Annotated in this window: 38 protein-coding genes and 3 tRNA genes (1 of these 41 running past the window's edge); 7 read left to right on the top strand and 34 right to left on the bottom strand. The window is 73.7% G+C overall.

What is annotated here, in order from left to right; all coding sequences use genetic code 11:
* Window positions 1-279, top strand: partial view of a HelD family protein gene (locus ACFWDO_RS09775; RefSeq protein WP_380325825.1) — the 3' end only. It extends 1,800 nt beyond the left edge of the window; the window shows 279 of its 2,079 coding nt (coding positions 1,801-2,079); the start codon falls outside the window, past its left edge; the stop codon is at window positions 277-279.
* Window positions 280-445: 166 nt separating this feature from the next.
* On the top strand, window positions 446-1,765 hold the full coding sequence (locus tag ACFWDO_RS09770; RefSeq protein ID WP_380325822.1) for a C39 family peptidase: 1,320 nt from the start codon (window positions 446-448) through the stop codon (window positions 1,763-1,765).
* 78 nt (window positions 1,766-1,843) lie between these two features.
* On the opposite strand, the gene ACFWDO_RS09765 is transcribed toward ACFWDO_RS09770, so the two are convergent.
* From ACFWDO_RS09765 to ACFWDO_RS09735, 7 genes are all read right to left on the bottom strand, one after another.
* Window positions 1,844-4,054 (bottom strand): N-acetylmuramoyl-L-alanine amidase, encoded by a 2,211-nt coding sequence (locus ACFWDO_RS09765; RefSeq protein ID WP_380326835.1) that lies wholly within the window; start codon window positions 4,052-4,054, stop codon window positions 1,844-1,846.
* Between the two features lie 163 nt (window positions 4,055-4,217).
* Window positions 4,218-4,643, bottom strand: coding sequence for a MaoC family dehydratase (locus ACFWDO_RS09760; RefSeq protein WP_380326838.1), 426 nt, complete (start codon window positions 4,641-4,643; stop codon window positions 4,218-4,220).
* On the bottom strand, window positions 4,643-5,107 hold the full coding sequence (locus ACFWDO_RS09755; protein ID WP_380326841.1) for a MaoC family dehydratase N-terminal domain-containing protein: 465 nt from the start codon (window positions 5,105-5,107) through the stop codon (window positions 4,643-4,645). Before ACFWDO_RS09755 ends, ACFWDO_RS09760 begins: the two co-directional genes overlap by 1 nt.
* A 29-nt stretch (window positions 5,108-5,136) precedes the next feature.
* The gene (gene rpmG / locus ACFWDO_RS09750; RefSeq protein ID WP_079572326.1) at window positions 5,137-5,307 is read right to left on the bottom strand and encodes a 50S ribosomal protein L33; all 171 of its coding nucleotides are present in this window, start codon (window positions 5,305-5,307) and stop codon (window positions 5,137-5,139) included.
* 90 nt (window positions 5,308-5,397) lie between these two features.
* Window positions 5,398-5,471: transfer RNA gene (locus ACFWDO_RS09745), tRNA-Met, on the bottom strand.
* A gap of 62 nt (window positions 5,472-5,533) precedes the next feature.
* Window positions 5,534-5,606: transfer RNA gene (locus ACFWDO_RS09740), tRNA-Thr, on the bottom strand.
* A 143-nt stretch (window positions 5,607-5,749) separates the two neighbouring features.
* Window positions 5,750-5,831 (bottom strand) — tRNA-Tyr (locus tag ACFWDO_RS09735).
* Window positions 5,832-5,945: 114 nt separating this feature from the next.
* Between ACFWDO_RS09735 and rarD the strand changes: the two genes are divergently transcribed.
* Entirely contained in the window at window positions 5,946-6,875 is a 930-nt protein-coding gene (rarD, locus tag ACFWDO_RS09730; RefSeq protein WP_380326490.1) for an EamA family transporter RarD, read from the top strand.
* Window positions 6,876-6,882: 7 nt separating this feature from the next.
* On the opposite strand, the gene ACFWDO_RS09725 is transcribed toward rarD, so the two are convergent.
* Window positions 6,883-7,704: a hypothetical protein gene (locus ACFWDO_RS09725; protein ID WP_380326487.1), complete on the bottom strand. Its 822-nt coding sequence runs from the start codon at window positions 7,702-7,704 to the stop codon at window positions 6,883-6,885.
* A 105-nt stretch (window positions 7,705-7,809) separates the two neighbouring features.
* Between ACFWDO_RS09725 and ACFWDO_RS09720 the strand changes: the two genes are divergently transcribed.
* Entirely contained in the window at window positions 7,810-8,307 is a 498-nt protein-coding gene (locus tag ACFWDO_RS09720; RefSeq protein WP_380326484.1) for a YajQ family cyclic di-GMP-binding protein, read from the top strand.
* Window positions 8,304-9,254, top strand: coding sequence for an HAD family hydrolase (locus ACFWDO_RS09715; protein ID WP_380326481.1), 951 nt, complete (start codon window positions 8,304-8,306; stop codon window positions 9,252-9,254). The genes ACFWDO_RS09720 and ACFWDO_RS09715 overlap by 4 nt, the downstream gene beginning before the upstream one ends.
* Here ACFWDO_RS09715 and ACFWDO_RS09710 read toward each other — a convergent pair.
* The 7 genes from ACFWDO_RS09710 to ACFWDO_RS09680 all read right to left on the bottom strand — a co-directional run bounded on the left by ACFWDO_RS09710 (window position 9,188) and on the right by ACFWDO_RS09680 (window position 15,377).
* Window positions 9,188-10,066 (bottom strand): potassium channel family protein, encoded by an 879-nt coding sequence (locus ACFWDO_RS09710; protein WP_380326478.1) that lies wholly within the window; start codon window positions 10,064-10,066, stop codon window positions 9,188-9,190. The genes ACFWDO_RS09715 and ACFWDO_RS09710 overlap by 67 nt on opposite strands.
* Window positions 10,067-10,115: 49 nt before the next feature.
* Entirely contained in the window at window positions 10,116-11,009 is an 894-nt protein-coding gene (htpX, locus tag ACFWDO_RS09705) for a zinc metalloprotease HtpX (protein ID WP_380326475.1), read from the bottom strand.
* A gap of 144 nt (window positions 11,010-11,153) precedes the next feature.
* Window positions 11,154-12,566 carry an FAD-dependent oxidoreductase gene (locus ACFWDO_RS09700; RefSeq protein WP_380315432.1) on the bottom strand — a complete coding sequence of 471 codons (1,413 nt, stop codon included), beginning with the start codon at window positions 12,564-12,566 and terminating at the stop codon, window positions 11,154-11,156.
* Between the two features lie 195 nt (window positions 12,567-12,761).
* Window positions 12,762-13,343, bottom strand: coding sequence for a hypothetical protein (locus tag ACFWDO_RS09695; protein WP_380315429.1), 582 nt, complete (start codon window positions 13,341-13,343; stop codon window positions 12,762-12,764).
* Window positions 13,344-13,461: 118 nt separating this feature from the next.
* Window positions 13,462-13,758: a WXG100 family type VII secretion target gene (locus ACFWDO_RS09690; protein WP_344246257.1), complete on the bottom strand. Its 297-nt coding sequence runs from the start codon at window positions 13,756-13,758 to the stop codon at window positions 13,462-13,464.
* 283 nt (window positions 13,759-14,041) lie between these two features.
* Entirely contained in the window at window positions 14,042-14,338 is a 297-nt protein-coding gene (locus ACFWDO_RS09685) for a WXG100 family type VII secretion target (protein WP_344246257.1), read from the bottom strand.
* Window positions 14,339-14,612: 274 nt separating this feature from the next.
* Window positions 14,613-15,377: a hypothetical protein gene (locus ACFWDO_RS09680; RefSeq protein ID WP_380315426.1), complete on the bottom strand. Its 765-nt coding sequence runs from the start codon at window positions 15,375-15,377 to the stop codon at window positions 14,613-14,615.
* 113 nt (window positions 15,378-15,490) lie between these two features.
* On the opposite strand from ACFWDO_RS09680, the gene ACFWDO_RS09675 reads away from it, so the two are divergent.
* Complete coding sequence (locus tag ACFWDO_RS09675; RefSeq protein WP_380315423.1) at window positions 15,491-16,108, top strand: hypothetical protein; 618 nt, start codon at window positions 15,491-15,493, stop codon at window positions 16,106-16,108.
* Here the strand turns inward: ACFWDO_RS09675 and ACFWDO_RS09670 are convergent.
* From ACFWDO_RS09670 to ACFWDO_RS09580, 19 genes are all read right to left on the bottom strand, one after another.
* Window positions 16,105-16,761 carry a hypothetical protein gene (locus tag ACFWDO_RS09670; protein ID WP_380315420.1) on the bottom strand — a complete coding sequence of 219 codons (657 nt, stop codon included), beginning with the start codon at window positions 16,759-16,761 and terminating at the stop codon, window positions 16,105-16,107. The genes ACFWDO_RS09675 and ACFWDO_RS09670 overlap by 4 nt on opposite strands.
* Complete coding sequence (locus ACFWDO_RS09665; RefSeq protein ID WP_380315417.1) at window positions 16,758-17,369, bottom strand: hypothetical protein; 612 nt, start codon at window positions 17,367-17,369, stop codon at window positions 16,758-16,760. The genes ACFWDO_RS09670 and ACFWDO_RS09665 overlap by 4 nt, the downstream gene beginning before the upstream one ends.
* Window positions 17,370-17,383: 14 nt before the next feature.
* The gene (locus ACFWDO_RS09660) at window positions 17,384-18,811 is read right to left on the bottom strand and encodes a hypothetical protein (RefSeq protein ID WP_380315414.1); all 1,428 of its coding nucleotides are present in this window, start codon (window positions 18,809-18,811) and stop codon (window positions 17,384-17,386) included.
* Entirely contained in the window at window positions 18,804-19,133 is a 330-nt protein-coding gene (locus ACFWDO_RS09655; RefSeq protein WP_380315411.1) for a hypothetical protein, read from the bottom strand. The genes ACFWDO_RS09660 and ACFWDO_RS09655 overlap by 8 nt, the downstream gene beginning before the upstream one ends.
* 112 nt (window positions 19,134-19,245) lie before the next feature.
* Window positions 19,246-23,718, bottom strand: coding sequence for an FtsK/SpoIIIE domain-containing protein (locus ACFWDO_RS09650; protein ID WP_380315408.1), 4,473 nt, complete (start codon window positions 23,716-23,718; stop codon window positions 19,246-19,248).
* Window positions 23,719-23,777: 59 nt separating this feature from the next.
* Window positions 23,778-24,041: a hypothetical protein gene (locus ACFWDO_RS09645; protein WP_380315405.1), complete on the bottom strand. Its 264-nt coding sequence runs from the start codon at window positions 24,039-24,041 to the stop codon at window positions 23,778-23,780.
* Window positions 24,038-24,811 carry a hypothetical protein gene (locus ACFWDO_RS09640; RefSeq protein WP_380315402.1) on the bottom strand — a complete coding sequence of 258 codons (774 nt, stop codon included), beginning with the start codon at window positions 24,809-24,811 and terminating at the stop codon, window positions 24,038-24,040. Before ACFWDO_RS09640 ends, ACFWDO_RS09645 begins: the two co-directional genes overlap by 4 nt.
* The gene (locus ACFWDO_RS09635) at window positions 24,808-26,430 is read right to left on the bottom strand and encodes a serine/threonine-protein kinase (RefSeq protein WP_380315399.1); all 1,623 of its coding nucleotides are present in this window, start codon (window positions 26,428-26,430) and stop codon (window positions 24,808-24,810) included. The genes ACFWDO_RS09640 and ACFWDO_RS09635 overlap by 4 nt, the downstream gene beginning before the upstream one ends.
* Complete coding sequence (locus ACFWDO_RS09630) at window positions 26,431-28,272, bottom strand: hypothetical protein (protein ID WP_380315396.1); 1,842 nt, start codon at window positions 28,270-28,272, stop codon at window positions 26,431-26,433.
* Complete coding sequence (locus tag ACFWDO_RS09625) at window positions 28,269-29,105, bottom strand: PP2C family protein-serine/threonine phosphatase (protein WP_380315393.1); 837 nt, start codon at window positions 29,103-29,105, stop codon at window positions 28,269-28,271. The genes ACFWDO_RS09630 and ACFWDO_RS09625 overlap by 4 nt, the downstream gene beginning before the upstream one ends.
* A complete protein-coding gene (locus ACFWDO_RS09620; RefSeq protein WP_380315390.1) occupies window positions 29,102-30,646 on the bottom strand; it encodes an RDD family protein in 1,545 nt (514 codons plus the stop codon). The genes ACFWDO_RS09625 and ACFWDO_RS09620 overlap by 4 nt, the downstream gene beginning before the upstream one ends.
* The gene (locus ACFWDO_RS09615; protein ID WP_380315387.1) at window positions 30,643-33,216 is read right to left on the bottom strand and encodes a transglutaminase family protein; all 2,574 of its coding nucleotides are present in this window, start codon (window positions 33,214-33,216) and stop codon (window positions 30,643-30,645) included. The genes ACFWDO_RS09620 and ACFWDO_RS09615 overlap by 4 nt, the downstream gene beginning before the upstream one ends.
* Window positions 33,209-34,558, bottom strand: coding sequence for a DUF58 domain-containing protein (locus ACFWDO_RS09610; RefSeq protein ID WP_380315384.1), 1,350 nt, complete (start codon window positions 34,556-34,558; stop codon window positions 33,209-33,211). The genes ACFWDO_RS09615 and ACFWDO_RS09610 overlap by 8 nt, the downstream gene beginning before the upstream one ends.
* 60 nt (window positions 34,559-34,618) lie before the next feature.
* The gene (locus ACFWDO_RS09605; RefSeq protein WP_380315380.1) at window positions 34,619-35,593 is read right to left on the bottom strand and encodes an AAA family ATPase; all 975 of its coding nucleotides are present in this window, start codon (window positions 35,591-35,593) and stop codon (window positions 34,619-34,621) included.
* Between the two features lie 72 nt (window positions 35,594-35,665).
* A complete protein-coding gene (locus ACFWDO_RS09600) occupies window positions 35,666-41,746 on the bottom strand; it encodes an Ig-like domain-containing protein (RefSeq protein WP_380315377.1) in 6,081 nt (2,026 codons plus the stop codon).
* 182 nt (window positions 41,747-41,928) lie between these two features.
* Window positions 41,929-47,964: an Ig-like domain-containing protein gene (locus ACFWDO_RS09595; RefSeq protein WP_380315374.1), complete on the bottom strand. Its 6,036-nt coding sequence runs from the start codon at window positions 47,962-47,964 to the stop codon at window positions 41,929-41,931.
* A gap of 179 nt (window positions 47,965-48,143) precedes the next feature.
* A complete protein-coding gene (locus ACFWDO_RS09590) occupies window positions 48,144-54,134 on the bottom strand; it encodes an Ig-like domain-containing protein (RefSeq protein WP_380315371.1) in 5,991 nt (1,996 codons plus the stop codon).
* A gap of 166 nt (window positions 54,135-54,300) precedes the next feature.
* Window positions 54,301-55,530 carry a hypothetical protein gene (locus tag ACFWDO_RS09585; protein WP_380315368.1) on the bottom strand — a complete coding sequence of 410 codons (1,230 nt, stop codon included), beginning with the start codon at window positions 55,528-55,530 and terminating at the stop codon, window positions 54,301-54,303.
* 197 nt (window positions 55,531-55,727) lie between these two features.
* On the bottom strand, window positions 55,728-56,147 hold the full coding sequence (locus tag ACFWDO_RS09580) for an HAD-IA family hydrolase (RefSeq protein WP_380315365.1): 420 nt from the start codon (window positions 56,145-56,147) through the stop codon (window positions 55,728-55,730).
* Between the two features lie 368 nt (window positions 56,148-56,515).
* Here ACFWDO_RS09580 and ACFWDO_RS09575 point away from each other — a divergent pair.
* The coding region (locus ACFWDO_RS09575) for a serine/threonine-protein kinase (protein WP_380346916.1) at window positions 56,516-57,671 on the top strand (1,156 nt) is incomplete at its 3' end.

Raw genomic sequence — 57,671 nt, 5'->3', positions numbered from 1 at the left:
ACCGCGCGCGCCCCTGCCGGCGACCCCGACGCGCCGAACGCCGCGGACGCCGTCGACGACCAGGCCACCGAGTTCGACGCGCGCCTCGACCTCGTCCCGGCCTCCCTGGCCAAGGGGCTGGAGTTCGACCACGTCGTGCTCGACGACCCGGCGGGGATCGTCGCCGGGGAGGCCGACCGCGAGTCGGGGCTGCGCCGCCTGTACGTGTGCCTCACCCGGGCCGTCACGTCGCTCGCGGTGCGGCACGACGACGACCTGCCGGCCGAGCTCTCCGCCTGAACCCTCCTCCCCCCGGCCTCGGGCGACGACGCCCGCCCCTCCCGCTCGCAAGGTCGTGACACACGCCACACTTTCTGGGAAAGTCTTTGCCAACGGGCGGTGGGGACCGTTCCACGCCCCCGTCCCTGGGGAGGGACCCGTGACAGGCATGGTGCGGAGGAGCTGGATGAGAGCGACCACGGCGGCACTGGCAGCGGGGGCGGTGATCGCGCCGGCGGCGGGGGCCGCCGGCGCCGCGCCGCCCGACGACCCCGCGACGGCGGGGCACAAGATCACCACCACCCACTGGCAGGGCGTCGCCGACCTGCGGCAGGGCGAGTGGGAGAACCTGCGCCCCGGGGCGCACGGCACGCTCGGCGTGCGGGACGCCGGCGGCCCGACCACGGCGTACACCGACCCGTTCGGCGACGGCAGCGCGGTCGACTACGAGTCGGGGACGTGGACGTCGCCGGTCGTGGAGACGGGGTACGCCGTCGACGAGTCCCTGACCTCGTGGAACGCCACGACCCCGACGGGCACGTGGGTGGAGATCGAGTTCCGGGGCCGCAAGGCCGACGGCGCGTGGACCAAGTGGTTCGTCATGGGGCGCTGGACGTCGGGCGCCGACTTCGCCCCGGCGGACGGCTCGGTGGGCGACATCCACCGCACGTCGCTCGACGGGCAGAACGACGCCGACGCCGCCCTGTACACCGACACGTTCGTCGCGCGCACGGGCCACGAGCCCGAGGCCTTCCAGACCCGCGTCACGCTCTACCGGCCGGCCGGGTCGACGGCGACCCCCCGGCTGTCGGGCGTGACGACGATGACCAACGAGTACCTGCCCGACTCCGCGTACACCGGCACCAGCGACTTCACGCTCGGCCGGGCGGTCGAGCTCGACGTGCCCGGCTACTCGCAGCTGATCCACATCGGCGAGTACCCCGAGTTCGGGGGCGGCGGCCAGGTGTGGTGCTCGCCCACGTCGACCACGATGATCCAGTACTCCTACGGCACGAAGTACCAGGTGCCGGCCGACCGGCTCGAGGGCATCGTCGCCCCGAACGGCGACCCGCAGGTGGCCCACGCCGCCATCAACGCGTGGGACTACACGTACGAGGGCGCCGGCAACTGGCCGTTCAACACCGCGTACGCGCACGAGTACGGCCTGGAGACGTTCGTGACGCGGCTGCGCTCCCTCGCCGAGGCGGAGCGGTTCATCGACGCGGGTATCCCGCTGGTCGTGTCGATCAACTTCGCCAAGGAGGAGATGCCCGAGGCCGGCTACGGCACCGACGGCCACCTGGTGACGATCGTCGGCTTCACCGCCGACGGCGACCCGGTCATCAACGACCCCAACAAGGCGACCGACGCCGACGTGCGGAACGTCTACACCCGCGAGAACTTCGAGCGCGTGTGGCAGACCTCCACCGACGGCATCGCGTACGTCATCCACCCGCACGACGTGAAGCTGCCCGCGAACGTCCCGGGCGCCACCGCCAACTGGTGAGGTAGTCCCGATCCCGCCGAGGTAGTCCGAAAGCTGCCGAGGTAGTCCCGATCGGGACTACCTCGGCAGCTTCGTTCGTCAGTGCGGGCGCACCGGGCCGACGGCGTCGGAGGTGAACGTCGCCGCCGTGTACCCCGGCGCGGAGACGGTCACCCGGACCGCCACGTCCGCGCCCCGGTCGCTGCCGGTGAGGTGGTAGCGCGCACCGGTCGCGCCGGGCACCGCGACGCCGTCGCGCAGCCACTGCACGGCGACCTCGGTGTCCGACCCGGGCAGGTACTCGCCCGCGTCGACGGTGAGCACCTTCCCGATCTCCGGCCTGCCGGAGATCGCCGGGCCCTCGACATCGGTCACCACGGGGTCGTGGAGGACGACGTCGGCGGCGCGGGTGAACACCTGCCGATGGGCGTACCAGAGCTGGTAGTACGCGTCCGCGCCGCGCACGTCGGTGCGGTCGTCGGGCACGGAGCCGTCGAACGACGTGGCGTAGTAGTAGTCCGTCGACACGGAGTCGTCGGACACCACGTAGCTCTGGTCGGTCCCGATCGTGTACTCGATCGGCGTGACGGACTGCAGCCCGATGCCCGGGTAGGGCGCGTACGCGGCCTCCTCGGGGTACGCGCGGCCGTAGATCGCGGCCGCGGTGTCCCCGCTCACCGTCACCGTCTTGCCCGTGCTCGGCACGACGACCGGCCGGTCGGCCGGGTTGTGGAGCCACACCAGCGAGCCGGCCCACCACACGCCGAGCCACTCGCCCTGCACCTGCGCGACGACGAGCTTGTGGCCCGAGGTCACGCGCGCGCTGACGTCGCTGGCGTACGTGGTGCCGGCCGCGCCGTTCGGCTTCCAGCCCGGGTCCTTGGCGTACGCGGCGTCGAGCGAGGGCTGCTGGTACGCGACGGCGAAGTTGGTGCCCGCGCCGGCGACGCAGTCGCCCGAGCCCGGCGACGCCTGCTGGCAGCCGGTGATCGGGTTGGCGTTGTCGTCGTACCCGGCGACCACCTCGACGACGTCGCCGGGCGCGACGTCCGTCGTCGGCGTCAGGCCGCCGCCGATCGGCGCGCCCAGGAGCTCGAAGTAGTGCTCCCAGTCCCAGTAGGGGCCCGGGTCCCAGTGCACGCTCTTGGTGTACCCGGGCAGGATGCCGGGGATCTGGTCGTGCCCGATGACGTGAGCCCGGTCCAGTGGCACGTCGTACCTCTCGCCGAGGTAGCGCACGAGCTCCGCGGACGACTGGTACATCGCCTCGGTGAACCAGCCCGACGTCCCGGCCCAGCCCTCGTGCTCGATGCCGATCGAGTGCATGTTCATGTACCAGTTGCCCGCGTGCCAGCCGACGTCGTCGGGCTGGAGGTGGTTGGCGGTGTGCCCGTCGGACGAACGCACCGTGTAGTTCCACGCGAGGTAGTTGGGGTCCTGGACCATGTTCAGCGTCCCGGCGTACCCGCCCTCGGTGTCGTGGATGACGATGTAGTCGATCGACGGCCCGCCCTCTCCCGTGCGGTCGGCCTGGTCGTGGTTGCCGTAGTTCCCCGTGTCGTCGGGAAGGTCGGCGCTGCCCTTCTCGTACGGCGCGGGGACCCAGTCGCACCCCAGGTCGGCGGGGCAGTCGGCGGCGGGGTCGCCCGCCGCGGCCGTCGTCGCCTCGGGCAGGACGGCGGCCGGCTGGGCCGCGAGGACGACGCGCCCGCCGTCGTCGGTGGTGCGGGCCTCGCCCTGGCGGAGCGTGGCGTACACCCGGTCGGCGAACGTCGCCGCGTCGCCCATCCGCGCGACCGCGGTCTCCCAGGTGGCGAGGGAGCCGCCGGTGCCCTGGCCGGCCGCCGCCTGGTAGGAGGCGAGGAGGGCCGCGGCGCCGCAGGTGTTGGCTCCGGCGTCGGACTTCAGCTCCGCGACCGACAGCCCGGTCAGGGCGGCGGCGCGGTCGAGCTCGCTGACGGCGGTGCGGGGGGTGGCGTCCTTGCCGGCCCCGTCGGGCGCCTCGGCGGCGTGGTCGAGCAGGTTGAACAGGCCGTAGCCGCCGTCCGCGCTGGGCGCGCCGGCGTGCTGGTCCCAGCGGGACTCCATGTAGGAGACGGCCTTGAGCAGGTCGGCAGGGACCCCGGTGGCGTCGCTCGCGGCCGCGAACGCCGACTCCCGGTCCGGCGCCGCGACGACCGCGTCGCAGCTCACGTCGGAGGTCGGGGCGGTGGAGGGTCCGGCCCCCGCGGCGAGCGCGGGGGCGGTGATCAGGGGAACGAGCAGGCCGACGGCGGCCAGCCCGGTGGTGCGTCGTCGTACGGATCTCACGGGGAGTGCTCCTCTCGAGGACGGAGTGCGCTCAGGGCGCACCACGTCATCGAACCGTGAAATCACGTTTCATGAGAAGTGATAGGCGTAAAAAATCTCGTCCTGCGGACGCGCGACGTGCCACGACGCCCGCGACGAACGGTGCGGAGGGAGAGAGTTCCGGTCAGGAGAGGCGGACGGTCGCCTGCGACCGGCCCAGCACCTTGGCGCCCTCGTGGGTCACCGTGAGGTCGACGCGGACCGTGCCGGCCTCGGCGTCGATCGCGCCGACGGTGGCGGAGACCTCGACGACGGCGACGCCGCTCGCGGGTACCGGGACCGGCTTGGTGAAGCGCGTCTGGTAGGCGACGACGGCGCCCGGGTCCCCCGCCCACGCGGTGACGACGCCGACGACGGATCCCATGGTGAGCATCCCGTGGGCGATGACGCCCGGGAGACCGACGCGGGTCGCGAAGGACTCGTCCCAGTGGATGGGGTTGAAGTCGCCGCTGGCGCCGGCGTACCGGACCAGGCGGGCGCGGTCCAGCTCGATCGCGGCGGTGGCGACGACGTCGCCGACAGACAGCTCGGCGAGGGCGGGGCGGGCCATCAGGAGTCCTCCCCGCGGATCACGAGGCTGGAGGTGACCGTGGCGACGTGCTCGCGCGCGGCGGCGTCGGCCCCGGACGTCGCGAAGATCTCGCAGCGGGTGGTGACCATCGCGATGCCGGCCCGCTCCGTCACGGAGTCCACGTGCAGCACGGTGACCAGCTCGTCGCCGGCGACGATCGGCCGGCGGTGCACGAACTTCTCGTCGGCGTGCACCACGCGCGAGAAGTCGATGTCGGCGTCCGGGTCCTGCACGTACTGCGACTCCGCCCGCTGGGCGACGACGACCGCGAACGTAGGAGGCGCGACGAGGTCCGGATAGCCGAGACCCCGCGCCGCCACGATGTCGTGGTGCGCGGGGTCCAGGGCACCGACGGCGGACGCGAACTCACGGAGCTTCTCGCGCCCCACGCTGTAGGGGGCGGTGGCCGGGTACTCGCGGCCAGCGAAGTCGGGGTTCGCCACGTCGGTGCGGGGTCGTGTCGACCGAGGCGTCAGCGGGTCTCGCGGTGCGAGGTGTGCTTGCCGCAGCGCGGGCAGAACTTCGCCAGCTCGAGACGGTCGGGGTCGTTGCGGCGGTTCTTCTTCGTGATGTAGTTCCGCTCCTTGCAGTCCACGCAGGCCAGCGTGATCTTCGGGCGGACGTCCGCGCTCTTAGCAGCCATGGTGTGTCACCTCTCGCGCCCCCGGAAGGCGCAACGTGCGTCAAGGAACAGGCCGGTCCGACGCCGGCCGTCGAACCGTAGGAGTGGCGGTAGCGAGGGCGGGGCTCGAACCCGCGACCTCACGATTATGAGTCGTGCGCTCTGACCAGCTGAGCTACCCCGCCGCACGTGACTGAACGCGAGACCGCCGCCCGTTTCCAGGGGCGGCCCCGCGCCTTTGTCACAGAGCCCCGAAAGGGAATCGAACCCTTGACCTTCTCCTTACCATGGAGACGCTCTGCCGACTGAGCTATCGGGGCAGCGGAGAAGACTCTACACGGCTCGCGGCACCTGGCGAAATCCGCGGGATGCCCGCTCGATCACACCGTGCACCGGGGTCGCGAGGACCTTCTCCGGACGTCGGACGGGGCACCACCCAGGGGTGATGCCCCGTCCGTCGAGGTGGCAGGTGAGGGATTCGAACCCCCGAAGGCTGAGCCGTCTGATTTACAGTCAGATCCCTTTGGCCGCTCGGGCAACCTGCCGTGCGGGCTCGCGGACGAGCTCGCGGGTAGAACCATAACGCCCCGGAGCGCCTGGGCGGAAATCGTCCACCGGTGGCCCGCGTCACCCGGTCGCCGCCCGGCTACGGTGAGCCGGTGACGACCCCCTCCTCCCCCGACCGGTGGGGACTGCCCCTCGGGCTCTCGGCCTTCGTGCTGTGGGGCGCCATGCCCCTCTTCTTCCCGCTCCTGGAGCCGGCCGGCCCGGTGGAGATCATCGCGCACCGTGTGGTGTGGAGCCTCGTGTTCTGCGTCGTGCTGCTGCTGGTGACGCGGACGTTCGGGTCGTTCGTCGCCGTCCTGCGCAGCGGGCGCACCATGGGCGCGCTCGCCGTCGCGTCCCTGCTCATCGTCGTCAACTGGACCACCTACGTGTACGCGGTGCTCACCGACCACGTGCTCGACGCCGCCCTCGGGTACTTCATCAACCCCCTGCTCACCGTGCTGCTCGGCGTCCTCGTGCTGCGCGAGCGGCTGCGCGTCGCGCAGTGGGTGGCCCTGGGGTTCGGCCTGGCGGCCGTGGTCGTGATCTCCACCGGGGTGGGCGGACTGCCCTGGATCGCCCTGGTGCTCGCGGGCGCTTTCGGGCTCTATTCGCTCGTGAAGAACCGGGTGGGTCGCGGCGTCGGGGCCCTGCCCGGCCTCGCCGCCGAGACCGCGGTCGCGACGCCGTTCGCGCTCGCTTACCTCGGCTGGCTGGGCGCCACCGGGGCCGGCACCTTCACCACCGAGGGCGCCGGGCACGCGCTGCTGCTCGCGGCCTGCGGCGTCGTCACCGGCCTGCCGCTGCTGCTCTTCTCGGCCGCCGCGCGCCGGCTGCCGCTGTCGGTGGTGGGGATGCTGCAGTACCTCACGCCCGTGCTGCAGTTCCTGCTCGGCCTGCTCGTCTTCGGCGAGCACATGCCGCCTACCCGCTGGGCCGGGTTCGCGCTCGTGTGGGTGGCGCTGGTGATCCTCACCGTCGACGGCAGCCGGCAGGCCCGGGTCTCCCGCCTCGCGGCGGCGCGCCCCGGGCCGCGCGCCTAGCCTGCGCCTAGCTCTCGAAGGCGCGGGCGCCGAACCAGTCGTGCCGCGGCCGCCAGCCGTGCTGGCGCAGCACGGCGAAGACCGGCCGCTTCGCGTCCCCGGGCGCGATCTGCGTCGAGCCCTCCCACGAGGACCGGGAGCCGCCGCTGCCCGAGACGACCACCGCGCCGTCCGGGCCCTCCACGTACGTCGCCCTCCGCTGCATCGCCGTCTTGCCCCGCCGCCACGTCCAGTCCGCGCGCGCGAACACCCCGGTGGGGCCCACGGCCGCGCGGGTCGACGACGACCCGGAGTACTCGACGAACCGGTAGTGCGAGGTCGCCGGGTCGAGCGTCAGCTCCATGCGCCACGCGTACGCGACCTTCCCGCGCACGAAGAGCGCCGCCCAGCGCAGCTCCTCGGACTTCCAGCGGACCTCGACCTGCACGCCCTCGGGCGACGGCGTCGCCGCGATGAGGTACGGCAGCGCCTCGTCGTTCATCCCGACGAGGTCGGCGACCACCCGGTCGACCGGGGACGCCGTCCCGGGCGCGAGGACGGGCGCATCGGGCACCGCCGCCGGCGCCTGCGCCGCCCGGGCGGCCCTGGCCCCGCGCACGACCGTCCACGCGCCGCGCGCGAGGACGAGCAGCGCCGCGACGACGATCAGCGCGACGCCGACGGGCGCCGCGTCGCCCACGATGAAGAGCACCCCCAGCCCCACCAGGACCCAGCACGCCACCAGGACCACCCACCGGGACACCACGGCGAACCGCCGGGTCCGTGCCTCCGGGTCGACCCCACCCGCCGCCGCGGGCGTCCCGCCGTCGGGCCCCTGCCGTGCATTCATCTCTCTCCCCCTGACGTCGAACCGACCGTGCCGCCGCACTACGGTAGTGGGCAGACCCCGCCCGCCCGATGCGCCGGGCACCCGACCAGCACAGAAGGAGCCGTCGTGGCCGACTCGTCGTTCGACATCGTGAGCAAGGTTGACCGCCAGGAGGTGGACAACGCGCTCCACCAGGCCGTCAAGGAGATCTCGCAGCGGTACGACTTCAAGGGCGTGGGCGCGTCCATCGAGTGGAGCGGCCAGGACACCATCGTCATCGAGGCGAACTCGAGCGAGCGCGTGCTCGCCGCCCTCGACGTCTTCCAGACCAAGCTGATCAAGCGGAACGTCTCGCTCAAGGCCTTCGACACCGGCGACAAGGAGCCGCAGTCGTCCGGCAAGGTGTACCGCCTCGCGGGGTCGCTCAAGGAGGGCCTCGCCGGCGAGAGCGCCAAGAAGATCACCAAGATCATCCGCGACGAGGGCCCGAAGGCCGTCAAGACGCAGGTGACCGGCGACGAGGTGCGCGTGACCAGCAAGTCCCGCGACGACCTGCAGGCCGTCATCGCCCTCCTCAAGGGCGCCGACCTCGACGTCGCGCTCCAGTTCGTCAACTACCGGTGACCAGCGGGGCGGCGGCGGGCGCGCGGGAGGTGCCGCGGGTCGTCGCGACCGACCTCGACGGCACGCTGCTGCGCTCGGACGGCACGGTCTCCGAGCGCACCCGGCGCGCGCTGCTCGCCGCCGAGGCCGCCGGGGCGGAGGTCGTCTTCGTCACGGCGCGGCCGCCGCGCTGGCTGCACGCCCTGGGCGACCTCGTGGGCGGGCACGGGCGCGTGATCTGCCTCGGCGGCGCCGCCGTGTGGGACCTGGCCGGCCGCCGCGCCGTCGACTCGTGCGGGTTCGACGACGGCGTGCTCCTCGACCTCGTCGCCGAGCTGCGCGACGCCGTCCCCGGCGTCGGGCTGGCCGTGGAGACCGTCCGCGGCCCGGCGTTCGACCCGTGGTTCCCCGACGGCGAGCCCGGCCTCGACCGCAGTCTGCGCGCCGCCCCCGTGGAGGAGTCCCTCGGCGCGACCGGCGACCCCGTCGCGAAGCTGCTCGCCGTCCGCCCCGGGACCGCGGCGCAGGGATTCGGCGTCGTCCAGCGCGGCGGCGTCCACGACGCCGCGCAGGAGGCCTTCTTCGAGCGCGTGCGGGGCGTGGTGGGCGACCGGGCCGAGCTGCACTACTCGGGCGCGGCGGGCCTCGCCGAGCTCCTGCCGCCCGGGGTGACCAAGGACGTCGCGCTCGCCCGCTGGTGCGCGCGCCTGGGGGTGGACGCCCGCGACGTGTGGGCCTTCGGCGACATGCCCAACGACCTGCCGATGCTGCGGTGGGCGGGGCGCGGGCACGCCGTCGCCAACGCCCACCCGGACGTGCTCGCGTGCGCGGACGCCGTCGTGCCCGGCAACGACGACGACGGCGTGGCCGCCGCGCTGGAGGCGGTGCTCCCGGGCGCGGCTCAGTCGCCGTCGCCGTCGGCGTCGGCGTCGGCGTCGGCGCGGCCCTCCGGGGTGTCGCGGGGCTGACCCGCCCCGTCGGCCCGGCGCCCGGCCACGATCTCCGCCCGCAGCGACTGGACCTCGGCGACCAGCAGCGCGACCTGCGCCGGGGAGACCATGCCGAGGGGCGCCTCCCTGGGGGTCTCGCCCGGCTCGTCGCCAGGGTCGGCCGTGACCCGCTCGACCAGCCAGGAGGAGAGCGTCGCCGTCACGACGCCCAGCAGCGCGATGCCCCCCACCATCAGGCAGACCGCGATGACCCGGCCCGTCGCGGTCACGGGCGTGAGGTCGCCGTAGCCCACGGTGGTGATGGTGACCATCGCCCACCAGAACCCGTCGCCCAGGTTCACGATGCTGGCGCCCGGCGCGCCCCGCTCGGCCTGCGTCACCGTGAGGGCCCCGACGATCACGAGCAGCGCGGTGCCCGCCGCGGCGAACCGCACCACCCGGCCGCGCAGCCGCACGGCGTTGACCCGGTTGAGCCGCACCACCACGGACACCAGGAGCAGGGGGCGCAGCACCGGGAGCACCACCACGGCCAGCTCGAGCGGGTGCCGGCGGACGTACCGCCACGGGTGCGGCGCGAGCCGGGCCCGCACCAGGTAGTCCGCGACGAAGAGCAGCCAGGTCACCGCCAGCACGAAGGAGCAGGCGGACCGGACCTCCGGGGGCGCGTCCGGGCGTGCGATCGGGATCGCGTACGCGACCAGGAACAGCAGCGAGATCGCCGTGAGCGGCCACTCGGTGGCCGCCTGCCAGCGCCGCAGGCGCGCGTGACCGCCGTCCGCGGCCGACGGGGCCGGCGGACGCTCGGACCCAGCAGCCGCGTCACGGGACATCGCAGGTCAGCCTGGCAGAACCGGCCGGGACCCGCCGCCCGAGCGTGCCTCAGTAGCGGGTGATGCCGCCGGGGCCGAAGCCCGTGCCGCCGGCCATCTTCTCCAGGCGGGAGATGCGGTCCGCCATCGGCGGGTGGGTGGAGAACATCTTCGCCATGCCCGCGCCGCGGAACGGGTTGGCGAGCATGAGGTGGGAGACGTTCTGCAGCTCGCGCGTCTGCGGCAGCGGGGCCTTGGCCGTGCCCGACTCGAGCTTGCGCAGCGCGGAGGCCAGGGCCATCGGGTCGCCGGTGAGCTTGGCGCCGTCCTCGTCCGCGTCGTATTCGCGCGTGCGGGAGATCGCCATCTGGATCATCATCGCCGCGAACGGCGCGAGGATCGCCATCGCGAGCGCGGCGAGCGGGTTGCCGCCCTCCCGGCGGTCGCCCCCGCCGAAGATCAGCAGGAACTGGGCCAGCGAGGTGATGACCCCCGCCATCGCGGACGCGACCGACGACGTGAGGATGTCGCGGTTGTACACGTGCATCAGCTCGTGGCCGAGGACGCCCCGCAGCTCGCGCTCGTCGAGCAGGCGCAGGATGCCCTCGGTGCAGCAGACGGCCGCGTTCTTGGGGTTGCGCCCCGTGGCGAACGCGTTGGGGGCCTGGGTGGGTGAGATGTACAGGCGCGGCATCGGCTGCCGGGCCTCCGTGGAGAGCTCGCGCACGATGCGGTACATCTCCGGCGCCTCGAGCTCCGTCACCGGGTAGGCGTGCATCGCGCGGATCGCGATCTTGTCGGAGTTCCAGTAGCCGACAAACGTCGTGACGAGGCCGATCCCCACGAAGACGACGAGCATGCCGGCGCTGCCGCGGAAGAAGATCGCCCACAGCCCGAGGACCACGGCCCACATGACGCCGAACAGCGCCGCCGTCTTGAGACCGTTGAAGTGCTGGTGGCCCATGTGTCCTGCTGTCTCCTTCCGTGCGCCCTGCCCGGTGCACGCGTACCGGCAGGTTCCCACGGGTTGAACGCGCCGACGGCCCGGGCGGTTCCCGCCCGGGCCGTCGTGCGTCCGGTCGCACTGCCGGTCGTGCTACCGGCCCCGTCAGGAGGAGGGGCGCCCCTTGGCGATGTCGAGCATCTCCTCGCGCGGCACGACCTTGATCCGCTCGCGCCCGTGGGGCTCGCCGAGGGCCTTCTCGTGCTCGTCGAGGAGCACGAAGTCGTCCCACTCGACGACGTCCACGCCGCGGTCGGCGAGGAAGTCGAGCACGGCCTGCGGGTCGCCCTGGGCGGCGGTGCGGCCGCCCTCGGCGTCGCCGGTCGCGACGTCGCCGCCGTCGCCCACGCCCGTCACGTCCTCCACGAGGTGGCGGATCGTCTCGGACGCGTCCGACTTGGTGTGGCCGATGAGGCCGACCGGGCCGCGCTTGATCCAGCCCGTGGCGTAGACGCCGGGCAGGTGCTCGCCGTCGAGGTCGACGACGCGGCCCTCGCGGTTGGCGATGACGCCCTTGAGCTCGTCGAAGGGGATCTCGGGCAGCGGCGAGCCGAAGTAGCCGACGGCGCGGTAGACGGCCTGCACGGGCCAGTCGTGGTGCTCGCCGGTGCCCTTGACGGTGCCGTCGCCCTGCAGGGCGGTGCGCTCGGTGCGCAGCGCGGTGACCTTGCCGTCCTCGCCGAGGATCTCGGCCGGCGCGTGCAGGAAGTGCAGGTGCAGCCGGCGCGACGCCTTCTGCGTGGCCGGGTCGACCAGGGTCCAGTCGGTGAGCGTCTTGACGACCTGCTTGGTCTGGTTGGACGACTCGACGGCCGCCATCGAGCCCTCGTCGAAGTCGTAGTCCTCCGGGTAGACCACGATGTCGACGTCCGGCACGTGGCCGAGCTCGCGCAGCTCCAGCGGCGAGAACTTCACCTGGGCCGGGCCGCGGCGCGCGAAGACGTGCACGTCCGTGACCGGCGAGGCCTTGAGGATCTCGTAGACGTTGGCCGGGATCTCGGTGGGCAGCAGGTCGTCCGCGTGCTTGGCGAGGATGCGGGCGACGTCGAGCGCCACGTTGCCGGCGCCGAGGACGGCCACCTGCTGGGCCTCGAGCGGCCACGTGCGGGGCACGTCGGGGTGCCCGTCGTACCAGGAGACGAAGTCGGCCGCGCCGTAGGAGCCGTCGAGGTCGATGCCGGGCACCGGCAGCTCGTGGTCCTTGATCGCACCCGTCGAGAAGATCACCGCGTCGTAGAACTGGCGCAGGTCGTCGAGCTTGAGGTCGACGCCGTAGTCCACGTTGGCCAGCAGGCGCACGTCGCCGCGGCCGAGCACGCGGTGCAGCGCGGTGATGATCTGCTTGATGCGCGGGTGGTCCGGGGCGACGCCGTAGCGCACGAGGCCGAACGGCGCGGGCAGGCGTTCGAAGAGGTCGATGCTCACGTCGAGGTCGGTCTTCGACAGGATGTCCGCCGCGTAGATGCCGGCGGGGCCTGCGCCGACGATCGCGACGCGCAGAGGTCGGATGCTGCTCACTGCGGGGTACGCCTTCCGGATCGGTGATGCGTGGCGTTCGATTCTAGGAGGATTCTCCTGCGAACTGGTGAGGGTTACCTCACCTTCAGGGTCCAGCGTTACCCAGGGTGCCACAACCGTCTCATCCGGTGAACAGGTTGTCTCGCTCGTCGGGCACTGGTGCCGGGGGCACCTGCCGCGCGACGCGACCGCGGGTCACGGCGCCGTCGTGAGCTCCTGGACCGCCCGGGCCAGGTCCGCGCCGGCCGCGCCGCCCGCCGCGCGCAGCGGCCGGTACGCCGGCACCACGGTGACCGACGTCGCCCGGTCGGACACCCGCACGGCGCCCGACTCGCGCGACCCGTACACGGCGCGGGCCTGCGTCACGCCGTCCGGCACCCGGCGCACCACCCAGCGGGGCGCCTCCTCGCGGCCCACCCAGACCTCGACGGCGCCGTCGCCCACCGCAAGGGCGACCGGGTTGCCGCCCATCCCCGAGATGCCCTTGGTGCGGGCCCCGGCTGCGCGCGCCTCGTCGAGCGTGTCCGCGGTCGTGAACGCCGGGACCACGACCGCACCCGGGCGCAGGCGTGCGACGTGCTCCCGGACCGCGCCGGCCCGGCGCACGACCACCGCCAGCGTCACCCCCACGATGACGACCACCACGAGGAGCGCGATCCAGATCGTGGCGCCCTCGATGCCGTCGCGCGAGACGGTGATCGCGAGGCGCACCACCGAGAGCGCGAGGAACAGCACGAGCGCCGTGACGAACCACCTGCGTCGGGAACGGGAGTCCACCCTGCCTCCAGGGACGTGTCGGTCGGGGCCGCGCACCACGCGGTGCGCCGGCGAGATCGGTACCGCAGACGACGAGGGGCGGCCCGGAACCCGGACCGCCCCTCGACCTCGGCTGGTGTCAGCCGCGGATGCCCTGCGCCAGCTGCGAGTCCGCGTCGGACAGCGTCTGCGCGGCCTGCTCCAGGAACGACGCCATACCCTCGAGGCCCTCGATGGCCTGCGTGGTACCGGTCGTGAACTCCTCGTAGGACGTCTGGAACGCGCCCGACGCCTGGTCGGTCACGAAGCCCGACGACACCAGGTTGTTCACCTGGGTCTGCAGGTTGTGCAGGATGTCGGTCATCTGCTGCTGACCGTTGCGCAGCTGACCCGCCTGCGACCGCAGCTCGTCGTACGTGACGTTCATGTTCGCCATGAGAAAGCTCCTCGTTCTCGTCGGTTCTCGGCCGGCCCCCTAGCGGCCGATCCGGTCGTTCCGTCGACGACCCTAGCGGGCACCCCGAGCGGTCGTCGATGGGGAGGCCTCCCCATCCCGCGCCAGGTCCGCACACGGTGCCGCTCGGTGTCCCCGCTCGGTGTCGTCGCCCGTAGGGAGGGACCAGTGCCCGAACGCGTACACCCCGACTCTTGCGCTCCCGACCGGACGACGAAGGGGCGGCCCGGGAGAACCCGGACCGCCCCTTCCCGCGAGGCTGGTGTCAGCCGCGGATGCCCTGCGCCAGCTGCGAGTCCGCGTCGGACAGCGTCTGCGCGGCCTGCTCCAGGAACGACGCCATACCCTCGAGGCCCTCGATGGCCTGCGTGGTACCGGTCGTGAACTCCTCGTAGGACGTCTGGAACGCGCCTGACGCCTGGTCGGTCACGAAGCCCGACGACACCAGGTTGTTCACCTGGGTCTGCAGGTTGTGCAGGATGTCGGTCATCTGCTGCTGACCGTTGCGCAGCTGACCCGCCTGCGACCGCAGCTCGTCGTACGTGACGTTCATGTTCGCCATGAGAAAGCTCCTCAGCTCGATCGTGGTTCGGCCGGCCCCCGTGCGGCCGATCCGTGGTGCGGTCCCGACGATACTGGGCGCCCCGAGCAGCGGTCCATGGGGAGGCCTCCCCATGGATCGGGTCCTGCCTTCCGCTGCCGGCCTGCCATCACCTCCCTGGTGCTCGCGCTCGTCGTCTCGGGCGCGGGGTCCGTGGCCTTCACGCTCCGCCTGCGCAAGAGCGCCCGCGCGAAGGCCGTGCCGGGCCTCCTCCCCTGACCGACGGCCCGGTCGCTCAGCCGAGCGGGCGCGCGGCCGAGGTCGTCGGGACGGGCTCCGGGTCTCCCTCCGCCCCCCACCGGCGGAAGTCGGCGCGCAGCGCGCGCGCCACCAGCACGACGGACACGAGCACCAGGGCCACCGCGCCGACCAGGCATGCCGTCCGCACCGGCGGCGCGATGTCTCGCGACGCCCACACGAACATCAGGACCCAGCCCACCCCGGCGGGCAGGGCGCCGACGAACGTCGGCATCTGGAGCGACCAGCCCGCCATGTACCACTTCATCAGGACGTCGGTGGCGCGGCTGCGGCGGTTCGGCTTCAGCGAGAGCGCCACCGTGCCGACGGTCGGCGGCCCCAGGGTGGTCCCGCGCGGGGCGGAGGTGGAGTGCGACAGCCTCTCGGCCGCGTACGACGGCCGCAGCGCGCGGAACGCGTACACGAAGCACAGCGCGGCCAGCGGCCACGTCATCGTGGGCAGGTAGAACATCGCCGCCGGACCCATGATCGCCGCGAGGATCGGCACCAGGACCACGACGAGCATCACGAGGCCGACCACCGACGTGTCCGACAGCACCTGACCGAGGATGATCTCGTCGTCGAAGTACACGTACACCACCGCGCCGGGCGCGATCAGCACGGTGACGAGCCAGATCACCACCCACACCCACGCGAGGCAGAAGTACCCCAGCGGGCGGAGCGCCAGGGCCGCCGTCGTCGGGGCCTCGTCGCCCGCGCCGACCTGCGACCCGGCCGGTGCCGCCCTGTAGCCGTCCTGCATCCTCGATGCCCTCCCCCGCCGTCGTCCGGACCGGCGTCACCCTACCGGCAGGTCCCCCGCGTAGGGTGGGGCGCCGACAGGGGCAGCACCGACGACGCCGACGGGGAGAAGTCATGGCACAGCCGAGCTGGTTGATCACCGGCGAACGATCGAAGCGACCGATCGTCGTCGCGCCGGGCGCGGACGACGCCGCCTCGGCCGTGACCCAGGTGGACAACGCGCTCGACCGCTTCTCCGGGCCGATACCGGGCTGGTTCCGGGCCCTCGAGCGGCTCGGCTACTGGTGGTACGGCGTGTGCATCGTCGTCGGGGTCGCCGTCGCGCTCGCGGTCGTCCCGGCGGAGCTGAAGTGGAAGATCGCGTGGGGCATCGCGTTCGGCCTCGTCGCCACGCCGGTCACCAGCGCGCTCGGCTACTACCTGGCGCGGCTCCAGGCCCGCTCGGCGGGCTTCCCGACCGTCGCCAAGGCGCTCTCCGACGTCAAGGGCACCGCGCGCCCGTCGAACGGCGAGATCCTCAAGCAGGTCACGACCGTGCTCGCCGCCGACCCGTCCCTCGAGGCTCGCGTGCACCGGCTCGCCTGGCAGGCCGCGCGCGACGACGGCGCCTCCCGCAAGGAGCTCGAGGGCCTCTGGGAGAAGGCGGACCCCCAGGCCGCCGCGGCTCTCGCCGAGAAGTTCGACGCGATCCGCGCCGAGAACGCGCGCCTCAAGGACGAGGGCAAGATCTAGCTCGCCCGGGCGTCCTGCGCCTCCGTGTCGACCGCCGACCCGTCGGGCGTCGCCTCCGTCTCGGGGGCCGCGAACGAGATCGAGTCGATGATCTCGTTGAACAGCACCGCGAACGGCTCCGCCGTGGGAATGTTCGGCACGTTCACGCGGGCCTGCAGCACCCGCGACCCGTCCGGGTACGGCACGAAGTACTCCAGCCGCAGCGTCAGCATCTCCTGCTCGCCGATCCGCTGCGTGAGCGTCTCGAAGCGCCGCCCCACCGGCCCCGACGACGCGCGCGCGGTCTCCAGCGGCCCGTAGGCGGCATCGAGCGCGCCCTCGAGGTCGCCCTCGGCCACCAGCGGGGTCGCCGCCTCCGGCCAGTCCTGGTCGAGGAACAGCAGCGCCGCGGGGAACGGGACCCCGGGCAGGATCTCCAGCGACATGAAGTACGAGTGCACCCCGATCCGGGACGCGTCCCGGGCCGAGCCCACGAGCTCCCGCACCGTCTCCCGGCGCACCCGCGCGAGACGGTCGGCGTTGCCCGTCTGCCGCTTCACGAAGCGCTTGACGAAGTCCAGCGTGCGCTGCGGCTCGTCCAGCGGGATCCGCGTCCAGGTGCCCGGCAGGATGATCCGCAGGTCGCCCCCGGCCATCCGGACCTGCTTCGTCACGCCGCCACCCCCGTCGACACCTCGAGCTCGTCCAGCAGCCCGACGACGAACGCCGGGAAGTCGTCGAAGATCCCGATCCCGGCCGCGATCGCCGTCACGTCCACCATGTCGGGGCTGTCGGCCGGGAACACCCCGAGGTGCACGCGCTCCTCGAGGTGCACCCCCGCGACGTCCTCGTCCTGAGGCAGGTGCCCGATGAGGAAGTGGGCGCCGTGGACGGTGCCCGCCGGCACGACGGCGTCGATCTCCTGCGTGCCCATGACCTGCGCCGAGCCGACGCCCTCCGCCACCTGGGCGAGCTGTGACTCGTAGGTGCCGCGCCCGACCCGGCGCCCCACCACGAGGGTCAGCATCGCCTGCACGAACGGCTCCGCCGGCGACTCCACGAGCACCGCCGTCCGGGCGCCCCGCACCCCGGTGGCGTCCACCGCGGCGCGCACCTCGGCCAGCTGGGCGGCGAGCGCCGCCGGCACCCCCTCGGGCGCTTCCACGCCCTCGAGGATCGCGCCGGCCAGCTCTCGTTCCCAACCCTCCGACGCGTCGCCGTAGGGCAGCAGGTGCCACCCCTCGGCGAGCCCCAGGCCGTACTCCGTGATCGGTCCGCTCATCGCTGCGTCAGGCCTCAGATCATCTTGTCGAACGTGTCGGACCAGGATGCGACGTTGCCGGGGATCTGCGCCAGCTGCACGTACGGACCGTCCGTGAGAGGTCCGGCGAGGCCGACGGACGAGTTGACCTGGGCCCACCCGTCGTCGCCGCCCACCGCCTCGGCGAAGCTGCGCCCCGCGTTGAAGCTCGCGGCCCCGAAGTTCACGAGGTTCGTGGTGACCGCGGCGCCCGCCAGCCCGTCGAGGTTGTGGTAGAGCGCCGGGTTGCGGAAGAGCTCGCCGGTCCCGCCGAACGGGTCCTTGAACGGCATGACGAAGGCCTCCTTCGCCGCCCCCTTCAGCCCCTCGGCGATGGACAGGTTCCCCGCCTTGCGGAGCTGGAACAGGTTGTCCATGGCGTCGGACCGCTTGAACGGCGACGAGAGGATCGTCTTCATGCTGAGCAGGTTGTCCGCGTTGCTCATCGTGGTCTGGGCCTCGGAGATCATCCGCGCCCCGTCGTCGGCGTTGCCGGCGAGCCGGACGGCGAGCCGCGACTGCGAGTTCGTGAGGCTCGCGGCCTTCGTGACGGCCCGGGCCTTCGCGACCTTGCCGAGCGAGCTCGCGAGCTTGCCGCCGAAGAGACCGACGACGCCGAGCCCGACGCCGAGCAGCAGCCCGCCCCAGCCGATCTCGCCCTTGGCGAAGCTCACGATCGTCTCGAGGATGCTGAGGATCGAGCCGATCGCGGCCAGGACCACCAGGATCTGACCCAGGATCGGCACCCACGACAGGAAGATCGCGAGGATGCCCGCGATGTCGCAGATGACCTTGAAGACCTTGTACAGCGACGCGGCGACGTGCTTGATCTTGTCCCAGGTGCTGTCCTCCAGACCGTTGACCTTGTCGCCGGTGACGACCTCGTCGATCTGGTCCTTGGCCGTGGTGGCCGCGGTGTTCTTGTCGTCGCGCGCCGACGTCCACTGCCCCTGCCAGTAGGTGAGGCTGGTCTCGAGCTCCGTGACCCGGTCGTTCGCGTTCGACAGCTCCGACTTCGCGTCGTCGACGTCGGTGTCGGGCGCGTCGCCCCGCATGCCGTCCATCTCCCACTGCGCGTTGCTCGCCCGCTGCCGCGCCGGCACCAGGTCATCCTCGAGCTCGGCGATCCGACGCGCCGCAGTCTCCGAGGAGGTGATGGCGGCGGACAGGAGGGGCGCGTACGCCACGAGCGCGTCGCCGGTGACCTGGTACCGGTCCGTGGCCTTCTTGATGTCCTCGCGCACGTCGCTCGCCAGCGACTTCGTCGCGTCCATCGACTGCGCCGTCGTGGTCGCGTCGTCGACGATCTGGTCGAGCGTGGTGAGCGCCCGGGTGATCGCCTCGGCGATCTCCTGGTACTTCTCGCCCTTGGTCTTGACGGTGTCCGCGTTGCCGTCGAGCGTGTGCCACTGGGTGTCAGACACTGGTGTACCCCTTGTACTTCGACGCGTCGCTCGCCTTCTCCTCGAGCGCCTTGGCCAGCTCGGTGTCGACCTCGGTGAACGTGTCGACGATCTGCTGGATGATGCCCTGGAGCTTGACGACGTTCTCCGTCATCTCCTCGCGCTTGATCCGCCACTTGTCGGCGAAGTCCTGCACCTTGCCGCGCAGCTCGTCGTGGCCGGTCGCGTCCGCGGCGTCCTCCGAGGTGTCGTCGGCGCCCTCGAACTCCTCCTTGATGGTCTTCAGGTCCTCCGCCAAGGTCTTCAGATCGGCCATGCTGATCGACAGGTCGTACCCGGCCACCGCTCCCCCTCGTCGTCGCGCAGCGTCTCGTCCCGCCGCCGGGCAGCACCGTAGCCGAGGGCGACGGCACGGGTCGATGGGGAGGACTCCCCATCGACCCGTCCGGCGCCGCTCAGTCGTCGAGCACCAGCGGCAGCTGGACCCGGGTCTGCTTGCCCCGCGCGACCCACGCGCCGCGGCCGACGGGGAACTCCCCCTTGCCCGAGCGCGGCAGGGACGTCTTGAGGATGGTGTCGCCGTCGAGGTTCTCGGGCTGCAGGATGAGCCCTCGCCGGCCGTTCTTCACCTCGCCCAGCAGCGGCCACGTCGCGGCCCAGCCCGCCGTCTCCGCCTCGGCGACGAGCAGGTGGTCGCTGCTGCGGATCGCCTTGGTCAGGTCCTGGATCGGCTTGTCCGCCGGAGACTGCAGGTACTCGTTGATGCCCTCGATCAGCACCACAATCCCCGGCTCGACGTCCTCGTCCTGGACGGCGGCGAGCAGGTCGGTGGCGAGCGCCTTGACCTTCTCCACCCCGGTGGCGACCTCGGTCCACGGCAGCTTGTCGGCGATCGCCGACCGGCCCTGGGCGAACAGGTACATCCGCGCGTCCGGGTTGGCACGCAGCACGGCCCGCGCGATCGCGACGAGCGCGTTGCTGCGCCCCGACCCGGGCGGGCCGGCGACGACCATCGTGCCCGTGGGGTCGAACGGCACCGGCCCGAGGGTGATGCCGTCGAGGCCGAGCACCGGCTGCCCGTCCACCTGCGGGGGCAGCTCGCCCGCCCCGTACTCCGTGGGAAGCACCTTGACCTCCGGCGCCGGGCGCACGCCCGCCGACAGCATCGACTGCCCCAGCTTCTCGGTCGCGGCCGCCTGCGCGGACACCGAGGTCGTGCCGCCGATGACGGCGACCTGGACCTCGAGCCCGTCGAGGAGCGCGCGCCCGTTGGGCGAGTCCGACGTGATGACGTCACGGGGCGCGTTGAACGCCAGGTAGCCGTCGTCGGTCATGCGCAGCAGCAGGTTGCGCTGCACCATCGAGCGCACGTACGTGGGCACCGCGCCCGAGCGGTCGGCGGTGAACACGACGTGCATGCCGAGGGCGCGGCCGTCGTTGAGGATGTCGCGGAAGACGTCGAACCACTCCGCGCGGCCGGCGCCCACCTCGAAGTCGTCCCGGAAGCCCGGGAACCCGTCCACCAGCAGCAGGATGCGCGGCACGTCCGCGCGCCCGGACAGCTGCCGGTACTCGGTGACGCTCGACGCCGACACGGCGGCGAACGCCTCGCCGCGGCGCTGCAGCTCGTCGCGCAGCATCCGCATGAGGCCGACGACGCGCTCCACGTCGTCGCCGCGCGCGATCGTCCCGACGTGCGGCAGCGACGACAGCATGCGCAGCGCGCCCGCCGCGAAGTCCAGCCCGTACACGTGCACCGGGCCGCCGCGCGGCGTGATGCCCGCGGCCGCCGCCAGGGTGCGCAGCGCCGTGCTCTTGCCCGCGCCGCCCGTGCCGTACACGCCCAGGTGGCCGTCGACGTCCGGCACGAAGTACACCGGTCGCTGCGCCTGCTGCTCCGGGATGTCGGCCACACCGAGCAGCAGCTCGGTGTCCGTGCGCTGGTGCAGCCGCGTGAGGTCGTACGCGTCCGCCATCGAGTCCAGCCAGGGGCGGCGGGGCGCGGGCAGGCGTCCGGCCTCGAACGCCTCGCCGACCCGCGCGACCAGGCGCTGCTGGTCGTTGGGGCCGAGGTCCATGTCCTCGTCGCCGACGGCCGACGGGTCGACGGGCTCCTCCCACCGCTCCTCGCGGCCGAAGTGCAGGCCGGCGACCTCGATCGCCGCCCGCTCCGGGGCCCGGCTGCTCCACGCGCCCGCGTACCCGGACTGGAAGGCCTGCAGGCGGCCGGGGCCGGTCTTCACCACGCCTCGGCCGGGGATGGCCGGGTCGATGTGCGCGGCGTCCTTGATGTCGACGACGTCGCTGGAGTCGGACTCGTCCGCCATGCGCAGCGCGACCCGCAGGTTCGTGTTGGCGCGCAGGTTGTCCTTGATGACGCCCGCCGGGCGCTGCGTGGCCATGATCAGGTGGATGCCGAGCGAGCGGCCGCGCTGGGCGACGTCGACGACCCCGTCGACGAACTCCGGCACGTCGCCCACCAGGGCCGCGAACTCGTCGATGACGATGACGAGCGCCGGCGGCGTCTCCGGGTCGCCCCGCTTCTCCAGCTCGAGGAGGTCCTTGACCTTCTTGCGGTTGAAGAGGTGCTCGCGGTGGTGCAGCTCCGCGCGCAGGGACGTGAGCGCCCGCAGCACCAGGTGCTGGCTGAGGTCCGTCACGAGGCCGACGCAGTGCGGCAGCTGGACGCAGTCCGCGAACGCCGACCCGCCCTTGTAGTCCACGAACAGGAACGTGACGCGGTCGGGGCTGTACTCCGCCGCCATCGCGAGCACCCACGCCTGCAGGAACTCCGACTTGCCGGCACCCGTCGTGCCGCCCACCAGGGCGTGCGGGCCCTGGGAGCGCAGGTCGAGGTGCTGGGCGTCCAGGCCGGCCGAGCCGACGATGGCGCGCAGCGAGCCGGCCCGCTTGCGCGGCACCGCCTGCGTGCGGTCGTAGACCGACAGGTTCTGCCGCCAGCGCTCCAGCACGGCGTTCGGGTCCTCGAACAGGTCGTGCCCCAGCAGCGCCGGCATCGTCACCGAGCGGGGCAGGTCGGACGAGTCGGCGACGATCGCGCCGGCGTCGAACACGGGCGCGAGCCGGCGGCCGTAGTCGAGCGCCGTCGACGCGTCGATCTCCTCGAGCTCGACGTCGTCCACCCAGCGGCCGAGGCGCACCATGCCGACGCGCGGGCCGTGCTCCCCCAGGTCCACGAACGTGCGGCAGGCCGCGGGGAGGAAGGCTGTGTCCGCGGAGATCCACAGCGGGTAGACGCCCGCGTCCGGGCCCTGCTCCGCGAGCTGCACCAGGCGCGCGCGGTCCACGTCGATGTCGTCGGAGATGACGACGACCACGGCCGGGACCGCCGATCGCGTGCCGGTGTCGGCCTTGCTGCCGCCGACCTCGGCGCCGCGCTCCAGGGCGGCGTCGTCGTCGTCGATCGCACCGCGTCGCTGGGCGCCGCCGCGCTGGGCGCGCAGCCGCGTGGTGACGAGCTCCTCGAGCTCGGCCACCAGGCGCGCCGCGCCGCTCGCGGAGTCGGCGAGGTGGTGGCCCTCGATCGGGCTCTGCGGCGACGACGTGTGCGGGATCCACGTGAGCCACTGCAGGTGCTTGGTCCACACGGGGGTGACCATGCCGGTCACGACCAGCTCCGCCGGCGAGTGCAGGCCGGTGAGCTGGAGCAGCACCGCGTTGAGGCTGCCGGCCACGGACGCGGGAGGGCCGGCGAAGCCGAGCGCGCCGGCGTCGTACAGGTTCTCCACGACGGGCACGCCGGCGATGTCCTCGTGCCGCTCGACGACGGCGTCCAGGCGGTCCTGGTACTCCTTGATCAGCGCGCCGCGCGACACCTCCTTGACGGAGTTGCGCGACGGCATCGTGCCGATGCCGAACCGCACGTTGAGGAAGCTCCAGTGCTCCGGACGGCGGGTCCACAGCATCGGCCCGTGCCGCATCGACTCCGCGAAGACGTGCTGGGTGGCGGGCGCCTCCCGCAGGCGCACCGACCGCTCCTTCTCCTCCTCGCCCGCGAGCGCGTCGCGCAGGGTGTCGAGCCGCTCCTCGAAGCGCGCGACGTCCTTCTCCTTGCGCTTCTTGTCGCGCTTGTTCCGCGTGAAGTAGTTGCCGGCCAGCATGATCGGCGACAGCGCGATGAACACCAGCGACGTCAGCCCGCGCCCCATGGCGAGCATGAACCCGCCCATGAGCAGCGGGGCGAGCATCGCGAGCAGCGGGAACGGCTGCTCCTCGGTCTCGGTCGGCACGTCCGGGGCGTCGAACTCCGAGCCCCGGTAGCGCGCCTCGACGCGCGGCGAGCGGGTGAACGGGACGGGGCCGGCCTTCGGCGCGACCCCCTGGAGCGTCTGCGGCTTGCGCCGCTCGATCGTCATCACTGTGTCGCCCACCGTGACGCGCTGGCTGCCCTCGACGCGCAGGCGCTGCACGTGGGCGCCGTCCACCAGGAGCCCGTTCGCCGAGCCCAGGTCGACGACGTCGACGACGTCCGAGACGTCGAGGCGCAGGTGCTGCTTCGACACGAGCGCGTCGCTCAGGACGACGTCGCACCCCGGCGCACGGCCCAGCACCCAGCTGCCCTCGGGCAGGTCGATCGCGCTGCCGTCCGCGAACCGCAGGGTGGCGCGCACGTCGCGGGAGGTCTGGTAGTCGAAGCCCGGGCGGTCGAGGTCGACGATCGCGACCTCCGCGCCCGAGCCGATCCACGCCTCGCCGAGCGCGGCGTCGGCCGGCAGCCGCACGGGCCGGTCCTGCCCGGGCAGGCGGGCCTCCAGCGTGCGCCGCCGGTGGTCCACCTCCCCCGTGCCGGACGGGTCGACGCGGGCGATCGTCGAGGCGACCTCCCCGATCGTCGCGCCCGCGTCCGCGGTGACGACGACGTCGTCGTGCGTGGTGTCGGGGCGCCGGAGCGTCACCTTGACGCGCATCGCTCTCCTCGGTTCGTTCGGTCAGGTTCTGCCGGAGGGGCCGGCGGGCAGGTCGGGGGTCAGCCGCCCCGGCCACGGCGTGCGACCGCGTAGACGAGCGCCGCGACCACCGCACCGGCGGCCGCCCCGAACAGGACGGCGCGCCAGGTGGCCGGGTCGGTGACCTCGCGGCCCAGCGCCCGGTAGAAGTCGAGCGGCACGCCGGTGCCCACGCCGTCGCGCAGCACGCCCACGGCCACCACGACGACGAACACGATGGCAGCGCCCCCGATCGCCGTCACGACGACCATCTGCCACGGCTCGGGCCGCTTGCCGCCGGTCACGCGGTCTCCTTGGGGGCGGGGTCCTTGGGGGCGGTGTGCTTGGGGGCGGGGTCCTTCAGGTCGGGGTCGCGGGGATCGGCGTCGTCCGGCAGGTCCAGCAGCGGCAGGTCGTCCGCCGTCACCAGCCGGGACGCCACCGCGTACTCGACGAGGCGCGCGCGCCGGTTGGTCGCGAGCCCGCCCGAGCCGCCGCGCAGTCCCTTCACGCCCACCCGGTCGAGCTTCTCGCACACGTTGTCGAGCTTGCGGTTGAACCGCGTCGTGGTCCACCCGAGGCGCGCGGCGGCCTCCGCGGACGACGGGATCTCCGACAGGCCGGTGCCGTCGCGCTTGAGCATCGGCTCGCACAGGGAGACCACGAGCTGGCGCTGGCTGACCGTGAACGGGATCATCCCGATCGTCGTCGCCCCGCCCTCGGGCTCCTCGGAGCGGATCTCCGCGTACGGCGCGGGGTTGAGGGCCGCGAGCAGCTCGTAGGTGGTGGGCCCGGCGGTGAAGACGATCGACGTGTTCGGGAAGACGATCGGCAGCGACGTGCCCGGCGAGAGCCAGGACTGCACGCCGCCCGCCGCGTCGCTCACGGTGGCCGACAGCCGGTTGCCGACGTTGCCCAGCCACCACAACCCCGAGGCGTGGGTGAGCTGCAGGAACCGCCGGTGCAGGTACGGGTTGTCGTCCAGCTCGAGGTCGCCCTCCCGGCCGATCTCGAACACCGCCTCCGGGTCGGGCCGGAACCACTCCCCCGCGAACTCCACCGCCAGGTCGCTCATCCCACGCACACCCCCTGCGGCTGGACCGAGAACGCGCCGTTGCGCACGATGATGACCTCGACGCAGGTCTCGCCGGACTTCGCCTTCGGCACGGTGACGGTCGGCTCCGTCACCTCCTGGTAGTGAGCCTCGCCCAGGGCCTTGGCCTCGCGCCACCCGTAGGCGTCGCCGTCCTTCGGGTCCGGGTTGGTCCAGGTGAAGACGACCTTGTCGCCCTTCACCTTCCCCTTCAGGTCGGTGACCGACGGCACCAGGCCGCCCAGGTTGTCGTCGGGCGGGCCCACGTCGTCACCCTGCCCCGTGACGACGGGCGTGGCGTCGTCGTCGGGGGTCGTGGCGTCCGGCCACAGCACGACGGCGAGCGTCACGACCAGCGCGGTCACCAGGACGGCCAGCCCCACCACCAGACCGACGACGACGCCGCTCCGGCGGGGGGCGGGCGCCTCGGCGGGGGTGCCCGGCGCGTCGACGGTCGCGGGCGCCGCGGGCGCCATCGAACGGTGCACCGTGTCGCCGAGGTCGTCGGCCAGCGTGGGCGCCGTGCCGGTGACCGTCGACGAGGTCGGGGCCGGGACCGAGGCGGCCCAGGCGGGGCGCGGCGGGGCGGAGGTGCCCGTCGTCGCGAGCGCGGCGGCCGCCGCGGCCGGGCCGCGCGGGTCGACCGACACGACCTCGCGCAGCCGCGTGCCGACCTCGTCCTCGTCGGCCGGGGCGTCACCGCCGCCGTCGTCGTCGCGGACCTGGCCCCGGTCGTCCAGGAGGTCGATCGGCGTGACGGCGAAGGACAGCTCGGTCTGCACGGCCTGCAGGGCGCGGGCGAACGCGAGGGCGGTCGGGTACCGCGCCTCGGGGTTCTTCGCCATCGCCGTGCTCAGCACGCGCTCGAGCGACGGGGGCACGTCGTTGCGGCCGGTGGGCTGCAGCGGCGCCGACTCGATGCGCGCCACGAGGTCCGCGCTGGAGTTCGACCCGCCCGGCACCTCGAACGGCGTGCGCGAGGCCAGCAGCGAGTAGGTGGTCGCGGCGAGGCCCCACACGTCCGTGCCCACGCCCGTGCGCGGCGGCTCCGCGAACGACTCCGGCGGCGACCACGGGATCGACATGCCCTCCGCGCGGCCGGCGTCGTCCAGCGTGGACGAGATGCCGAAGTCGGTCAGCGCGGGGTGCCCGTACTCGGTGACGAGGATGTTCGCCGGCTTGATGTCGCGGTGCAGGATGCCGGCGCGGTGCGACGTCTCCACGGCACCCGCGACCTGCACGGCGATGCGCAGCACGTCGGGCACGCTGAGCCGCTCGCTGCGGTAGCGCGCGCCCAGGTTGGGCCGCGAGCAGAACTCCATCGCGAGGAACGGGCGCCCGTCGGAGGCCACGTCGGCCTCGTACATCGTGACGATCGACGGGTGCGTGGACAGCGTGGCCATCAGGTCGGCCTCGGCCTCGAAGGCCTCACGCTGCCCCTCGTTGGTCCACTCGTGCAGCAGGACCTTCACGGCCACCCGGCGCCGCGGTCGGCGCTGCTGGTAGAGGAAGACGTCCGAGAACCCGCCCGACCCGATGAGGGAGACGTACTCGAACCCCTCGATCTCCGGCGGCGGTGACGGTGGACGCTTGCGGCTCACTCAGAGGATCCCTTCGAAGGTCAACGTCACGCCGTCACCCAGGTCGACGACGTCGCGCGAGACGACCATGACCGGCTCGCCCGGGTGCAGCCGCAGCGGCGGCTGCCCGGAGCGCAGCAGCGTGGTGCCGTTCGTCGTGCTCATGTCGCTGACCAGCACGTGCCAGCCCTCGAGGCGCACCTCGACGTGGGAGCGGGAGATGTCCTGCTGCGGGCTCGGGACGGTGACCAGGCGCGGCAGGTCGTCCCCGGAGGACCGCGGCGAGCGCGGCTTGCGCCCGACGACGACCGGTCGGTCGAGCGTGACCCGCGGCCCGCCGGACACGCCCATCGTGCCGAGCGGAGGCCGCGGCACCTGTCGGGCCTCCCCCACGAGCGACTGCCCGCACGTGGCGCAGTCGTCGCGCTGCGGCGGGTTCGGGTGCCCGGCCGTGCAGGCCCGCGCCAGGATCGTGGGGCGCCCCGGCACCGGCGCGGCCGCGAACGACGGCCCCGGGGGCACCGGCCCGCCGGCCACGGGTGCCTCGGGAGTGCTCGGCGCCTCCGGCGCCGGCGCCGCGGCCCGCAGGTCCGCGATGGCGGAGGACAGCACCGTGCTGCCGTCGATCTCGTCGGCACCGGAGCCGGGACCGTCGTCGGCCGCCGGCACCGCCGGCGCGCTGGGCACGGGCGAGCTGGGCACGGGCGAGCTGGGCACCGGGGCCGCCGGCACGGGCGCGGCGGGGACGGGCCCCGACGGGCCGGGCGCCGGGGCGGGTGCCGCCTCGGGCGCCGGAGCCGCGGGGACGGCGGAGACGGGGACGCCGGAGACGATCGCGGACGGCGTCTCGGACGCCGACGCGGCGTCGGGCTCCCCCTCCTCCTCGTCCTCCCCCGGGGGGCGGACAGCGGCGGCCTCGACGGACGAGTGCACCGTCGAGCCCCACAGGTGCCCGTAGCCGGTGGTCTCCTCCAGCGGCGGCCCGTCGTCGGCCGCGGCGCCGGGGGTGTCGTCCGCCCCCGGCGCGGCGTCGTCCGAAGTCGCGCCGTCGGAGCGTCCGTCGTCGGTGGGTCGGTCGTCGGGGGACGCGCCGTCGGCGTCCGCGTCGTCCGCGGCGTCCGGGACGACCGTCAGGCTGGGCACCATCGTGGCCTCCGGCGCGATGGTCGCCTCGGCGACCGGCACGGCGACCGGCACCGCGTCCTGCGCGACGGGGGCCGGCGACGCGGCGGGCCGGGGCGGCACCGGGGCGGCGGCCGGCGACGGCACCGCCGAGCCGTGCACGAGGGGCGACGGCGTGGCGCGGTCGGCAGGCGCGGCGTCGGCGGGCGCGTCCTCGCTCGGCCCGTCGTCCTCCCAGGGCTCGCGCACGCGCTCCGGGTGCCGCACCGGGGCCGTCGGCAGGGCGTCGCCCGTCAGCCGCGCGCCGACCGACGTCACCAGGGTGACGCCCGCGTCGAGCGGGAGGGCGCGGGCGTCCACCAGGTGCGACGGCTCGGCCACGCCCACCTGCACGGACAGGTCCACCACGTCGTCGAACGTGCGCTCGGCCCAGGTGGTCACCCCGTCACCGGACACGTGCTCGCGCCCGCCCTCGCGGTCGATCGTCACGGACGTCGCGCCGCGGCTGGCGACCTGCACCCGCCGCCCGTCGACGACCGCGATCGCGAACGGCGGCAGCGACGCGAGGCTCGCGCCGAACGACCCGGTGAGCACCTCCAGCACCGGGACGACCCCACCGCCGTCGGCGAGCGCGGTCCACAGCTCGTCGACCAGCTCCGGCGTCACCTTCTCCGGCAGCACCACCACGGCACCACCTCGGACCACGGCGTACGCCGGGCCGATCACGTAGCGCACGGTCACGTCATGGCCCCCTTCCACGGCGACCGCCGGGGCACCGTGTCCTCGTCGTCATCGTGGCCGGCGCGCCCGTCCCTCGGCGCCGTGCTCTCCAGGGCCTCCGTCAGCCCTGTGGCGTCCACCACGATGACGGTGATGTTATCCCGGCCGCCCGCGACGAGCGCCTCGCGGACCAGCCGCTCGGCGGCGACCTGCGGGTCGGCCTCGACGAGCAGCACCTCGGCCACCCGCCGGTCGGTCAGCTCCGCGGTCAGCCCGTCGGAGCACACGAGCATCCGGTCCCCCGGGTGCACGGGCAGGAACCAGAAGTCCGGCTCGGGGTCGTCGGGCGCGCCGAGCGCCCGCGTCACGACGTGCCGGCGCGGGTACGTCAGCGCCTGCTCCGGCGTGAGCCGGCCGGCGTCGACGAGCTCCTGGACCTCCGAGTGGTCCACGCTCACCTGCTCCAGCACGCCGTTCGCGCTGCGGTAGGTGCGGGAGTCGCCCATGTTGACCACCAGCCAGTACGGCTCGCCGCCCTGCTCGGTGAGCACCACCCCGGCGAGCGTCGTGCCGGCGCCGCGGCCGGGCGCGGTCTCGATCGCCCGGACGGCGTCGTGCGCGGCGCGCACGCGGCCCCGCACGGCGTCCACCCCGACGACGTCCGCGTCCCCGAGCGGCGTGAGCGCCTCGACGGCCGCGGCGCTCGCCACCTCCCCGGCGTCGTGGCCGCCCATGCCGTCGGCGACGAAGAACACCGAACCGCCGGCGAGGTACGAGTCCTCGTTGAGCTTGCGGCGGGCACCCTGGTGCGTCGCCGCGCCCCAGAGCAGCCCGAGGCTGACGGGAACGGTCATGCGCCGGCGTCCTGCCCGACGACGATCAGGCGCCGCGCGCCCGCCTGCACGACCCAGCCCGCGCCCACCGTGACCGGACGGCCGGCGGCGAGCTCCTGCACCACGCCGGACGGGTCGATCACCGCGCTGCCGTTGGTGCTGCCGAGGTCCGTGACCTGCAGCCCCTGGGCGGACGGCACGAGCTCGAGGTGCGTCTTGGAGACCGAGCGCGTCGGGTCGTCGACGCGCAGCAGCGTCGCTGGGCCGCCGCCGTCCTGCTGCGGCGCGCGGCCCAGGAGCGTGCGGGTCGCGACGTGCACGCGACGGTCCGGGTCCACCTCGACGACGATCCGCGGCGGGGCGCTGCCGTCGCCCGCGCTGCGCCGCGACGACACGCTGAACCGCGTCGCCTCGAGGTCCTCGAGGTCGTCCGCCGCCAGGTCGGGCTGGGCGGCGGGCTGCTGCTGGACGGGCTGGGCGGCCGGCTGCTGGACCGGCTGCGCCGCCGGGACGGGCGTCGCCGCCGTGGGCGCGACCGGGGCGGCCGGCGCGGGTGCCGGCTCGGGTGTCTGGGCGGTGGCCGGCGTCGCGGGCGTGCCCGCCGCGGAGCGGTGCACCGTGTGCGCCTCGATGCCGGACAGGCCGGCGCCGGCCGTGCCCGCCGGCGCGGAGCCCGACCCCGGCACGCCGGTGATCACGCCGCCGGCGGGACCCTGCTCGCGCCCCTCGCCCGCGGGGAAGGCCCACGGGTCGGGAGCGGGCGCGCCGGCCGGCGCCGCGCTCCCCGGGTTCGAGGGCGAGGCCGGAGCGAAGCTGCGCGGCGGCGCGTTGCGCACGTCGCGGACCAGGCTGCGGGCGGCCTTGTCCTGCCAGCCCTGGCGCCGGCCCGACGCGTCGAACGTGGGCGAGACGAGGACCAGGACCGTGCCGACCAGCGGCAGGACGCCGCACAGCGCCAGGACGAGCCAGCGCAGCAGCCCGCGCCCCGCGCCGATCGGGCCGCCGTGGTCGGCGGAGACCGTGCGGATCCCGAGCAGGCTGTTGCCGACCGTGCGGCCGGCGAGGCCGTCCCACAGGGCCAGGCCGACCCAGCCGAGGAGGCTCACGACGCCGACGACGGCGTACACGACGATGGCCGCGCTCAGGACCTCCTGCGCGGCGGCCTTCTGGCCCATCGAGGTGGTCGCCGCGGCAGCGTCCGCAAAACGCGCGGGCAGCCGGACCGCGATCGCGACCCCCGCCGCGACGACGCCCGACAGCACGGACAGCGCCAGCAGGTCGAGCACGTACGCAGCGGCCCGACGGCCCACGCCCGCCAGGGGCGGCTCCGCGGGCCCGCCCGAGGCGGCCGCGGGCGCACTGGCGGCGGCCGCCACCATCCCCGCGGGCGCCCGGCGCGTGCGCTCACGCAGCTCGGGCTCCGTCGTGACCTCCAGGCTGCCCGTCGGGGGCCCCGACGCCGCCGGGGTGCGGTACGCGGTCGCCACCGTGGGCGTCCCGCACACGGAGCAGAACGCACCCCTCTGCTCGCTGGCACCGCACGCGGTGCACGTCGTCGTCATCGATCCTCCTGCCGCCGGGCGCGCTCCTTGCGGCGACGCGCGCGCGCCATCCTGTCATGCACGGGGCGGACGACGGCCCGCCCGGCCCGGGCGAACGCCCTCGGCACCGCGGCGACCCAGCCGCGCAGCACCGCGGACAGCGGCGGCGCGTCGGCGCCGCGCACCGAGCGCAGCGACAGCCGCGCCGCGACGCGGCGGCCCCACGGCACCCCGGCCCGCATCTCGTCGACCGCCCGGTCGACGTCGGCCCAGTACTGCGCCACCTCCTCGTCGGTGGGCGTGCCCGCCCCGAAGACCGAGGCGTCCGCGCGGTGCGCGAGCAGCGTCGTGCCCGACGTCGACTCCGGCAGCTTCTCCGCCAGCAGGCGCGCGCCCTCGCGGCGCGTGGCCGCGCGGGGCACGCCGGCGCCGAGGTCGGTCGCGACGTCGACCACCTCGCGCCAGCCGCCGCTGACCCGGTCCGCGACCACGGGGGCCGTGCGGCGGCCCCGGCGCCGGCGGCGCTTGAAGCCGAGGATCAGCAGCAGCGGCAGCGCGACGATCGCGAGCGGGACGGCCACCGTGACCGCGATCATCATGACCTGGCGCCAGTCGATCGCGGACTGGTCGTCGTCCTTGTCGTCCTCCTCGACGTCGCCGGCCTCGGCCTGCGGCGGCTCCTCCGGCGACTCGGGGGTCTCGAGGACCGGCGGCTTCGGCACCTGCTTGGAGCGCGGCAGCGGCTCGACCTTGTTGTCCTCGTCGGGGATGACGTCGAACGGCACCCAGCCGTACCCCTCGAACGGCACCTCGACCCAGGCGTGCACGTCCTCGCCCGTGACGACGTACGGCTCGCCCGCCTTGAAGGTGTCCTTCTCCGGGTAGAAGCCCATGACGACGCGGGCCGGCACGCCGGCCTGCTGCGCCATCAGGGCGAACGCGACGGCGAACTGCTCGTCGTCGCCCACCATCTCGTCCTGCGCGAGCAGCGCGTCGATGCGCGCGGCCGAGTGGCCCGGGCGCGACGCCGGCTGGTTCTCCAGACCGCTCGAGTACACGCCGGTGGCCTTGAGGGTGTCGCGGATGTTGGTGAGCCGCTCGAACGGGTCCGTCGCGTCGGCCGCGAACTGCGCCGACTTCGCCGGGACCGCGTCCGCGACGTCCTGCGGCTTGGGGAGCGCGACCTGCTCGATCGGGGTGGACGCGAGCGTCTTCTCGTCCGGCGGCGCCGCCACGACGGCGTCGATCTCGTAGCCGTCGCCGGGGCGCAGGCCCGCGGTGGTCAGCGCCGTGCCCGACGTCGCGTTGTAGTAGGTGCCGGCCGCGAGCTCGGCAGCGCGGTCGCCCGTGAACCGGATGCCGCCGAGCTGGCCGACGTCGGGCACCCACACGCCCGTGTAGCCGAGCACGGAGACGTCGACCGGCGTGCGCGTGCCCGCCGCGACCGTGTCCACGACCTCGCCCGCACGGTTGAACACGCCGGTGGTGCGGCCGCTGGACGCGTCGTAGACCGTGCCGGCGTAGGTGTCGAGGGTCGCGAGCCGCACGCGGCCGCCCTCGGGCATGCCGGTGACGCTGAACAGCTCGGTGTCCGCCAGGTCCTTCGTGTAGTGCCGGAAGCCGACCAGCGGGCTCGTGTACTGGTGCAGGTCGAGCGGCGGCGTGATCATCTCGCGCAGCGCCACGCGCTCGCCCTGGGCCACCTGCGGCGCCACGACCACGGCGGCCACGCCGCCGAGCGCGAGCAGCACCGCGCCGCCGCGCACCCGCTGCCCGCGCAGGCGGCGGGTGGCGGAGCGGCTCGCGTCGGACAGGAGGCGGTTGGCGCCCATGCGGGTCTCCGCCGCGCGCCACGACGCCCACAGCAGACCGATCACGGCGACCACGAGGCCCTGCGCCAGCGGGTAGGCCGGCAGGATCGTGCCCAGCAGGCCGACCCCGGCCAGGGCGACCACGACGGGCAGCAGCGCCCAGGCCGCGCGGCGGGAGCGCCACGCGATCGTGCCCGCCAGCACCGCGGCGAGGTACAGCAGCAGGTACGGCACCACCGCGAGGTCGGGGAACGACGCGATCGGCGGCACCGTCGTGACGAACGCCTTCCAGCCGTGCACCGCGCCGACCGCGAGCTCCTGCAGCGTCGCCAGCGACGGCACGACGCCCGCGATCGCCGTGCCGGGCAGCGCGAGCACGCCGCCGAACAGGAAGTACGCGAGCACGGTCGCGCCGCTCGTGAGCAGCACCGACCAGCGCAGCCACGCGCCGAGCCACGCGACGAGCAGGCCGAGCACGGCCCCGCCCACCGCCGGCACCAGGTACCCGGTGGTGCCCCAGGCGGGGGCGAAGCCGACCGCGACCACGCCGAGCAGCGCGAGCAGCACGACGCCGTCCACCGCGCCGGCGGCCGTCACGGCCCGCCGGCGGTCGTCCCGGCCGGCCGCGTTGCGGGTGGTCCCGGCGCGCACCGACGTGCGCGAGGTGCCCCCGGTGCGCGACGTGCCGCCCGTGTGCCCCGTGGTGCCCGTGTGCCCCGTGGGACCGGCGTGCGAGGTCCGGTCGTCCGGATCCTCGGCGGGGGCGTAACCCTCAGTCATTCATCCTCCGCAGCGCGTTCGGCAGGTCGGACAGCTCGCCGAGCGTGAGCACCTGCATGTCGGCCACCCGGCCCCGGCTCACCTTGGCCCCCGGGACGCACTGCATCGCCACGAGGCGGGCGTCGACGGGAAGGCGCACGGCGGCGGCACGCAGGTCGGTCGGGGTCACCTTGCTGCCCACGACCACCGCGACGACCGACGCGTCGGTCACCGTCGCGGACGCGACGCGCGCCACCTCCGCGAGGCTGGTGCGGGCGGGCTGGAGCTCGAGGCGGGTCAGGTCGTCCAGCAGGCGCGTGCGGTGGTCGCCCCGCACCCGGCCCCGCTGGACCAGCACGGTCAGGCCGCCGTCCTCGCGGATGGCCTGCAGGCCCAGGGACCCGCACACCGACACCGCGAGCTCGAACTCCTCCGGGTCGGCGTAGTCCTCCTCCCGCGTGGAGAGGATGACGGCGAGGCGCGAGCGACGGGTCTCCTCGAACTGCCGCACCATGAGCTGGCCCGTGCGGGCCGTGGACTTCCAGTGGATGTGCCGGCGGTCGTCACCCGGCACGTAGTCCCGCAGCGCGTGGAACGACACGTCCGAGTCGGAGATGTCGGGGGTGATCCGGCCCTCCAGGTCGTGCAGCAGGCCCGTCGACGAGCCCGACAGCGGCAGCGTGCGCGGGTGCACGAACAGCTCCTCGGGCTCCGTCCACGTCAGCTCGCGGCGCAGCAGCCCGAGCGGGTCGGCGCGCACGGAGCGCACCGGGCCCAGGGGGATCACCGCGCGGCGGTGCGTCGGGACGGCGAAGATCTCCTCGTGCTCGGCGTCCGCGCGCAGGCGCGGCACCGGGAACGTGGCGATGCCCTGCCCCACCTGCAGCTCCATGACCGCCGGCAGCATGGTGCGCGACGAGCCGTTGCGCACCAGCAGGCGGCCGACGGCCCGGTCCCCCACGACCACGCGGCGCGACGCGACGTCGAGCGTCACGTCGTAGCGCAGGCGCCCGAGGACGAACACGACCGCGCCGATCAGCGCCACCGTCACGGTCACCGCGACGACGGCCCACTCCTCCCAGCTCAGCACGACGCCGGCCCACCACGCCGCCGCGGTGAGCACGAGGACGGCCCACCCGAAGGGCGAGACGACGCCCAGGACGGGGGTCGTGCGCGCCCAGGCGCGGGCCGCGACGGAGCGGATCCCTGCGGCGGCGGTCGCGCTCGCGGCGCGCACCGACGCGGCGACGCGGCGCGAGGCGCGGCGGCGCTCCTTCGGCGCGGCCGGGGCGTCCTGCTCCGGGGTCGAGAGGGCGTCCTGCGCGGCAGGCGCGTCCGTCTCCCGTTCGGTGGTCGTCGTCATGGGGTTCTCCCCTGGTTCCTCACTGTCGGACCGGGCGGGCGGTCAGGCCGAGGCCTGCCGTCAGGCCGAGCGGCGCTCCTGCGGGGCGGGCACGTCGCTGAGCAGGCGGTCGATCGTGCCGGCCGCCGTGGCGCCGCCGAACTCCGCCTCGGAGTCGAGGACCAGGCGGTGCGCCCACACGGGCTGCAGCAGGTCCTTCACGTCGTCGGGCAGCACGTAGTTGCGCCCGTGCGCCGCCGCCCACACCTTCATGCAGCGCACCAGCGCGAGGGCGCCTCGCACGGACACGCCGACGTGCACGTCGGCCGCCGCGCGCGACTCCTCCGCCAGGCGCGAGACGTACTCGAGCACGGCCGGGTCGACGTGCGTGGCCGCGGCGAGGTTCGCCATCTCCACCACGGCCTGGCCGGTGATGACGGGCTGCAGGCCCGCGCTGCGGTCGCGCACCGCCGAGCCGGCGAGGATCTCCACCGTGGAGGTGAGGTCCGGGTAGCCGATCGACGTCTTCATGAGGAAGCGGTCCAGCTGGGCCTCCGGCAGGCGGTAGGTCCCGGCCTGCTCGATGGGGTTCTGCGTCGCGACCACCATGAACGGGCTGCCCGCGGCGTGCGTGACGCCGTCGACGGTGACCTGCCCCTCCTCCATGACCTCCAGCAGCGCCGACTGCGTCTTCGGCGAGGCACGGTTGATCTCGTCCGCGAGGACGATGTTCGCGAAGATCGGGCCCTTGTGGAACTCGAACGTGCCCGTCTTCTGGTCGTAGATCGTCACGCCCGTGACGTCCGACGGCAGCAGGTCCGGCGTGAACTGGATGCGGTGGTTCGTGCCCTGGACGCTCGCCGCCATCGCGCGGGCGAGCATCGTCTTGCCCGTGCCCGGCGCGTCCTCCAGCAGCAGGTGGCCCTCGGCCAGCATGCACGTCAGCGCCAGCCGGATCTGGTCCTCCTTGCCCAGCACCGCCTGCGCGACGTTCCCGACGATGCGGTCGAACGTCTGCGCGAACCACGTCGCCTGCTCGGGGGTCATCGTGCTCATCGGTTCATCTCTCCTGGTCGTCCGTCTGGGTCGTGCGTCGGATGTCGGAACAGTGCTCGGTAGGGAAGGAGGTCACCAGGGCCAGTTCGTGCGGACCGACCAGTTGGTGTTGCCGTTCACGGTGACCCACACCTGCGCGTTGAACGAGCGGCCGAGCGTGCACCACAGGTCGGCGCCACCGTTCGGGCCCAGGGTCACCGTGTAGGTCCGGTCCGAGACGAGCCCGTCGTAGGTGGACCAGCACTGCAGGTTGTACGTGCCCGCCGGGAAGTCCCCGTTGGTGTTGACGTGGAACCGGTGGCACACGGACGTGTTGGTGCAGCCCGGCGTGCTGTAGGCGGGGCCCGCGCTGACAGAGATCTGCGGGTTGGGCGGCGGCGGCGCGGTCGTGCTCCCGCTGGCAGAGGCGGAGGTCGAGCCTGCGCCGTTCGTCGCCGTGACCGTCACGCCGTACGACTTGTTCCCCGACGTGTAGCTCGGCGAGCCGCTCACGTCGATCCGGCCCGTCGATGTGCCCGTCTTCGTGCCGTCGGACCCGGTGAGGGTCCACTTGAGCGTGCCGGTGTCGCCGTGCCACGAGCTGGGGCCGGAGACCGTGAAGTACCCGTCCGTCGCCCCCGACTGGGTCCACGTCACGGTCGGCACCGACGGCTTGGCATACACCTTGACCGAGCCGCTCTTCGCGCTGAGGCCGGACGTGCCGCCCGCGTTGGTCGCCGTGACCTGGAAGGAGTAGGTCTGCCCCTCGGTCAGGCCGGTGACCGACGTGCTCGTGCCCGACACCGAGGTCGCGCGGGCCCCGTTCGCGTACACCGTGTAGCTGGTCACCGGCGAGCCGTTCGCGTCGGCCGCGTTCCAGCTCACGACCGGCACGCCGTTGTTGTCCACGACCTTGACCCCGGTCGGGGCCTCCGGCCGGCCGTACGGCACGACGGCGTTCGACGCCGGGCTGGACGCGCCCTTCCCGGCCTTGTTCTCCGGCACCACCGTGAACGTGTACTTCGACTCGTTGTCGAGGCCCGTCGCCGGGTAGCTGGTCGAGGTGGTGGTCTCGGTCTTCACGGCCGACCCGTTCTTGAGGGTCGTCACGTGGTAGGTGATCGCGGCGTCGCCGTTGGCGTTCGGGGCGCTCCACGACACGTCGATCCGGCCCCCGAGGACGTCGTCGACACGCCTGGCGGACGGCGCCGTCTGGTCCAGCGGCACGCCGGCGGGGATCTCCTCCGCCGAGGGCGCGCCCCAGTCGGACGGGTCGGGTGCCTCGTTCACGGCCTGGACCGTGACCGTGTAGGCGTTGCCGTTGGTCAGCCCCTCCCACGTGTAGCTCTGCCCCGTCACGCAGGCGACGTCCGCGATGCCGCTCGCGGGCGCGGGCGAGATCCGCAGGTTGACGCACTTGATGGGCGAACGGTCGGTGTAGGTCGCGTTGACCCACGTCACGTCGATCTTCTTGTCGCCGAACGCCAGGGTCGGCGCCGCCGGCGGGTCCGGCTTCTCGTCCGGGCGGGCCTCGGCGGAGGCCGGGGACGCCGGGGAGTCGCCCACCTCGTTGGTGGCCACCACCGTGAAGGTGTACTTCACGTTGTTGGTCAGCCCCTCCAACGTGCAGGTGGTCGTGGCGCAGTCGAACGTGTCGCCGTGGTTCGACGTCACCGTGTACCCGGTGATGTCCGCGCCGTTGTTGAGGGGCGGCGTCCACGACAGCACGACCGTCTCCGAGCGCACCTCCTCGACGACCGGCGTCGCCGGTGCCTCGGGCACGCCCAGCACGGTGACGGTGATGCGGCCCTCGACGATGCGGTCGGCGTCCTTCGTCGCGTCCTGGATGCGGTAGGTCGCGACGAGCGTGCCGACGAAGTCGCCGTCCGGCGTCACGACGACCTGGTCGCCGTCCACCACGGCCTCGCCCGCACCCGTCTGCACGCCGCTCCCGATGACCTCCAGGCCCTTCGGGTCGAACGGGTCGATGTCGTTGGCCAGCACGGGGACCGCGACGGCCTTGCCCTGGTGGGCGCCCTCGACCGTGTCGGGGGTCGCCTTCGGGAGCGGGCGCGTGGACGCGACCACCGTGGCGGTGAGCGTGCCCTCGACGGCCGCGTTCTCGCCGTCGTTCACGGTGAACGGGATCGTCAGGCTGGTGCCCTTGGCGACGTCCGCGTCCGCCTGCAGCGTCACCACGGATCCCGTGAGCGAGGCAGAGACGCCAGCGGGCGCGCCACCGAGGGAGAAGCTCAGCTCGTCCTGGTCCGGGTCGGTGGCGAAGCGCGCGAGGTCGACCGTGCTCTCCTCACCGGCCGCGACCTGACCGGTCGGGGAGCCCGGCTCGGGCGGCAGGTTCTCCGGCGGGAGCACCGTGATCGGCACCTGGACCATCGCGGTGTGCGCGTCGTCCTCGGGGCCGTCGCCCAGCCCGTCGGTGACCAGCACGCCCACGGCGGCGGGGCCGACGTAGTCCTCGTCGGAGGTGTAGACGAGCCGCTGCTTGTCCTTGACCACGACGGAGCCGGCCACCGCGCTCGCGCTGCCGGAGTCGGCGATCGCGACCTTGCCGCCCTCGGCGACGACGACGGCGTCCCCGAGGTTCACCGTGAGCGGCTCGCCCGACTTCACCTTGAGGGGCGAGAAGTTCGGCTTGAGCATGGGCGCGGGGCCCTCGGGCTCGTCCTGGTCGTCCGCGCTCGGCTTCTTCGACGCCGGGACCTGGATGAACGCCTTGCCCTGGAGGCCGTCCTGGTCCGTCACCGTGTAGGTGAGGATCTGGGGCTGGGGCAGGAGCCGCACGGCGACGTCGCCGTCGGCACCGACGGTCGCGGTGTCACCGCCGACCTCGACCTTCAGCTCGCTCGCCGCGCCGTCCGGGTCCTCGTCGTTGTCGAGCACCTTGACGGTGACCGACGACTGGTCGGGCTTGACGTCGCCCGGCATCACGATGTCGTCGCGCGCGATCGGCGCGAGCAGCGGGGCGTCCTCGGAGACCTCGAGCGTCACCGCGCCCATCGCCCGGGCGCCCCAGGTGTCCTCGATCGCGTAGTAGAAGCCGTAGGAGCCCTCGTCGTCCGGGGTCCGCACGAGGACGCGGTCGCCCTCGACCTTCGGCGCGAGCGGCTCCTTGGCCTCCAGCGCCCCCGGCACGAGGCCGAACTGGTCCCCGTCGGGGTCGGAGTCGTTGCGCAGCGCGGGCACGACGACGTTGCGGCCCGGCCGCGCGGTGACGACGTCGTCCTCCGCGAGCGGCGGGTGGTTCGTGGTGGGCGGCGGCGCGATGCCGATGCGGACGGTGCCCTCGGCCTTCTCGCCCCGCGCGTCCACCACGGCGTACGTCAGCGCGTCCTGGCCGGTGACGCCGCGGGTGGCCTTGAAGTCGATGTACCGCCCGTCGACGACCTCGGCGATGCCCTTGACCGGCGGCTGCACGAGGTTGACGAGCTGGACGGAGTCGCCGTCCGGGTCGATGCCGTCGAGCGGCACCTGCACGCGCACGGTGCCCCCGGACACGACGCGCGCCTGGGCGTCCGGCGGGACCGGCGGGCGGTTCTCCTTGCCGTCGCGCACGTGGATCGTGACCTGGGCGGAGTCCTCCTGCCCGTTCTCGTCCGTCACGGTGTAGATGACGTACGCCGTGGTGGCCTTCGTGCCGGCGCGGAAGCGCAGCACGCCCTCGGAGACGAACGCCTCGCCCTGCTCGGGCTTCACGGTCTGCACCAGCTCGTCGTCGAGGGTGAGCTCGAGGCCGTCGGGGTGCGTGTCGTTGTCGAGCACGTCGACGTTCGCGTAGTCGTTCACGTGCACCGTGACCTCGTCGGCCGTGGCGCTCGGGGGCTGCAGGCGCGCGGGGGCCGGGACCGGCAGCACCCGGACCTGGCCCTCCGCGGTGCCCGTCCCGTTGGACACCGTGTAGGTCAGGGTGATCGGCTCCGCGATGCGGCGGCTCTCCGTGACGCGGAGCATCTGGTGCCCCAGCACCGCCACGGCGACGCCCGCGTCCTCCGGCACGTCCACCGACTGCACGACGAGCACGCCGCCCGCCGGGTCGCTGTCGTTCGCCAGCACGTCCACCAGCGTGGACCCGCCCGCCGGGAGCAGGGCGGTGTCCGCCACGACCACCGGGTCGCCCGTCGCGTCCTGCGGGTCCACCACGTCGACGCGCACCACGCCCGTGGTCGGCGCCTGGCCGCTGCCGTCGGTGACCTGGTAGAGCACGTCGTACGACTTCGGGTCCTGCGCCAGGAACGTGAAGGTGCCGGCCTCGTAGTTCGGGGTGATCTTGGCCGGGGCGGCCTCGCTGACGTTGGACAGCCGCAGGTCGTCCCCGTTCGGGTCGGAGTCGTTCTTCAGCGGCTCCACCGTGACCGGCTGGCCCGCGGTGACGACGACGTGGTCGCCCACCGCGACGGGCGGCTTCTGCGTCGCGCCGACGACGTCGACCCACAGGGTGCCCTCGGCGCTCTTGCCCTGGCCGTCGTTGACGGTCAGCGCGACCTTCTTGCGGCCCGTCGTCTTGCCGTCGTCACGGAACTCGACGGTGCCGTCCGGGGAGGTGCGCACCTCGTCGCCCTTCACCGCGGACGACGCGGTGCCGAGCAGCAGGTCGTCGCCGTCCGGGTCGCGGAAGTACGACAGCACCCGGATCTCGCCCTTGCCGCCCTGCGGCACGGTGAGCACGGGCTCGCCCCTCTGCTCCGGCGCCTCGTTCTCGCTCCACGGCACCACGCGCAGGCTGACGTCCGCCTCGGCGTGCCCGCCGCGGCCGTCCGTCACCACGTACGGGAAGTGCACCGTGCCGGTGGCACCCTCGGGGACGACCGCCTGCAGCGCCGCGCCACCGAGCACCTCCTGCACCGTCATCCCCTCGGGCTGGTCGCCCGCGAGGCTCGCGGTGATGACGTCGCCGTCGGGGTCGAGGTCGTTGTTCAGGACGTCGAGCACGGTGGCCCGGCCGGGACGGACGCCGAACTTGTCGTCCTTCGCGATCGGCGGGTCCTGCTTCTCCCGGTCGACGATGCTCTGGTCGACCATCTCCGGGGTGTCGTCGTCGGCGTTCGGGTCGTCGCCGTCGCCCTCCTCGGGGAGCTGGACGTCCCAGTCGTCGACCTTCTCGTACTCGTCCATCGCCATCCACAGCGTGCCGGCGCTGAGGTCGTTGAGGACGACGTTGTTCCGGTTCACCCGGTAGGCCAGGCGGGTGTCCTGGTCGATGCCCTCGAGCACCTGGTCGACGTCGCGGTCCGTGCCCTCGCAGTCCCGGGCGATCTGCCCTGTGCCGGACCAGGCGCCGTAGAGGCAGCCGCCGAGCTGCACGGGCTGGGCCGGCGTGCCCGACGCCTTGCGCTGGGTGGCCGCGCCGCCGCCCAGCGGCTGCAGCACCAGGGCGTCGGTGGTGGCGTAGGCGACGGAGGCGGACGGCACCCCCGGCAGCTGGAGCTGCGCGCCCTGCGCGTCGGGGACGTCCACGAGGTCGCCGCCGGGCAGACGGAGCTTCTCGCGGGTGCGGTCCAGCACGACCAGGTCGTCGCCCACGGTCGTGAGGACGACGTCGTCGCCCTCGGAGGTCAGGCCGTCCAGCTTCGTGGTGCGCGGGTCCTTGCCCGGCTCCAGCGTCCACAGGACGTCGCGGGCGGGCACCACCGCGTAGACGATGCCCGTCTCGGACACCACGGCACGCGCGGCGCCGTCGAGGTCCGCGGTCGGCTTCGCCTTGGTGGTGTCGAGGGCGCCGAACTTCTCGACGCTGGTGACCCACAGGGATCCGGACTCGTCGTCGACGACGGCGACGCGGCCGCCGCCCATCGCGGTCCGGGCACCCGCCGGGACGCCGGTGCTGGAGGCGAACTTCAGCCGGGCGGGGTCCACGACGTTGCCCGTGCTCGAGCCGCCGTCGCTCACCAGCACCTGGCTCGCCTGCTGGTCCACGTCGAACGACGAACTGCCGGCGAGCATCGTGCCGTCCAGCGAGCGGGCCTCGGTGTTGAAGCGGCCCACCAGGCCGGAGGACTCGTTGGTGACCCACACCCCGGAGTCGTCCAGGTCCACGTCGGCCGTGGCCTCGCCCTGGTACAGCACGGCGGCGGCGACGACGCCGCCGGTCAGCGCGAGGACCACCGTGGTCGAGATCGACGCACGACGGTCGGCGCGCAGGCGCGAGAGCAGGCTCACAGATCCCCCGGGAGGTGTGGGCGCCGGCCGTCCGACGACCACCGTCGGACACACCCAGCGCCCGCACAGGATAGCGAGAAATCACCCGCCCGAAGCACCCGTCCCGGCCCTCGGGCATGGGGAGAGGTGCCCATGCCCGAGGCGTTCGGGGCATACCGCACGATGCGGTCACCGGCCGCGCATCACCAGATGACGGTGTTGCTGGTCAGCCCGAGGCTGGTCGTGACCTTCACGCTGTCGCCGCCGCCCCCGTAGTAGCACCAGAGGTCACGGGGCCCGGCGTTGCCGTTGCCGTCGGTGCGCGTCGGCTCGGTGGGCGCCTTCTTCCAGTTCGTCCCAGCCGTGTTGAACTGCCGCCCGTCGGCGATGCACCCGTAGGTGAACTGCGTGTTCGGCTTGGCGTTCTTGATCGTGATCCGCAGGTAGGCGCAGGCCGAACCGTCGCACGACCCGTACTCCCGCTCGCCGTCGGCGCTGGAGCCGCGCTGCAGGGTCAGCGTGGGCTTCGGCGCCGCGTCCGACGTGGCGGACGCACACTCCTTGGCGGACTGCCCCTCCGTGTCGGTCGCGACCACGCAGATCTGCTTGGTCACGGAGTCCCCGACGGTCACGGTCTTGCTCCCGCTCTTCGCCGTGCTCGAGAAGGCGCCGCTGACCTTCACCGAGATGGACCGGCCGTTCGTGCTGGTCGACCAGTTGAACGACACCTTCTGCTTGCCGCCGGACGCGGACACCGACGGCGTCGGGACGGGCCCGAAGGGCGTCACGGTGTTCGAGTACGCCGTCCACGCGGAGCACCCTCCCGCGTTGCAGGCCTGCACGCGGAACCGGTAGTCGGTGCCGTTCTTCAGCCCGGAGTACGTCAGCGACGTCCCCGTGGTCTTGGCGCTGCCCCCCTGGTCCGTCGCGACGGTGTACGTGACCGCCGCGCCGTTGTCGTCGGCGGCGCCCCACGACACCTTCGCCTTGCCGCTCATGCCCGTGCTCACGCTCGCCTTGGGGGTACCCGGCGCCTTCGGCTTGCCGAAGGGCGTGACGGCGTTCGACGCGGCGCTCGTCGCGCCGACGCCCGCCTTGTTCTCGGCCGTGACGGTGAACGTGTACGAGCCCTTGGTGTCGAGGCCCTCGAACGTCGTCGACGTGGCGCCGGTGACCGTGCGGGTGTCGACCTTCGAGCCGCCCTTCAGCACGTCCACGGTGTAGCTCTTGACGGCGTCGCCGTTGTCGTTCGGCGCGGTCCAGGACACGTCCACCTGCCCGCCGTCCGGGGCGATGTCCGAGCTGACCCGCGAGGCCGTGGGCGCCGCGGGCGCGTCGGGCTTGCCCGCCGGGATCTCGGACGCCGACCAGGAGCCCCAGTCGGACGGGTCCGGCGCGTCGTTCACGGCCTGGATCCGCACCTTGTAGGCGGTGCCGTTCGTCAGGCCCTCCCACACGATGCGCTGGCCGGTGACGCCCACCTTCTGCGTCTCGCCGTTCGCCGGGGCCGGCGAGATCTCCAGGTTCACCGACGTGATCGGCGACCGGTCGGTGTACGAGGCGTTCTCCCACGTCACGGTGAGCGAACCGTCGCCGAACTCCAGCTGGGGCGCGGCGGGCGGGTCCGGCTTCTGGTCCGGGCGGGCGTCCTCGGACGCCGGGGAGGCCTCCGACGCCCCGACCTCGTTGTTCGCGACCACCGTGAACGTGTACGTGACGTTGTTGGTCAGCGGCGTCAGGGTGCAGGTCGTCGTGGCGCAGTCGAACGTGTCGCCCTGGCTCGAGGTCACCGTGTACCCCGAGATCTCGGAGCCGTTGTTCGTCGGCGGGGTCCACGACAGCACGACCGTCTCGGAGCGCACCTCCTCGACCACCGGCTTCGACGGCGCCTCGGGCACGCCGATGACGTTCACCGTCACTCGGCCCTCGACCTGGCGGTCCGGGTCCTGGGTGGCGTCCTGCACCGTGTACCGCACCACGAGGGTCCCGACGAAGTCGGCCTTCGGCGTGACGACGACCTTGCCGCCGTCGGACGTCGCGTCGCCGCGGCCGGTCTCGACGACCGGCTGCCCGACGAGCTCCAGCGGCCCGCGCTCCGCGAACGGGTTCGAGTCGTTGGCCAGCACGGGCACCGAGACCGGCTTGCCCTGGTGCGCGTCCTGGACGACGTCGTCGACCGCCCGCGCCAGCGGGCGCGTGGAGGCCACGACCTCGACCGTCAGCGTGCCGTCCACGGGCGGGTGCTCGTCGTCGGTCACCGTGAACGGCACGGTGAGCGTGGTGCCCTTCGGGGTCTCGGGCTCTGCCTCGAGCGTCACGCGACCGCCCTTGAGGGTGGCGCCGAGGCCGCCGGGCAGCGCGCCGAGCTGGAAGCGCAGGTCGTCACCGTCCGGGTCCTTCGCGAACCGGCCGAGGTCGACCACGCTCTCCTCCCCCGCCGCGACCTGGCCGGACGGCGAGCCCGGCTCCGGCGGCAGGTTCTCGGGGGGCAGCACCGTGATCGGGAGGGTCAGCACGGCCGAGTGGCCGTCGGGGTCGTCCGGGCCGTCGCCGTCGGTGACCTCGAAGGTCACGCCGGCCGGGCCCGTGTAGTCGTCCCGGGGGGTGTAGGTCATGGTGGTCTTGCCGGTCACCTCGACGCCGCCCTCCAGCGCGGTGACTTCGTCCTCCGTCGTCAGGCGGGGCTTGCGCCCCTCGACCACGAGGACGTGGTCGGCGATGTCGATCTTCAGCGACTCGCCCGCGAGCACCTCCAGCGGGGCCTGGCCCGGCTTGAGGATCGGCTCGGCCGCGGCGAGCCCCGGCACGACGGCGAAGGCCTTCGACGTGAGCCCGTCCATGTCGGTGACGGTGTACGTGATCACCTGGCGCTGCTCGGTGAGGGTGACGTCCAGCTCTCCCTCGGGCGTCACGGTCACCCCCGCGGCGTCCGTCGTGACCTCGAGGTCGTCGGCCGCGCCGTCCGGGTCCTCGTCGTTGTCGAGCACCGGCACCGTCACCGAGGTCCGGCCGAGGATGTCGGCCACGGGCACCGAGTCGTCCCGCGCGATCGGGGCGAGGAGGGGCGCGTCCTTCGCGACCTGCACGCTGACCGACGCGGAGGCCCGTGCCGCGTACGTGTCCTCGATCGCGTAGAAGAACGTGGTGGTGCCGTCCGCGCTCGGCGTCTGCACGACGATCCGGTCCTCGGACACCTTGGCCTCGAGGTCCTTGCCGCCCTCCAGCGCGCCCGGCACGAGGCCGATCTGGTCGCCGTCGGGGTCGGAGTCGTTCTCCAGCGCCGGGATCGCCACGCGCCGGTCCGGGCGCACGGTGACCTCGTCGTCCTGGGCCACGGGCGGCTGGTTCGTGGCCGGCGGCTCGGCGATGCCGACGCGGATGACGCCGGTGGCGACCTCGCCCCGCGCGTCCTGGACCGTGTAGCGGAACGTGTCCAGGCCGCGGGCATCCTCGCTCGCCGCGTAGTCGATGTACCCGTCGACCACCTCGGCGCGGCCCTGCGCGGGCCCCGTCGCGAGGCCCGTGAGCTGCACGGAGTCACCGTCCGGATCGATGCCGTCCAGCGGCACCGGGATGCGGACCTTCCCCCCGGAGAGCGCCCGCGCGTCCACGTCGCGGGGCAGCGGTGCGGCGTTGTCCTTGCCGCCGCGGATGTGGATCGTGACCTGGGCAGAGTCCTCCTGCCCGTTCGGGTCGCGCACCTTGTAGATGGCGTAGGCCGTGCCGGGCTTCGACGCCGCGCGGAAGCGCAGCCGGTCCTCGGAGACGAACAGCTCGCCCTGCGCCGGGTCCACCGACTGCTCCAGCTCGTCGGCCAGCGTCAGCTCCAGGCCGTCGGGGTGCGAGTCGTTGGCCAGCACGTCGATGTTCACGTAGTCGCCGGCCCGGACCGTGACCTCGTCGGGCGCGGCGTTCGGCGGCTGCAGCCGGTCCGGCGGCGGCACCGGCAGCACGCGCACCTGCCCCGTCGAGGTCTCGGTGCCGTTCGACACGGTGTACCGGAGCGTGACCGCCTCGGAGATGCGTCGGGTCTCCGTGATCCGCAGCATCTGGTGCCCCAGCACCGCGACACTCACCCCCGCGTCGTCCGGCACGTCCACCGACTGCACCACGAGCACCCCGCCCGCCGGGTCGGTGTCGTTGGCGAGCGCGTCCACGAGGGTCGAGCCGCCCGACGGCAGCAGCGCGGTGTCCGCGACCACCACCGGCGCCCCCTGCGCCGCGTCCGGGTCCCGCACGTCGACGCGCACGACCCCCGTCGTGGCCTCGGGGCCGTCGCTGACCTGGTAGAGCACGTCGTACGACTTCGGCTCCTGCGCCAGGAAGGTGAACGTGCCCGCGTCGTAGTTCGGCGTGATCTCGGCCGGCGCGGCGTCGGCCACCCGCGCCAACCGCAGCTCGTCGCCGTTCGGGTCCGTGTCGTTCTTCAGCGGCTCCACCGTCACCGGCTGCCCGGCCGTGACCACCACGTGGTCCCCGACCGCGACCGGCGGCTGGTTGCCGTCGCCGAGGACGTCGACGTTGAGCTCGCCCTCGACGACCTCGCCGCGGCCGTCACCGACGGTCAGCTTGACCTTCTTTCGCCCGGTCGACGTGCCGCCGTCACGGAACTCCACCGTGCCGTCCGGGTAGGCGCGCACCTCGTCGCCCTGCACCGTCGAGGCCGCGGTGAGCAGGATGACGTCGTCCCCGTCCGGGTCGCGGAAGTAGGGCAGCACCTTGATCGACGCCGACTTGCTCTGCTGCACCCGCAGCACCGGCGGCCCGGTCTGCTCGGGCGCGGAGTTCTCGTCGTCGGGAACGACCCGCAGCTTCACCGACGCCTGGTCCGTGCCGCCGCGGCCGTCCGCGACCTCGTAGGTGAACGTCGTGGTGCCGGACGCGTCCTCGGGCACCACCGCCTGCAGCGCCTGGCCGCCCATCACACGCTCGATGCGCACGCCGTCGGGCTGGTCGCCGACGAGCGAGGCGGTCATCACGTCGCCGTCCGGGTCGAGGTCGTTGGACAGCACGTCCAGCACCGTCGCGCGGCCCGGGCGGACGCCGAAGTCGTCGTCCTTCGCGACCGGCGGGTCCTCCTTCTTGCGGTCCAGGACGGTGGTGTCGACCAGCTCGGGCTTGGCGTCCTCGGCGTCCTCGTCGGACCCCTCCGCCTGCTCGGGAAGCTTGATGTCCCAGTCGTCGACCTTCTCGTACTCGTCGAGCGCCATCCACAGCGTGCCCGCCGTGAGGTCGTTGAGCACCACGTTGCCGCGGTTCACGCGGTACTCGAGCTCGGTGGACTGGTCGATACCCTCGAGCACCTGGTCGAGGTCCCGGTCCGTGCCCTCGCAGTCACGCACGATCTGGCCCGAGCCCGACCAGGCCCCGTAGAGGCAACCACCCAGCTGCACGGGCGCGGCGGGGGTGCCCGACGCCTGCCGCGACGTGGCCGCGCCGCCCCCGAGCGGCTGCAGCACCAGCGCGTCCGCGGTCGCGTACGCCACCGAGTCCGTGGACTGCCCGGGCTGCTGCAGCCGGGCGTCCTGGGCGCCCGCGACGTCGACGACGTCGCCTCCCGGGAGCCGCAGCTCCCCGGTGGTCCGGTCGAGCAGCACGAGGTCGTCGCCGACCGTGGTCAGCTGGACGTCGTCGCCCTCCGACAGCATCCCGAGCTCGGTGGTCTTCGGGTCCTCGCCCGGCGCCACCGTCCACAGCACGTCCCGCGCCGGCACGGCGGCGTACGTGGTCCCGCCCTCGGACACCACGACGGTCGCCGAGCCGTCGAGCTTCGCCGTCGGGGTCGCCTTCTGCGTGTCGAGACCGGCGAACCGCTCCACCGACGTGACCCACAGGGATCCCGACTCGCCGTCGACGACGGCGACCCGGCCGCCGCCCATGGAGGTCTGCGCGGCACCCGGCAGCTTCGTGGTCGAGCTGAACTTCAGACGAGCGACGTCCACGACGCTCCCCGCGTGGGTGCCCTGGTCGCCGACGAGCACCTGGCCGGCCTGCTGGTCCACGTCGAACGCCGAGCTGCCCGCCAGCATCGTGCCGTCCAGCGCCTTCGCCTCGGTGTTGAACCGGCCCACCAGGCCCGACGCCTGGTTGGTCACCCAGACCCCGGAGTCGTCCAGGTCGACGTCCGCCGTCGCCTGCCCCTCGTAGAGGACCGCTGCGGTCAGCATGCCCGCGGACACCGCCAGCACCACCGCCGTCGAGACGGACGCGCGACGGTTGGTGCGCAGACGCGTGAACACGCTGGAGACTCCCCTGGTTGGACGACGACGCGGGCCGCTTCCCCCGCACGGGCCGACGCCGGCCCGGTGTGATCGCGCCGACAGGATAGCGAAATTTCACCCGCCCGAGGCAAGGATTCCGGCCCCCGGACATGGGGAGAGGTCCCCATGCCCGGGGGCGCGGACGCCCGGCGGGCCCGTCACCAGGTGGTGCGTCGGTACTCCTTGCCGTCGATCTTCACCGCGACCTGCTTGCCGGGGTAGCCGAAGTAGCACAGGAGCTGCTTGGTCCCCGACTCCGGCAGGGTCACGTCGTAGCCCGCGCCGGAGGTGGTGATGTCGCTCCAGCCGTCCCGGTCGTCGCCGTAGCAGTTCACGTGGTGGCTGCCGGGCTTGAAGTTCTTCGTGTTCACCACGAAGTACGCGCACGACGCGTCGTCGCAGCCAGGCTGTCCCTTCGCGCTCGGCCCACGGGTCACCCAGGCGTCGGCCTGGAGGGCGGAGGCGTCCTTGCAGGTCTGGTTCGACTGTCCCGCCGAGTCCTTGGCCGTGACGCAGATCCGCTTGTTCTGGCCCGGGTCCGCCGTGACCGTCTTCGTGCCGGACGCGGCCGAGGAGGTGAACGCCCCCGTGACGCTCACGGTGATGGGCCGCCCGTTCGTGGTCGTGCCCCAGGCGAATTTCACGGCGTTGCTCTGGCCCGTGGCGGTCACGGTCGGCGCGGGCACGGGGCCGAACGGCGTGACGGCGTTCGACCACGCCGTCCAGGCCGAGCAGCCCGCGGCGTTGCACGCCTTCACGTGGAACGCGTAAGAGGTGCCGTTCGACAGCCCGGAGTACCGCAGCGACGTTCCGGTGGTCGTCCGGCTGCCGCCCTTGTTCGTCTCGACCGTGTACGTGACCGCGTTGCCGTTGTCGTTCGCGGCGCCCCACGAGACGTCGGCCTGGCCGCTCATCCCCGTGCCGACCTTCGCGCTCGCCGCGCCCGGCACCCCGGGCCTGCCGTACGGCGTCACGGCGTTCGACGGCTTGCTCGTGCCGCCCTTGCCCGCCTTGTTCTCGGCCGTCACCGCGAAGGTGTAGCTCGCCTTCTTGTCGAGCCCCTCGAGGCTCTGCGACGTGCCGGAGACGGTGCGCGTCTCCACCTTCGAGCCGTTCTTGAAGACGTCGAGGTAGTACTTCTTGACCGCGTCGCCGTTGTCGGCCGGCGCGCCCCAGGTGACCTTCACCTGGCCGCCGAGCGCGTCGTCCACGCGCGAGGCCGACGGCGCGGCGGGGGCGTCCGGCGGGCCCGCCGGGACCATCGTGGCCGACCACGCGCCCCAGTCCGACGGGTCGGGCGCGGAGTTCACGGCCTGGATCCGCACCTTGTACGCCGTGCCGTTGGTCAGGTGGTCCCACACGATGCGCTCGCCCGTGACGCCCACCTTCTGCGCCTGGCCGTTCGCGGGCGCCGGGGAGATCTCCAGGGTCACCGACGAGATCGGCGACCTGTCGGTGTACGTGGCGTTGTCCCACGCGACCGTCAGCGAGCCGTCCCCGAAGTCGAGCTGCGGCGCGGCCGGCGGGTCCGGCTTCTCGTCCGGGCGCGCCTCCGCGGACGGCGGCGACTTCTTCGACGGGCCGACGTCGTTCGTCGCGACCACCGTGAAGGTGTAGGTGACGTCGTTGGTCAGGCCGCCCAGCGTGCACGTGGTCGTGGCGCAGTCGAACGTGTCGCCACGGCTGGAGGTCACGGTGTAGCCGGTGATCTCGGAGCCGTTGTTGCCCGGCGGGGTCCACGACAGCACGACCGTCTCCGAGCGCACCTCCTCCACGACCGGGGTCGCGGGGGCGTCGGGCGCGCCGACGACGTTCACCGTGATGCGACCCTCGACCTGCCGGTCGGGGTCCTTCGTCGCGTCCTGCACCGTGTAGCGCACCACCATCGTGCCCACGAAGTCGGCCTGCGGGGTGACGACCACCCGGTCGCCGTCCACGGTCGTGCCGCCCTGCCCGGTCTCGAGGACGGCGTCGCCGACGAGCTCGAGCGGCCCACGGTCGGCGAACGGGTTGGAGTCGTTGGCCAGCACCGGGACGGAGACCGCCTGGCCCTGGTGGGCGTCGTCGACCGTGTCGTCCACGGCGCGCGCCAGCGGGCGGGTGGAGGCGACCACCTCGACGGTGAGCTCGCCGTCCACCGGCGGGTGCTCGTCGTCGGTCACCGTGAACGGCACGGTGAGCGTGGTGCCCTTCGGCGTCTCGGGCGACGCCTCGAGCGTGACCCGCGACCCCGACGTCGTCGCCCGCAGCCCCTGCGGCAGCGTGCCGAGCTCGAACCGCAGGTCGTCGCCGTCCGGGTCCTTGGCGAACCGGCCGAGGTCGACCGCGTTCTCCTCCCCGGCCGCGACCTGGCCGGTCGGTGAGCCCGGCTCGGGCGGCAGGTTGTCCGGCGGCAGCACGGTGATCGGCAGCGTCAGCACCGCCGTGTGCCCCTCCGGGTCGTCGGGGCCGTCGCCGTCCGTCACCTCGAAGGTCACGCCGGCCGGCCCGGTGAAGTCGTCGCGCGGCGTGTACGTCAGCGTGGTCGTGCCGGTCACCTCGGCCTCGCCCTCGAGGCCGGTCACCTCGTCGGCGGTCGTCAGGCGCGGGCTGCGGCCCTCGACCACGAGCACGTGGTCCGCGACGTCGACGTCCAGCGACTCGCCCGCGAGCACCTCGAGCGGCGCCTGACCCGGCTTGAGGATGGGCTGCACCGACGTGAGGCCCGGGACGACGACGAACGCCTTGGCGCTCTGCCCGTCCACGTCCGTGACGGAGTAGGTGATCACCTGGCGCTGCTCGGCGAGCTCCACCTGCACCTCGCCGTCGGGAGTCACCTGGGCGGTGGGCGAGTCGGTCTCGAGCTCGAGGTCGTCCGTGGAGCCGTCCGGGTCCTCGTCGTTGTCCAGCACCGGGACGGTCACCGTCGTCTTGCCGAGCAGGTCCGCCACCGGCACGGAGTCGTCGCGCGCGACCGGGCGCTGCAGCGGCGCGTCCTTCGCGACGGTCACGCTCACCGCGGCGGAGCCGCGCGCGGCGTAGGTGTCCTCGATCGCGTAGAAGAACGTGGTGGTGCCCTCCTCGCCCGGCGTCTGCACGACGATCCGGTCCTCGGACACCTCGGCCCGGACGTCGTCGCCGCCCTCGAGCGAGCCGGGGACCAGGCCCACCTGGTCGCCGTCGGGGTCGGAGTCGTTCTCCAGCGCCGGGATCGCCACGCGCCGGTCCGGGCGCACGGTGATCTCGTCGTCCTCGGCGACGGGCGGCTGGTTCGTCGCGGGCGGCTGCGCGACGCCGACCCGGATCACGCCCGTCGCCACCTCGCCGCGCGCGTCCTGGACGGTGTAGCGGAAGGAGTCCAGGCCGCGGGCGTCCTCGCTCGCCTCGTAGTCGACGTAGCCGTCGACCACCTCGGCGCGGCCCTGCGCGGGCCCGGTCGCCAGGCCCGTGAGCTGCACCGAGTCGCCGTCAGGATCGATGCCGTCCAGCGGGACGGGGATCCGCACCGTCCCGCCCGCGAGCGTGCGGGCGTCGACGTCGTGCGGCACGGGCGCGGCGTTGTCCTTGCCCCCGCGGATGTGGATGGTGACCTGGGCGGAGTCCTCCTGCCCGTTCGGGTCCCGGACCGTGTAGATGGCGTAGGCGGTGCCCGCCTCCGGCCCGGCGCGGAACCGCAGCCGGTCCTCGGACACGAACAGGTCGCCCTGCTCATGGTCCACCGACTGCTCCAGCTCCTCGCCGAGCGTCAGCTCCAGGCCGTCGGGGTGCGAGTCGTTGTCCAGCACGTCGATGTTCACGTAGTCGCCCACGCGCACGGTGACCTCGTCGGGCGCCGCGTTCGGCGGCTGGAGCCGGTCCGGCGGCGGCACGGGCAGCACCCGCACCTGCCCGGTCGAGGTGTCGTTGCCGTTCGACGCCGTGTACTCCAGGACGACCGGCTCGGAGATGCGCCGCGTCTCGGTGATCCGCAGCATCTGGTGGGACAGGACCGCGACGCTCACGCCGGCGTCGTCCGGCACCCGCACCGACTGCACCACCAGGACGCCGCCCGTCGGATCGGTGTCGTTCGCCAGGACGTCCACGAGGGCGGACCCGCCCGCCGGCAGCATCGCCGCGTCGCTCACGACGATCGGGGCGCCGCTCGCCTCCTTGGGGTCCTGCACGTCCACGCGCACCACCCCGGTGGTCGACGACGGGCCGTCGCTCGCCTGATAGAGCACGTCGTAGGACTTCGGCTCCTGAGCGAGGAACGTGAAGGTGCCGGCGTCGTGGTTGGGGGTGATCTCCGCCGGCGCGGCCGGGCTGACGCGCGACAGGGTCAGCTCGTCGCCGTTCGGGTCCGTGTCGTTCTTCAGCGGCTCGATCGTCACCGGCTGGCCGGCGGTCGCGACAACGTGGTCGCCCACGGCCACGGGGGGCTCGTTGCCCTCGCCGAGCACGTCGACGTCCAGCGTGCCCTCGACGACCTCGCCGCGGCCGTCGCCGACCGTGAGCTTCACCTTCTTGCGCCCCGTGGACGTGCCGCCGTCGCGGAACTCCACCGTGCCGTCGGGGTAGGCGCGCACCTCGTCGCCCTGGACGGTCGAGTGGGCGGTGGCGAGGTACACGTCGTCGCCGTCCGGGTCGCGGAAGTACGGCAGCACCTTGATGGTCGCCGTCCTGCCCTGCTGCACCCGCAGCACCGGGCTGCCCTCCTGCTCGGGCGCCGCGTTCTCGTCGTCGGGCACCACCCGCAGGCGCACCGTGGCCTGGTCGGTGCCGCCGCGGCCGTCGTCGGCCTCGTAGGTGAACGTCACCGAGCCCGAGACCTCGGCCGGCACCACCGCCTGCAGCGCCTGGCCGCCCATGACCCGCTCCACGCGCAGCCCGCCCGGCTGGTCGCCCACGAGCGACGCGGTGATGACGTCGCCGTCCGGGTCGAGGTCGTTCGACAGGACGTCGAGCACGGTGGTGCGCCCCGGCCGGAGCCCGAAGTCGTCGTCCTTCGCGACCGGCGGGTCCTCCTTCTCCCGGTCCACCACCGTGTTGTCGACCAGCTCCGGCTTCGCGTCCTCCGCGTCCTCGTCGGAGCCCTCCGCCTGCTCGGGCAGCTTGACGTCCCAGTCGTCCACCTTCCGGTAGTCCTCGAGCGCCATCCACAGCGTGCCCGCCGTGAGGTCGTTGAGCACCACGTTGTTCCGGTTCACCCGGTACTCGAGCTCCGTGGTCCGGTCGATGCCCTCGAGCACCCGGTCGACATCGCGGTCCGTGCCCGCGCAGTCGCGCACGATCTGACCGGAGCCCGACCAGGCGCCGTACAGGCAGCCGCCGAGCTGCACCGGCGACGCCGGCGTGCCCGACGCCTTGCGGGACGTGGCCGCGCCGCCGCCCAGCGGCTGCAGCGCCAGCTCCGCGGAGGTCGCGTACGCGACGGCGGACGACGGCGGGCCCGGCAGCTGCAGCCGCGCGCCCTGCGCGTCGGCCACGTCCACCACGGCACCGCCGGGCAGGCGCAGCTCACCCGAGGTCCGGTCGAGGAGCACCAGGTCGTCGCCGACCGTGGTGAGCAGGACGTCGTCGCCCTCGGACAGCATCCCGAGCTCTGTGGTCGTCGGCTCCTCGCCCGGCGCCACCGTCCACAGCACGTCGCGACCCGGCACCACGGCGTACGTGACGCCCGACTCCGAGACCACGGACGTCGCCGCGCCGTCGAGCTCCGCCGTCGGGTCCGCCTCCTCGGTGTCCAGGGCGGCCAGGCCCTCGAGCGACGTCACCCACAGGGAGCCCGACTCGTCGTCCACCACGGACACCCGGCCGCCGCCGAGGGAGACCTCCGCGCCCGGCGGCAGCTGCGCCGTCGCGTGGAACTTCAGCCGCGCGACGTCGACGACGTTCGCGGCGCTGCTGCCGTCGTCCGCGACGAGCACCTGGCCCGCCTGCTGGTCCACGTCGAACGCCGAGCTGCCCGCCAGCATCGTGCCGTCCAGCGACTTGGCCTCGGTGTTGAACCGGCCCACCAGACCCGAGGCCTGGTTGGTCACCCAGACGCCCGCGTCGTCGAGGTCGACGTCCGCCGTCGCCTGGCCGTCGTACAGCACGGCGGCCGTCACGACGCCGCCCGCGACGGCGACGACGACAGCGGTGGAGATGGACGCACGACGGTCGGCGCGCAGCCGCGTCAGCAAGCTCAAGATTCCCCCGGATGACGATGACCTGGGCAGATACCCGACACGAGGCGGAGACGCCCCCGTGCGATCGCCGGCTCAGGATAGGCAGGGCCCACCCACGGGCGACAGGGGTTTGTCCCGTCTGTCCACAGGGAGCGTCGCGCCCCGCACCTGATACCCGCCCGGCGCGTCAGCCCGCGTCCGTCACCGGGACGTCGACGAACCGCGCGACGCCGGGGAGGTCGACGGTGACCCGGTCGGCCCCGGTGTCGGGCCAGACCACCACGACCAGCGCCGTCTCGCCGGGCGCGGACCCCGCCCGGCCGACCCGCTCGTCGGCCAGCAGCCGTCGTGGGGTCTCCTGCGCGTCCGCGGTGTCCCCGGCGTCCGCGGTGTCCCCGGCGTCCGCAGGGACCTCGTACTCGAACGGGTAGGTGGAGCCGGACCCGTCGAGCAGGGCGGCCCGGAGCGGGGCCTCGGACGCCGCGGCCGCGTCGAAGCCGCGCTCCCGCGCGCCGCGCGCGTCGGGCGTGCCGAACGCACCGGCGGTGCCGCCGTCGCCGGACACCAGGCCCAGCTCGAAGGTGCCGAGGAGCGCGCCGCCCCGCCGCTCGACCGAGCGCACCGCCAGGCGGTCCGTGGCGCCGTCCTCGCCCGGGGTCCGGACCGCCGGCGTCTCCCCGGCGGCGACGACCGCGCCCGTCGGCTTCGGGAGCGCGCCGCCGTCCCCTGCCGCGCCGTCGAGGGGCTGCCGGTACGCCTGGAGCGGATACCGGGACGCCCCGGCCGCCTCGCCGGGCGACGCCGGCGGGTTGCCGCACCCGTCGCTCGTCCGGACCACGGGGACGTCGGGGACGTACCCCAGCAGCGGCACCAGGACGTCGACCGTCTCCCCCTGCGGGGCGGCGTGCACCGACGTCGTCCTGTGCTGCTCGCTCCCGAGGCCGAGGTCCTCCAGCCCGCTCGCGCGCCGCGTGCCGTCCGGCCCGACGAGGACGGGGAGCACCTCCAGCGCGTCGAGGTCCACCAGGCGCAGGCCCGCCGCCCCCGTCGCACCGTCCGGCTCCGCGCCCGCGAGGACGTCGCCGAGCGGGGGCAGCTCGCCCTCCAGGGGCTCGTAGCCGACCGTGAGCGTCGCCAGGCCGTCCCGCACCTCGACCGGGTCGACGGTGAGCCGGACCGACGAGCCGCCGAACGGCACCTCCCGGGTGACGCCCTCCTGCTCGACGTCCGACGACGCCGCGGCCGCCGGCGGCCTCCCCGCCCCGTCGCCGCAGGGCACCGGGCCCGCGTCCGGGTCCGTCGTGCAGCCGGTCAGGGCCGTCGCCACCACGAGCAGACCCACGCCCGCGGCCCCGAGCCGCCGGGCCGGGGACGCGGGCACGAGGACCGTCGAGGCCCTCCTCGTCACGACTGCCATCGTTCCCCTCCGTCGTCCCTGCGCCGGGTGGCGGATCCGCGGGTGAGGTCGGTGCGCATACCGGCGCCCGTCCGTGCCGGCACGCGGCCCCTGCCCCGAAGCCTCATCGGCGTCATCGTGCCATCGGGGCGGTGACGTGCGCCCTGCGTGTCCACCTGCGTGTCCACCCGGCGCGCCCCCTGCCGCCAGGACCCGCCTCACGTCAGGAGCGACGGCGTGAGGACGGGGGCGAGCGCCTCCTCCAACGCGGCGGCGGAGCGGTACAGCACCGTCGTCATGCCGAGCTCGGCTGCTGCTGCGGTGTTCTCCTCGCGGTCGTCCACGAAGGGGCAACGGTCGGTGGGGACACCGGCCCGTGCGGCGGCGATCTCGTAGATGCGACGGTCCGGCTCGGCGACGCCGACGAGCGAGCTGTTGACGACGTCGTCCGCGAGGTCGGCCAGCCCGAGAAGCTCCAGGTCGTCGTCGAGCCATGTCGTCGCATTGCTCACGAGCACCAGAGGGATGCGGGACCGGACCCGGCGAAGCAGGCCCACGACGGCGCCGTCCGCCCAGGACTCGGCCTCGGTGAACGCCTCGGCCAGCATCTGCGCCTCGGCTCGCGGAACGTCGGGCACGAGGCCCCGGACGATCGAGTCGGCCCACTGCTGCCTGGTGATCCGCCCCCAGCAACAGGTGCAGGTCGTTCTCCGGCGCGAACCCGATGGCCGCCGTGGTGCCCGCCGGCAGACCGGCCCGCTCCTCCAGCCGTGTCACCGCGTCGGTGTCGTAGAAACGGATCACCCCGTCGATGTCGCACAGGACGGCGTCGAAGGGCAGGTCGTGGGCGTCTGCGGCGGACTTCACCCGCCATGGATATCACCGTTGCGCCGGAGCCCGTGCTCGCCGGCCTCGGGCCCGGACGCCCGCGGCGTCGCGTCGGACCCCCGTCGTACGATCGGCGCTCCCGCGACCGACCACGCGACCGCCGACCAGGAGCCGTGCCTTGACCTTCCCCTCCCCGGACGACGGCGCGGTGCCCGCGGGCGTGACGCCCCTGGCCCCGTCCGACCCCGCGGAGCTGGGCGGGCACCGCCTGCTGGGCCGGATCGGCCAGGGCGGCATGGGTGCCGTGTTCCTCGCCGAGATGCGCAGCGGCCGCCGGCTGGCGATCAAGATGATCCGCTCGGAGTACGCGCACGACAGCGAGTTCCGCGCGCGGTTCCGCCGGGAGATGTCGGCGGCCCTCAAGGTGCGCGGGCGGTTCCTCGCCACCCTCATCGACGCGGACCTCGACGCGCCCGCCCCCTGGATCGCCACCGAGTACGTGCCCGGCCCCACGCTGGCGCTGGCGGTGAGCCGCGGGGGCCCGCTGCCCGAGGCGGACGTGCGCGCCCTGGTCGGGCACCTCGCCGAGGCGCTCGACGCCGTGCACCGGGCCGGGCTGGTCCACCGGGACGTCAAGCCCGCCAACGTCATCCTCGGCGACGACGGCCCCTGCCTCATCGACCTCGGCATCGCGCAGGCCGCCGACGCGACGTCGCTCACCGAGACGGGCGCGCAGCTCGGCACCCCCCAGTTCATGGCGCCCGAGCAGGCGCGCGGCGACGCCGTCTCCCCCGCGACCGACGTGTGGGCGCTCGGCGCCGTCGCCCACTTCGCCGCGACCGGGGCGGCGGCGTTCGGCGTCGGGCGGCCCCACGTCATGTACTACCGCGTGGTGCACGAGGAGCCGCGGCTCGACGGCTGCCCCGACTGGCTGCGGCCGTTCGTCGAGGCCTGCCTCGCCAAGGATCCCGCCGCGCGCCCCAGCCTGCGCGCCGTCCTCGACACCCAGCCGGACCTGCCCCGCGCCGCGATCGAACCGGCCGTCGAACCCGCCGCGGACGGCCTCGCCGCCTTCGCCGACGGCGCCACCGCCGATCCGGGCGCGACCGCCGACCCCGACGCCACCAGGATGTCCGGCTCCCCCGGCACGGCCGACCCGGCGGGCAGCACGGGCAGCACGCGCGCGGCCCGGACCGGCGCGCCCGACGCGTCGACGTCCGACGACGCGCCCGCGCTCCCGGACACGGAGCTGCGGGCGCCCGCGGCCGCGGAGGCTGCCGCGGCGCCGCCCCGGCCGCGCCGCCCGTCGCGCACGCTCGCCCTGGTTGCAGCCA

The sequence above is a fragment of the Isoptericola sp. NPDC060185 genome, from assembly GCF_042728595.1.
GTDB lineage: Bacteria > Actinomycetota > Actinomycetes > Actinomycetales > Cellulomonadaceae > Isoptericola.
This window is presented reverse-complemented; position numbering and strand designations above follow the sequence as displayed.

Coding starts and splice junctions, on each gene's coding strand:
- ACFWDO_RS09605 (WP_380315380.1), bottom strand. CDS start 35,593: ATGAGCACGATGACCCCCGAGCAGGCGACGTGGTTCGCGCAGACGTTC.
- ACFWDO_RS09615 (WP_380315387.1), bottom strand. CDS start 33,216: ATGACTGAGGGTTACGCCCCCGCCGAGGATCCGGACGACCGGACCTCG.
- ACFWDO_RS09625 (WP_380315393.1), bottom strand. CDS start 29,105: ATGACCGTTCCCGTCAGCCTCGGGCTGCTCTGGGGCGCGGCGACGCAC.
- ACFWDO_RS09620 (WP_380315390.1), bottom strand. CDS start 30,646: ATGACGACGACGTGCACCGCGTGCGGTGCCAGCGAGCAGAGGGGTGCG.
- ACFWDO_RS09650 (WP_380315408.1), bottom strand. CDS start 23,718: ATGCGCGTCAAGGTGACGCTCCGGCGCCCCGACACCACGCACGACGAC.
- ACFWDO_RS09770 (WP_380325822.1), top strand. CDS start 446: ATGAGAGCGACCACGGCGGCACTGGCAGCGGGGGCGGTGATCGCGCCG.
- ACFWDO_RS09725 (WP_380326487.1), bottom strand. CDS start 7,704: ATGAATGCACGGCAGGGGCCCGACGGCGGGACGCCCGCGGCGGCGGGT.
- ACFWDO_RS09610 (WP_380315384.1), bottom strand. CDS start 34,558: ATGACGACGACCACCGAACGGGAGACGGACGCGCCTGCCGCGCAGGAC.
- ACFWDO_RS09710 (WP_380326478.1), bottom strand. CDS start 10,066: ATGTCCCGTGACGCGGCTGCTGGGTCCGAGCGTCCGCCGGCCCCGTCG.
- ACFWDO_RS09685 (WP_344246257.1), bottom strand. CDS start 14,338: ATGGCGAACATGAACGTCACGTACGACGAGCTGCGGTCGCAGGCGGGT.
- ACFWDO_RS09640 (WP_380315402.1), bottom strand. CDS start 24,811: ATGAGCGACCTGGCGGTGGAGTTCGCGGGGGAGTGGTTCCGGCCCGAC.
- ACFWDO_RS09680 (WP_380315426.1), bottom strand. CDS start 15,377: ATGCAGGACGGCTACAGGGCGGCACCGGCCGGGTCGCAGGTCGGCGCG.
- ACFWDO_RS09585 (WP_380315368.1), bottom strand. CDS start 55,530: ATGGCAGTCGTGACGAGGAGGGCCTCGACGGTCCTCGTGCCCGCGTCC.
- ACFWDO_RS09665 (WP_380315417.1), bottom strand. CDS start 17,369: ATGAGCGGACCGATCACGGAGTACGGCCTGGGGCTCGCCGAGGGGTGG.
- ACFWDO_RS09675 (WP_380315423.1), top strand. CDS start 15,491: ATGGCACAGCCGAGCTGGTTGATCACCGGCGAACGATCGAAGCGACCG.
- rpmG (WP_079572326.1), bottom strand. CDS start 5,307: ATGGCTGCTAAGAGCGCGGACGTCCGCCCGAAGATCACGCTGGCCTGC.
- ACFWDO_RS09760 (WP_380326838.1), bottom strand. CDS start 4,643: ATGGCCCGCCCCGCCCTCGCCGAGCTGTCTGTCGGCGACGTCGTCGCC.
- htpX (WP_380326475.1), bottom strand. CDS start 11,009: ATGGGCCACCAGCACTTCAACGGTCTCAAGACGGCGGCGCTGTTCGGC.
- ACFWDO_RS09690 (WP_344246257.1), bottom strand. CDS start 13,758: ATGGCGAACATGAACGTCACGTACGACGAGCTGCGGTCGCAGGCGGGT.